The sequence below is a fragment of the Prevotella communis genome (genome assembly GCF_022024115.1).
GTDB classification, from domain to species: Bacteria; Bacteroidota; Bacteroidia; order Bacteroidales; family Bacteroidaceae; genus Prevotella; species Prevotella communis.
Map to the genome: position 1 here is coordinate 3,342,358 of NZ_CP091792.1, position 57,671 is coordinate 3,400,028.

General features: G+C 48.1%; 39 protein-coding genes and 1 tRNA gene (2 of these 40 only partly in view). 26 read left to right on the forward strand and 14 right to left on the reverse strand.

The features are described 5' to 3' along the window. The 3 genes from L6468_RS13775 to L6468_RS13785 all read right to left on the reverse strand — a co-directional run. A protein-coding gene (locus tag L6468_RS13775; RefSeq protein ID WP_237793635.1) for a hypothetical protein crosses the window boundary here: on the reverse strand, positions 1 to 2,237 show its 5' portion. The gene continues 154 nt to the left of window position 1, outside the view; the window shows 2,237 of its 2,391 coding nt (coding positions 1-2,237); its start codon is at positions 2,235 to 2,237; its stop codon lies beyond the left edge, outside the window. Between the two features lie 150 nt (positions 2,238 to 2,387). After that, positions 2,388 to 3,713 carry a DUF3575 domain-containing protein gene (locus tag L6468_RS13780; protein WP_237793636.1) on the reverse strand — a complete coding sequence of 442 codons (1,326 nt, stop codon included), beginning with the start codon at positions 3,711 to 3,713 and terminating at the stop codon, positions 2,388 to 2,390. Between the two features lie 160 nt (positions 3,714 to 3,873). After that, the gene (locus L6468_RS13785; protein WP_237793637.1) at positions 3,874 to 4,566 is read right to left on the reverse strand and encodes an SIR2 family NAD-dependent protein deacylase; all 693 of its coding nucleotides are present in this window, start codon (positions 4,564 to 4,566) and stop codon (positions 3,874 to 3,876) included. A gap of 127 nt (positions 4,567 to 4,693) precedes the next feature. On the opposite strand from L6468_RS13785, the gene L6468_RS13790 reads away from it, so the two are divergent. From L6468_RS13790 to L6468_RS13800, 3 genes are read left to right on the forward strand one after another with little or no spacing between them, the layout of a single operon-like run. Further along, the gene (locus L6468_RS13790; protein ID WP_237793638.1) at positions 4,694 to 5,539 is read left to right on the forward strand and encodes a DUF3737 family protein; all 846 of its coding nucleotides are present in this window, start codon (positions 4,694 to 4,696) and stop codon (positions 5,537 to 5,539) included. Beyond that, the gene (locus L6468_RS13795) at positions 5,536 to 6,699 is read left to right on the forward strand and encodes a MalY/PatB family protein (RefSeq protein ID WP_237793639.1); all 1,164 of its coding nucleotides are present in this window, start codon (positions 5,536 to 5,538) and stop codon (positions 6,697 to 6,699) included. Before L6468_RS13790 ends, L6468_RS13795 begins: the two co-directional genes overlap by 4 nt. Beyond that, entirely contained in the window at positions 6,690 to 7,163 is a 474-nt protein-coding gene (locus L6468_RS13800) for a C-GCAxxG-C-C family protein (RefSeq protein WP_237793640.1), read from the forward strand. Before L6468_RS13795 ends, L6468_RS13800 begins: the two co-directional genes overlap by 10 nt. 55 nt (positions 7,164 to 7,218) lie before the next feature. Here L6468_RS13800 and L6468_RS13805 read toward each other — a convergent pair whose 3' ends face one another. Next, positions 7,219 to 8,958: a Na/Pi cotransporter family protein gene (locus tag L6468_RS13805; RefSeq protein WP_237793641.1), complete on the reverse strand. Its 1,740-nt coding sequence runs from the start codon at positions 8,956 to 8,958 to the stop codon at positions 7,219 to 7,221. A 151-nt stretch (positions 8,959 to 9,109) separates the two neighbouring features. On the opposite strand from L6468_RS13805, the gene L6468_RS13810 reads away from it, so the two are divergent. The 19 genes from L6468_RS13810 (at position 9,110) to L6468_RS13900 (ending at position 31,706) form a co-directional block, all read left to right on the forward strand. Continuing rightward, positions 9,110 to 10,771, forward strand: a complete 1,662-nt coding sequence (locus tag L6468_RS13810; RefSeq protein WP_237793642.1) for a nucleoside kinase — start codon at positions 9,110 to 9,112, stop codon at positions 10,769 to 10,771. Positions 10,772 to 10,924: 153 nt separating this feature from the next. After that, complete coding sequence (locus tag L6468_RS13815; RefSeq protein WP_091813515.1) at positions 10,925 to 12,772, forward strand: 2-oxoacid:acceptor oxidoreductase subunit alpha; 1,848 nt, start codon at positions 10,925 to 10,927, stop codon at positions 12,770 to 12,772. 6 nt (positions 12,773 to 12,778) lie between these two features. Next, positions 12,779 to 13,783: a 2-oxoacid:ferredoxin oxidoreductase subunit beta gene (locus L6468_RS13820; RefSeq protein ID WP_091813512.1), complete on the forward strand. Its 1,005-nt coding sequence runs from the start codon at positions 12,779 to 12,781 to the stop codon at positions 13,781 to 13,783. Positions 13,784 to 14,228: 445 nt separating this feature from the next. Next, positions 14,229 to 15,473, forward strand: a complete 1,245-nt coding sequence (locus L6468_RS13825) for a DUF6055 domain-containing protein (RefSeq protein ID WP_237793643.1) — start codon at positions 14,229 to 14,231, stop codon at positions 15,471 to 15,473. Positions 15,474 to 15,755: 282 nt separating this feature from the next. After that, positions 15,756 to 17,381, forward strand: coding sequence for a hypothetical protein (locus tag L6468_RS13830; protein WP_237793644.1), 1,626 nt, complete (start codon positions 15,756 to 15,758; stop codon positions 17,379 to 17,381). A 178-nt stretch (positions 17,382 to 17,559) separates the two neighbouring features. Further along, positions 17,560 to 18,324 carry a hypothetical protein gene (locus L6468_RS13835; protein ID WP_237793645.1) on the forward strand — a complete coding sequence of 255 codons (765 nt, stop codon included), beginning with the start codon at positions 17,560 to 17,562 and terminating at the stop codon, positions 18,322 to 18,324. A 305-nt stretch (positions 18,325 to 18,629) separates the two neighbouring features. Beyond that, the gene (locus L6468_RS13840; RefSeq protein WP_237793646.1) at positions 18,630 to 19,049 is read left to right on the forward strand and encodes a hypothetical protein; all 420 of its coding nucleotides are present in this window, start codon (positions 18,630 to 18,632) and stop codon (positions 19,047 to 19,049) included. Next, on the forward strand, positions 19,037 to 19,420 hold the full coding sequence (gene tnpB, locus L6468_RS13845; RefSeq protein WP_237793647.1) for an IS66 family insertion sequence element accessory protein TnpB: 384 nt from the start codon (positions 19,037 to 19,039) through the stop codon (positions 19,418 to 19,420). The genes L6468_RS13840 and tnpB overlap by 13 nt, the downstream gene beginning before the upstream one ends. A 66-nt stretch (positions 19,421 to 19,486) precedes the next feature. Further along, the gene (gene tnpC, locus L6468_RS13850; protein ID WP_237793648.1) at positions 19,487 to 21,046 is read left to right on the forward strand and encodes an IS66 family transposase; all 1,560 of its coding nucleotides are present in this window, start codon (positions 19,487 to 19,489) and stop codon (positions 21,044 to 21,046) included. A 667-nt stretch (positions 21,047 to 21,713) separates the two neighbouring features. After that, positions 21,714 to 23,219 carry an SLC13 family permease gene (locus tag L6468_RS13855; protein ID WP_237793649.1) on the forward strand — a complete coding sequence of 502 codons (1,506 nt, stop codon included), beginning with the start codon at positions 21,714 to 21,716 and terminating at the stop codon, positions 23,217 to 23,219. 35 nt (positions 23,220 to 23,254) lie between these two features. Further along, the gene (locus L6468_RS13860) at positions 23,255 to 26,074 is read left to right on the forward strand and encodes a M16 family metallopeptidase (protein ID WP_237793650.1); all 2,820 of its coding nucleotides are present in this window, start codon (positions 23,255 to 23,257) and stop codon (positions 26,072 to 26,074) included. Positions 26,075 to 26,085: 11 nt separating this feature from the next. Further along, a complete protein-coding gene (locus L6468_RS13865; RefSeq protein ID WP_237793651.1) occupies positions 26,086 to 26,694 on the forward strand; it encodes a phosphatase PAP2 family protein in 609 nt (202 codons plus the stop codon). Positions 26,695 to 26,774: 80 nt separating this feature from the next. After that, the gene (gene metK, locus L6468_RS13870) at positions 26,775 to 28,031 is read left to right on the forward strand and encodes a methionine adenosyltransferase (RefSeq protein WP_091813476.1); all 1,257 of its coding nucleotides are present in this window, start codon (positions 26,775 to 26,777) and stop codon (positions 28,029 to 28,031) included. Continuing rightward, positions 28,003 to 28,782: a DUF4271 domain-containing protein gene (locus L6468_RS13875; RefSeq protein ID WP_237793652.1), complete on the forward strand. Its 780-nt coding sequence runs from the start codon at positions 28,003 to 28,005 to the stop codon at positions 28,780 to 28,782. Before metK ends, L6468_RS13875 begins: the two co-directional genes overlap by 29 nt. Positions 28,783 to 28,793: 11 nt before the next feature. Continuing rightward, the gene (locus L6468_RS13880; RefSeq protein WP_091813469.1) at positions 28,794 to 29,543 is read left to right on the forward strand and encodes a uroporphyrinogen-III synthase; all 750 of its coding nucleotides are present in this window, start codon (positions 28,794 to 28,796) and stop codon (positions 29,541 to 29,543) included. Between the two features lie 28 nt (positions 29,544 to 29,571). Continuing rightward, positions 29,572 to 29,967, forward strand: a complete 396-nt coding sequence (locus L6468_RS13885) for a ribonuclease P protein component (RefSeq protein WP_091813466.1) — start codon at positions 29,572 to 29,574, stop codon at positions 29,965 to 29,967. Positions 29,968 to 29,972: 5 nt separating this feature from the next. Next, on the forward strand, positions 29,973 to 30,215 hold the full coding sequence (gene yidD, locus L6468_RS13890; protein ID WP_091813463.1) for a membrane protein insertion efficiency factor YidD: 243 nt from the start codon (positions 29,973 to 29,975) through the stop codon (positions 30,213 to 30,215). 51 nt (positions 30,216 to 30,266) lie between these two features. Next, positions 30,267 to 31,565 (forward strand): tyrosine--tRNA ligase, encoded by a 1,299-nt coding sequence (gene tyrS / locus L6468_RS13895; protein ID WP_237793653.1) that lies wholly within the window; start codon positions 30,267 to 30,269, stop codon positions 31,563 to 31,565. Between the two features lie 67 nt (positions 31,566 to 31,632). Next, positions 31,633 to 31,706: transfer RNA gene (locus tag L6468_RS13900), tRNA-Gln, on the forward strand. A 47-nt stretch (positions 31,707 to 31,753) separates the two neighbouring features. On the opposite strand, the gene L6468_RS13905 is transcribed toward L6468_RS13900, so the two are convergent. From L6468_RS13905 to L6468_RS13915, 3 genes are read right to left on the reverse strand one after another with little or no spacing between them, the layout of a single operon-like run. After that, positions 31,754 to 34,165 (reverse strand): glycoside hydrolase family 127 protein, encoded by a 2,412-nt coding sequence (locus L6468_RS13905; RefSeq protein WP_237793654.1) that lies wholly within the window; start codon positions 34,163 to 34,165, stop codon positions 31,754 to 31,756. A 26-nt stretch (positions 34,166 to 34,191) separates the two neighbouring features. Beyond that, a complete protein-coding gene (locus L6468_RS13910) occupies positions 34,192 to 36,276 on the reverse strand; it encodes a DPP IV N-terminal domain-containing protein (RefSeq protein ID WP_237793655.1) in 2,085 nt (694 codons plus the stop codon). Between the two features lie 2 nt (positions 36,277 to 36,278). Then, positions 36,279 to 39,029: a beta-L-arabinofuranosidase domain-containing protein gene (locus tag L6468_RS13915; RefSeq protein ID WP_237793656.1), complete on the reverse strand. Its 2,751-nt coding sequence runs from the start codon at positions 39,027 to 39,029 to the stop codon at positions 36,279 to 36,281. Positions 39,030 to 39,209: 180 nt separating this feature from the next. On the opposite strand from L6468_RS13915, the gene L6468_RS13920 reads away from it, so the two are divergent. Further along, positions 39,210 to 41,084 (forward strand): CotH kinase family protein, encoded by a 1,875-nt coding sequence (locus tag L6468_RS13920; RefSeq protein WP_237793657.1) that lies wholly within the window; start codon positions 39,210 to 39,212, stop codon positions 41,082 to 41,084. Positions 41,085 to 41,088: 4 nt separating this feature from the next. Here L6468_RS13920 and L6468_RS13925 read toward each other — a convergent pair whose 3' ends face one another. The 3 genes from L6468_RS13925 to L6468_RS13935 all read right to left on the reverse strand — a co-directional run bounded on the left by L6468_RS13925 (position 41,089) and on the right by L6468_RS13935 (position 48,467). After that, on the reverse strand, positions 41,089 to 43,785 hold the full coding sequence (locus L6468_RS13925; protein WP_237793658.1) for a family 43 glycosylhydrolase: 2,697 nt from the start codon (positions 43,783 to 43,785) through the stop codon (positions 41,089 to 41,091). After that, positions 43,782 to 45,953 (reverse strand): DUF6055 domain-containing protein, encoded by a 2,172-nt coding sequence (locus tag L6468_RS13930; protein WP_237793659.1) that lies wholly within the window; start codon positions 45,951 to 45,953, stop codon positions 43,782 to 43,784. Before L6468_RS13930 ends, L6468_RS13925 begins: the two co-directional genes overlap by 4 nt. Before the next feature lie 69 nt (positions 45,954 to 46,022). Then, entirely contained in the window at positions 46,023 to 48,467 is a 2,445-nt protein-coding gene (locus L6468_RS13935; protein ID WP_237793660.1) for a DUF4859 domain-containing protein, read from the reverse strand. 303 nt (positions 48,468 to 48,770) lie between these two features. On the opposite strand from L6468_RS13935, the gene L6468_RS13940 reads away from it, so the two are divergent. Both L6468_RS13940 and L6468_RS13945 read left to right on the forward strand, forming a co-directional pair. Next, complete coding sequence (locus L6468_RS13940) at positions 48,771 to 52,613, forward strand: hybrid sensor histidine kinase/response regulator transcription factor (RefSeq protein WP_237793661.1); 3,843 nt, start codon at positions 48,771 to 48,773, stop codon at positions 52,611 to 52,613. A 35-nt stretch (positions 52,614 to 52,648) separates the two neighbouring features. Continuing rightward, positions 52,649 to 53,632 (forward strand): M28 family peptidase, encoded by a 984-nt coding sequence (locus L6468_RS13945; RefSeq protein WP_237793662.1) that lies wholly within the window; start codon positions 52,649 to 52,651, stop codon positions 53,630 to 53,632. A gap of 46 nt (positions 53,633 to 53,678) precedes the next feature. Here L6468_RS13945 and L6468_RS13950 read toward each other — a convergent pair whose 3' ends face one another. Then, positions 53,679 to 54,278: a DUF4294 domain-containing protein gene (locus L6468_RS13950; protein ID WP_237793663.1), complete on the reverse strand. Its 600-nt coding sequence runs from the start codon at positions 54,276 to 54,278 to the stop codon at positions 53,679 to 53,681. Between the two features lie 70 nt (positions 54,279 to 54,348). Here L6468_RS13950 and L6468_RS13955 point away from each other — a divergent pair, with 70 nt between their 5' ends. After that, positions 54,349 to 56,349, forward strand: coding sequence for a helix-hairpin-helix domain-containing protein (locus L6468_RS13955; protein WP_237793664.1), 2,001 nt, complete (start codon positions 54,349 to 54,351; stop codon positions 56,347 to 56,349). A gap of 107 nt (positions 56,350 to 56,456) precedes the next feature. Here L6468_RS13955 and L6468_RS13960 read toward each other — a convergent pair whose 3' ends face one another. The 3 genes from L6468_RS13960 to L6468_RS13970 all read right to left on the reverse strand — a co-directional run. Beyond that, positions 56,457 to 56,801 (reverse strand): HigA family addiction module antitoxin, encoded by a 345-nt coding sequence (locus L6468_RS13960; protein WP_237793665.1) that lies wholly within the window; start codon positions 56,799 to 56,801, stop codon positions 56,457 to 56,459. Positions 56,802 to 56,813: 12 nt separating this feature from the next. Next, positions 56,814 to 57,137, reverse strand: coding sequence for a type II toxin-antitoxin system RelE/ParE family toxin (locus tag L6468_RS13965; RefSeq protein ID WP_237793666.1), 324 nt, complete (start codon positions 57,135 to 57,137; stop codon positions 56,814 to 56,816). 258 nt (positions 57,138 to 57,395) lie between these two features. Next, on the reverse strand, positions 57,396 to 57,671 hold the 3' portion of the coding sequence (locus L6468_RS13970; RefSeq protein ID WP_237793667.1) for a hypothetical protein. It continues 222 nt past the right edge of the window; 276 of the gene's 498 nt are visible here — the last part of the coding sequence; its start codon lies beyond the right edge, outside the window; its stop codon occupies positions 57,396 to 57,398.

Here is a 57,671-nt window from a genome sequence, read left to right on the forward strand (position 1 = left end):
TCTGTCATGTAGTCCTGCATGAATACGCGGCGTTCCTTAATGGTCTTGGAATCAAGGGTTGGATCATGAGCGGCATTTGCCTGATCTGTTGTGTAGTAAGGAGGCATTTCGTAGGTATCTGGCCAAGTAATACCGAGTGACTTGTCGTCAATAACCTGTTGTGCAGTCTTACCCTCAACTGAGACTGCATCCGGGTCAAGCTTGGCTGTGATGTAGAATGTACCTTCTTTGCGGATGAGGTTGTTCATTCCCCAGAAGTCCTTACCTGACATATTCTTAAACTCAAGGGCTACATATACCACACGCTGAGCCGAACCTTTGAGGTCGTCATCCCAGTTATCCCACAAGAGGGTGTAGTTGTAGGCAGAGGCACCGCCACCAGCAGTACCTGTTGCCATTGGAATAGTTCCATCTGGGATAGCGCTGTCATATACCATACAACCGAACTTAGGTTTCTGTTCACCACTAGTACCATCAACGGTTGCGTCATATCGTGGCAGGAAGTTCCAGCCTACTGAGCGATTTACACCACCGATAGCAATACCTGTGAGCTGAAACATACCTGCATTTGCCACGTTAATTACGTTATCAGGCTCGTTGGCGCCGTTGTTGCGCTCATACTGAATCTGGTGGTTATTATCCTTGAGGACATTAGTTCCGTACTTCACGTTCATTCTCAGCAGGGCGTTGGCATAATTGATGCAGTTGCGCATGGCAACTGAGCGTGTGGTAGACTTCACATGCGAGTTGTCTGCCCAATCGGACCATTGAGAATTGTCATTATCTACCCAGTTTGTTGTTCCGTCAGGATAATCAGCAGTACTCTTGGTTGCGTCAGTCACGCGGATTGGACTGTTGCCAAAGTACATAAGTTCCGGTGCATAAACCCAGTTTGAGGGGTCAAAGGCTGAGGTTGAGCCCGAAGAGCCACCCATTGCGTAAGTAGGAACGGCACCCATATAGGAGTACTCAGGAGCATTAATATCCAATGTCGGGTTATAAGAAATCTGGAGTATGGTTGCACCATAAGGTAAATTGAACTCAGTCTTTGGAAAATCTGTAAATTTCTCATCGTCGCCTATCTTGTCAACCTGAGCGGCAGTCAATTCTGTAAAGGTCTTAAGGTTAGAGTTCGCTTTCCACTCACATCCAGCAGACGTGTCGAAACAAGTTGCGATATTGTTACAAACAACCCCTGCCAAACGTTTAGCCATTGTCTCCTCCACGTTAGTTGCAGATGCATCCCTTACGGCAGCAATAGTAGTATAGAGGTCGTTCATCATACGCTTGATGGCTGGTCCTGAACCGGCACGGAGTTCGCTTTCTGAGTTTCTGACATAGATTGTATTAAAGGTCACATAAGTATTTGCAAGGATTTCTCCCAAAGCTTTCATGGCAGGTGCCGACTCACCGCTCGGGTAGACTGGTTCTGTGGTCTTTGCCACGATACTGGTGATTTTGGTTCCATCGGTTCCATCTCTTGTGATAGTCACATAGTCCTGCCACCTGACGGTCCTACCTGAAGGGATTGTTCTTCCGTCCATGGTCAGGTCTGCCGGGAGAGTGTAACTTGAGCGGATAATCTTGTTCAGCACAGCAGATATCAAGGTTTCAGACTGAAGGAACTCTGTCTGCTTGTCTGAGCCGTCAGCAATAATTTTCTTGAGGCGGAAGAAATTGGCATTCATGTTACCATTTGCGCTAATTTCCATATCCACTGCACCCTGTGTCACGTCTGTTCCATCTTTGATGGCCTTTCCGTAGAACAGGAGAGTGTTGGTCTCAACTGGGAGGTTCAGTTCCACCACACGGCGCGACTTAGTCTTGTCTGTGCTGGCAGGCGCGATTGAGCCCCTACCCATAACAGCTCCGAGGTCAAACATCTTCACAACCGGTGTTGGTGTTGGGGCGTATGCAATATGCCAGCCATCCTTTACACCACTATTGTCAGTATTTCTGATTTTGTAAGTGAACAGTTTCGCATTGTCAATACCACGAAACAGTTCGGTTGATGAAGTGGTGATAGCAGCCTGAACGTTTTCAGAACTCATTCGGGTAGTAGATCCCGTACCTGTAGACACGTTAAACACGAAGTCGGCATTCACTTCATTGGTCTCTGGGTTGTAACCTGGGCTGGGGGTAACCTCCTGTGTAAGGTTATCATCAGAGCAGGCTGTGATTCCTGTGCTTAGCAGTGCTATCGCTCCTGCGTAGGCTAGTAATTGAAGCTTTTTCATTATTTGCAAAGATTTAGTTAATATTTAATTCTTTTACTTTCTTCCGAAAATCACTTATTCTGGTTAGGGAATTCGTATTATTTGGTTAGAGATTTATACTCTTCTTCTGGTAAGGTTTTCTTTCTTGCTAGTTAAGGAGTATTTTCTTAATTAAGGATTTTTTCGTTCAAGGTAAATACGCATATATCCAGAGTTACGCTGATCGGCCAGAACGTGCTCCTTGATATAGTTCCAGGTACGTCCGCCGTTGAGAACACGCAGGCGCTGTTCACGATGGTCGGCAGCGGGTTCATTATCTATGATACTGATGGCACGCTTCAGTTCAGCAACCGTAGTTCCCGACTTATCATCGTGCTTCTCTATCAGTTCGGCAATCTGGTCACGGAACTCAGCCCATGCCTCACCGCCATTGTTCAGTTCAAACATGGAGTCAGGCACTTCCACAGCATTCTGGATGTAGCGCTTCAGAGCAATAGCACGCTGTTCACCCAGCATCTCGTTGTGCCTGATTCGACCCTCGATAGAGGCGAAACCGATAATCTGAATCAGACGAACCTCTGCAGTAGAGTCGGCCACAATCTGACGCGTCAGACTGATAACACGATCCAGTGTTGCGGCATTCTGGCGGAAGTCACGCTTCAGGTCGTATTTATCCAATTCGAAGTGTACCAGCAAAGCGGCAGAGTCACGACGCATAGGTTTCGTGGGGTCGTAGGGTCGGTAATCCGAGATATCGCAAAGCACAGGATTCTCCGCCATCAACTGCTTGATGATATCAGGCTTCACTACAGGGATAGGTTCTGGTTTCATGGTATCCACTGGTATCACGACAACGGGTTCTGGCTCTGGTACAGGTTTCTTTCTTGGGTCAAATACCAGGTTCAGCGCCAACTTCGGCATCAGGAATGCCTTGTCATTACGTCCCTCATACGTACCGCAATGTCCGCAGGCATACTGCTTACTCCATGCATAGCCACCACTCATGCCAGCCTCAGCCTCCATACGGAACAGTCGGCTCAGGCGCCAAGTATATCCAAACGACACGCCCAATGCACCCAAGTCGCCCTGCAGACGTTTGTCGCGCACATCGCTATACATGCCAAATGGGAATTTCACATCGGCCACGTTGTAATGGCTATAAATCAAGTTAAGTGCCCAGTAGGTAGAATGAGCCTCGAAAACACCTTTCGTCCAGTAGCGCAACTGAGGAGCAATCAGCAAATGACGCCATTTCTTGCTAACATCATCGCTTGTTGGCCAAGGATTGAAACCGGCACTCAGGCCTCCCGACCATTGGTCGCCTAATTTCACGTCAATACCGAGGTTTGGTGTCAGCGTTAAGTCATAAAGCAGATTATTACGCACAGCCACTTTCTGGGCACTGATAGTTTCTGAAAACGCGACAGAAATTATCAGCACTACTAATAGGGCAACGCGTTGCTTTATTCTACTGTTTATGGCTCTACGCGTATACATAATTTACGCACTTTTACATTTTTAAAATACAAATATAGTCTTTTTTGACTACAAAAGTACCAAAACAGAAGATTATCCCGTTAAATTTTATTTATTTTAACGGGATTAACAAAAATTAATCAAACAAAACGAGTTTTCTCTCTATTTCCACCAAATTACTTTACATCAGTAATTGCGTCAATTCGCGCATCCCCTCACTGGCTCCTTTTTGAATCTGCTTCACCTCACTTCCAGCACTCACAGGATTGGGGTCTATAAGATAAATAGGTACACCCGGGCGCACGTAATGCAGCAGTCCGGCAGCAGGGTAAACATTCAAGCTGGTGCCTATCACGATGAAGATATCAGCAGTCTGAGCTTCTTCGGCGGCCACAGATATCAAGGGTACCGCCTCACCAAAGAACACAATAAAAGGACGCAGAAGAGAGCCGTCGCCAGCTTTTGTACCAGGCACAATCTCGCAGTTGTCAGGCGTCAGCGTCTGCTGGAAGCGCGGATTGTCCACATCACGACTGGAGCACACCTTCATCAGTTCACCATGCAGATGTATCACCTTGGTCGAACCGGCCTGTTCATGCAGGTTATCCACATTTTGCGTCACCACCGTGACCTCATATTTTTCTTCCAGGGCAGCCACCAGCTTGTGTCCCTCATTAGGTTTTACGCCCCAGCATTTCTTACGCAGCATGTTATAGAAATTTGTCACCAACGTCGGATTGGCCTCCCATCCCTCATGAGTAGCCACCTGCTGCACGGGATATTCCTCCCACAAGCCGTCAGCATCACGAAATGTACGCAACCCGCTTTCCACAGACATGCCAGCACCTGTCAACACAACAATTTTCTTCTTCATAACACACACAGTCTTAATTGTTTATTTGAGTGCAAAGATAATTAATAAATCGTAAACTGAAACATATTATTGCAGTTTTATGCAGAAAAGATTGTAACTTTGCACACGAAAAACCAACATACTAATAATGGAATTAATAAAAAATCAGCATTTTGAGGGCGAACGCCCACTATTTGAGTCGCACCATCTGCGACTCGAGAATGTCACTATTGGCGATGGCGAGAGCGCCATCAAGGAATGTTCGGACATTGAAGCCGAGAACTGCCGTTTCTGGGGAAAATACCCCTTCTGGCATGTAGATAAATTCATCATACAAGACTGTCAGTTTGATGCCGGTGCCCGCTCAGCCCTTTGGTATAGCAGCTACCTGCTGATGCGCGACACACGTATCGATGCCCCAAAGATGTTCCGCGAGATGCACCATCTCCACCTGGACAACGTTGTTATCAATGATGCCGACGAGACATTCTGGCGATGCCAGTTCATTGAGGCAAAGAATCTTGAGCTGCATGAAGGCACCTATCCGTTCATGTTCTGTGACTTCGTACGAATCGATGGTCTGAAATGCGACTCAAAATACGTGTTTCAGTATTGCAGGAACGTGGAACTGAGAAATGCGAACATCGTTACAAAAGACTCTTTCTGGGAATGCGAGAACGTCAACATCTACGACTCCGTGCTCGACGGTGAATACCTGGCCTGGCACTCTAAGAATGTACGCCTGGTGAATTGTCACCTCGTTGGCGAACAGCTCCTGTGCTATGCCGACAATCTGGTGCTCGAGAACTGTACCTTCGACAAATCGTGCGACCGCGTGTTTGAATACAGTCATGTCAATGCCGACATCCGCGGACATATTGAGAATATCAAGAACCCCTCAAGCGGACATATCGTGGCAGACAGCATCGGCAGCATCACCATCGACAAGAACGTGAAACAGCCCAACGACTGTGTGATAGAAACCAGACAATGAAATACAATTTCGATGAAATAGTAGACCGTCGCGGCACAGGCTGTGTGAAGTGGGATGAGATGCCAAATGGGTCCGTCATACCCCTCTGGGTGGCCGATATGGATTTCAAGGCAGCACCAGCCATTCAGGCTGCCTTGCGTAAACGGATGGAGCATGGCATCTTTGGCTATACTATTGTAGAAGAGCCGTACTACGGTTCTATTATCTCCTGGTTCCAGCGTCGCCACCAGTGGACCATCCGCCGTGAAGAGATTCTCTACACCACCGGTGTGGTGCCTGCCATGTCGGTTGCCATCAAGGCGCTGACAATGCCAGGAGAGAAAGTACTTATCCTATCGCCCGACTACAACTGTTTCTTTTCCAGCATCCGTAATAACGGCTGTGAGGTATCAGAGAGCATACTGCAATTCAGCAGCAGCGACAACCGCTTCGAGGTTGACTGGCAGGATTTCGAGTCGAAATGTGCCGACGAGAAAACCACCGTGTTCCTGCTTTGTAATCCTCACAACCCCACGGGTCGTGTATGGACAAAGGAAGAACTGGAGCGCATGAACACTATCTGCATGAAATATGGTGTCAAGGTGGTGAGCGATGAGATTCACTGTGAACTCATCATGCCAGGTCATCGTTTCCAGCCCTTTGCGGCTGTGAGCGAGGCCTGCCGACAGAACAGCGTCATACTGAACTCGCCCTCGAAATCATTCAACATAGCCGGTCTGCAGATTGCCAATATCATCTGCAGTCAACCCGAATGGCGCCGCCGACTGGACCGTGCCATCAATATTAATGAGGTGTGCGACGTGAATCCCTTTGGTCCCGTAGCCCTGATGGCAGCCTATAACGAGAGCGAGGACTGGCTAGACGAACTCAACGCTTATCTCTGGGATAACTACACTGTTCTTTGCGATTTCGTCGCAAAGAACCTCCCCCAATGGAAAATGACGCCTCTTGAAGGCACCTACCTGCCATGGGTAGATATCACCGCCACCGGTCTCTCCTCTCAGGAATATGCCGACCACCTGCTGCAGAATGCCAAGGTGTGGGTGAACCCAGGCACCATGTATGGTCCCCAAAGCGGCGAAGGCTATATCCGCCTGAACATAGCGTGTACCAAGGCATTATTACTGGAAGCATTAAACAGAATAGCATCATGCAAATAGACAGGGAACAACGTATCCGCAAGGCAGAGGAACTCTTTATGCAGGGTTTCAACTGCTCACAGTCAGTGGTGGCTGCTTTTGCCGATCTCTATGGTTATACCGAAGAACAAGCCCTGCGTATGAGCGCCGGCTTTGGCGGTGGCATCGGACGCCTACGCCTGTCGTGTGGTGCCTTCAACGCATTAGCTTTACTAGCAGGACTGGATTGCGGTTCGGTGACCCCTGGCGATCGCGAGGGGAAGTCCTATAATTATAAAGTGGTACAGGAACTGGCAGCACACTTCAAGGAAGAGCACGGCAGTCTGATTTGTGCCGAACTCTTGAAACTCAAGAAGGGGGCACCCCTAACCTACGAAGCCTCAGAGCGCACCGCAGAATACTACAAGCAGCGCCCTTGCGTCAACCAGATTATCTCCGCGGCACGCATCTACTGCGACTACCTAGAGAAAAAGGAATCCATGTAAACCACGGATTCCTTTTTTCTGCGATAGAAACAAATCGCTGATTTCGTGTGCAGAGTTACGCATCCTTTTGCCTGGTACCCATACGGGCCTCAACGACGTTGACCACATAGTCGCCCAACTTCTCACACTCGTTCACAAGGTCGATATAGATCGTACCTTCTGCATAGGTGTAAACCTGGTTGTTCACATCGATAATATTCTGAGCCTTCAACTGGTTGCGGTAGTTGTTGATCTCGTTCTCAATATTAAACGTGCGGTTCACGTCGTATGCCTCCTTGCGACCCAGCATCAGCTTGTTCATCTGCGTAAGAGCCTGGTCGGTGAGCCCCATCATCTGATGCAGGTGATTATACTGCTTCTCAATGAAGTGATCGGACTTAGCCGCATATTTTCTATTAATCGTACGCGCCATATTGAAACAAGCATCACCGATAGACTCCAGCTCGCTGACCTCACGCAGCATGGCGCGAATCTTTCCCTTCGTATCGTCAGAGAGGTGAGCATCACTCACATTCTCCAGATACTTGGCAATCTCAAGTTCCATATTGTCGCTGATGCCCTCATATTTCTCAATACGGGTGTAGAGCTTGTTGAAGTCCTGCTCGTTGTTCTTCTCCTTGCGACGCTCACTTGACGAGAGGTCAAGCAGTTCCTGCACCATGCCAAACATACGCTGCATACGGTTGGAGAAAGCCTGAATCTCCTTCTGAGCCTCCAGCACAGAGAGTTCCGGCGTCTTCATGATACCAGCTGTAATGAAGTGCAGGCGGAAATCCTCTTCCTCGTCCACTTTCTTCGACTTGATAACCCAGCAAACAAATTTCTCAATCTGCGGAATGAACCAAATCAGGATGCCCGCATTGATGATATTAAAGCCTGAGTGGAAGGCTGCCAGCACGAAAGTGAGGTATTTCTCCTTCGGCAGACTGGTCATATCCTGGTTAAACAGTTCGCCACCAACATACTGCACAGCCAATTCAACACCCTCTACGAACCAGTAGAACACACACAGAATCCAGATAACACCAAAGATATTGAAGAACATGTGTGCCAAGGCTGCACGACGAGCCTGTGTATTGGCTGAAAGGGCAGCCAGGTTAGATGTAATCGTTGTACCAATATTCTCACCCAGCACCAGGGCGATACCCATGGAGATAGGCATGGCACCACTACCGCAGAGCAGCATGGTGATAGCCATCACGGCAGCACTCGACTGCACGCAGAACGTCAGTACGCCACCCATCACCAGGAAGACGAAGATAGTCCAGTAAGAGTGCATGTCGAACGAGTTGAAGAAACTCAGCACAGCCTCATTATGTCCCAGATCCATCTTCTGACCCGTCAGTCGCAAAGTGGTCAGTCCCAGGAGCAGCAGGCCCAGTCCGAAGAGGAAATCACCGATATAGCGGTGCTTCTTCATATAGATGAGGATGATACCCAGGAAGAATCCGATGTAGGACACGATACTGATATCGAACGACGCACCCAGGGCGATGATCCATGCCGTGAACGTGGTACCGATATTGGCACCCATAATCACGGAGATAGCCTGCGTCAGGGTGAGCAGTCCGGCATTAACAAACGAAACAGTCATCACGGTTGTAGCCGTTGATGACTGCACAGAGGCGGTAACTACCGAACCAGTTAAAAGACCTGTAAAACGATTGGATGTCATGGCTCCAAGGGCATGACGTAGCTGCGGACCAGCCATCTTCTGTAAGGCTTCACTCATGGACTTCATACCAAACATGAGAAGTGCCAATGAGCCGAGCATGGTAAATAGTGTGAGCATCATAACTTTATGAATGTTCTTTTTAGTTTGCTTTTGCGTGCAAAGATACGAATTTTTTTCATACAATTGCATGTTTGAATAAAAAACTTTTCGTATATTTGCACTCGCATGCCCTAAAACGAATAAAAAAAATGCAGATAAAACAATATAAGATATGGAAAAAACAGTAAAAGTAACCTGTCTGAACAATGGGCAGGACTATGATATCCCCATGGGAAGTAACCTCAGTGAGGCTTTGCAGTTGATGAATCTCACCATGGAGCACGAGCCTATCCTCGCACATGTAAATAACAAGGTGGAAGGAATGCACTATCGCATCTACAAACCCAAACGCGTGGAATTCCTCGATATCACCTCGGCATCGGGCCAGCGTGCCTACACGCGCACCCTGTTTTTCATCCTTTGTAAGGCCGTACGCGACCTGTACACGCCTTGCAAGGTGGCTATCGATATCCCTGTGAGCAATGGTTACTATGTGGACCTGAACATCGGACATCCCGTGACGCTGGAGGATGCCGGCCGTATCCGCAAGCGCATGCAGGAGATTATTGACGCAGCGATGCCCATCCATCGTCATGAGACAACCACCAAGGAGGCCATCGAGATGTTCAACGCCTTGCACACCTTCTCAAAGGTAAAACTCCTGAAGAGCACCGGTTCGCTCTACACCACCTTCTACGACATCGACGAGTATTACGACTATTTCTATGGTTCCATCCTCACCAATACGAAACAGATCTATCTCTTCGGACTGGAGAAATACTATGACGGACTGCTGTTGCGCATCCCTTCGCGCGAGCACCCCGACGAGTTGGGTGAGCTTATCATGCAGGACAAGATGTTTGGCATCTTCAAGGAGCACCACCGCTGGCAGGACATCCTGGGCATGCGCACCATTGGCGACCTGAACGAATGTATCGACAAGGGCTTCAGCTCGCACCTCATTCAGATTAGTGAGGCTCTGCAGGAGAAGAAGATTGCGCGTATTGCCGACGAGATAGCCAACCGCAAAGGCATCAAACTGGTACTCATCGCCGGTCCGTCGTCAAGTGGCAAGACCACAACCTGCAAGCGTCTGTCAGTGCAACTGGCAGTGAACAGCATCAAGCCAATCGGTATCTCTCTGGATGATTACTTCCTGGATCGTGAACTGACACCACGCGATGAGAGCGGCGACTACGACTTCGAGAACTTGCATGCACTCAACCTGCCCCTGCTCAACGAGCAGATGAATGCCCTGTTCCGTGGCGAGGAGGTAGAACTTCCCCGTTACGACTTCCCCACAGGCAAGAGCGTGAAGAGCGGCCGCAAACTGAAGTTGGAGGATGACCAGATTCTGGTGGTTGAGGGTATCCACGCTCTGAACCCCGAACTCATGGCCACCGTGCCTCAGGAACAGATATACCGTGTGTATGCCTCGGCACTGACCACGCTGCTGCTCGATAATCACAACTATATCCCCACTACCGACAACCGACTGCTGCGACGCATCATTCGCGACTACAAATATCGCGGGGTATCCGCACAGGAGACCATCCGTCGCTGGCCATCGGTACGTAAGGGCGAGAACAAATGGATATTCCCCTTCCAGGAGAACTGCGACCAGATGTTCAATTCTGCCATGCTCTTCGAACTGGCAGTAATCAAGAGTCAGGCAGAACCTCTGTTGGAACAGGTTCCCGAGGACTGTCCAGAATATGCCGAGGCTTACCGTCTGCGCAAGTTCCTGAAGTATATCCGTCCTATTCCCGAGGACCAGATTCCGCCTACTTCTCTGTTGCGTGAATTCCTGGGTGGTTCCTCATTTGAATACTAAAATGCATATTTATCGCAATAAAAATGCATATTTGCGGCTTTTTTGCTACAAATATGCATTTTTTACGTATTTTCTTTGGTATTCCCGTTAAAAATGAATAATTTTGCGGTCGATTTTTTAGTAGTACAATACGTTATTAAACCAATATATATTATGGCTGAACAATTGGAAGTGAAAGAGCTCGACCAAGTGGTCGTTCGTTTTTCAGGTGACTCCGGCGATGGCATGCAGCTTGCCGGCAACATTTTCTCTACGGTCTCAGCTACCGTAGGTAACGGTATCTCAACATTCCCAGACTACCCCGCAGACATCCGCGCCCCGCAAGGTTCACTGACAGGTGTGTCTGGATTCCAGGTACACATCGGTGCAGGTAAGGTTTACACCCCTGGCGACAAGTGCGACGTGCTGGTAGCAATGAACGCTGCTGCCCTGAAGACACAGTATCGCTATGCCAAACCAGGTGCCACCATCATCATCGACACCGACTCCTTCGGTCCTAAGGACCTGGAGAAAGCTCAGTTCCAGACTGAGGACTATCTGGGCGAGATGGGTATCGACCCCGATCGCGTCATCCAGTGCCCGCTGACCACGATGGTGAAAGACTGTCTGGCAGACTCTGGCATGGACAACAAGGCCATGCTGAAATGCCGTAACATGTTTGCGCTGGGTCTCGTATGCTGGCTGTTCGACCGCGACCTGAACCTTGTAGGCAACTTCCTGAAGGAGAAATTCGCCAAAAAACCCGCTATCGCCGAGGCTAACATCAAGGTGATTCAGGCTGGTTGGGACTATGGGCACAACACCCACTCAAACGCTATCAACGTCTATCGTGTAGAAACTAAGGAGAAGACTCCCGGACGCTATATGGATATCACAGGAAACAAGGCTACAGCCTATGGTTTCATCGCAGCTGCCGAGAAGGCTGGTCTGCGCCTCTACCTGGGTTCTTATCCTATCACCCCTGCTACCGACGTGCTCCACGAGCTCTCTAAGCACAAGTCTTGCGGTGTTATCACCGTACAGTGCGAGGACGAGATTTCTGGTTGTGCTTCGGCTCTCGGCGCTTCATTCGCCGGTGCTCTGGGTGTCACCTCTACATCTGGTCCTGGTATCTGCCTAAAGAGCGAGGCCATGAACCTGGCTGTCATCATGGAGTTGCCTCTGGTGGTACTCGACGTACAGCGTGGCGGTCCTGCTACTGGTCTGCCTACGAAGTCTGAGCAGACCGACCTGCTGCAGGCATTGTTTGGCCGTAATGGTGAGAGCCCCATGCCTGTGATGGCTGCTACCAGTCCTGCCGACTGCTTCGATGCTGCCTACCAGGCTGCCAAAATTGCGCTGGAGCACATGACGCCTGTGGTACTGCTCACCGATGCTTATATTGCCAACGGTTCTGGCGCTTTCAAACTGCCCCAGATGGCTCAGCTCGACGCTATCAATCCTCCTTATGTTCCTGAGGAACTGAAGGGTAAGTGGACACCATACATGCGTGCTGAGAACGGTACCCGCTACTGGGCTGTTCCTGGTCGTGAGGGCTTCGCACACATCCTCGGTGGACTGGAGAAGGACTCAGAGACAGGTGCTATCTCAACTAACCCAGAGAACCACGACTTGATGACTCGTCTGCGTCAGCAGAAGATTGACAATATCCAGGTGCCCGACCTCGAAGTAGATGGCGATGTGAATGATGCCGACCTGCTGATTGTAGGCTTCGGTTCTACCTACGGCCACCTGCACTCTGCCATGGACGAGCTGAAGGCTAAGGGATACAAGGTAGCTCAGGCACAGTTCAAGTACCTGAACCCGCTGCCCAAGAACACCGCCGAGGTACTGAAGAAGTACAAGAAGGTGGTAGTAGCCGAGCAGAATATGGGTCAGTTGGCAGGTTATCTGCGCATGAAGGTCGACAACTTCGTACCTGCTCAGTTCAATCAGGTCAAGGGTCAGCCCTTCGTTGTAGAAGAGTTAGTTAACGCATTCGAGGACATTTTAAAGAAGTAAACCGTTATGAGTTATACAGCACAAGATTTTAAGAAAGGCCAGCCCCGTTGGTGCCCTGGTTGTGGCGACCACTTCTTCCTGGCTTCACTCCATAAGGCTATGGCCGAGATTGGCGTAGCTCCCGAGAACGTAGCAGTTATCTCTGGTATCGGCTGTTCAAGCCGTCTGCCTCACTACATGGCTACCTATGGCATGAACACCATCCATGGTCGTGCCGCTGCCATCGCTACAGGTGCCAAGGTGGCTAACCCCAACCTGACCGTATGGCAGGTATCAGGTGATGGTGACGGACTGGCTATCGGTGGTAACCACTTCATCCACGCCAATCGTCGAAACATCGACCTCAACATGATCCTCTTGAACAACCGTATCTACGGTCTGACCAAGGGTCAGTACTCACCTACCTCACCCCGTGGCTTCGTGTCTAAGTCAAGCCCTTACGGCACCGTTGAGGATCCCTTCCGCCCAGCAGAGCTCTGTTTCGGCGCCCGCGGACACTTCTTCGCCCGTTGTGTGGCTACTGATGCCAAGGGTACTGTGGAGGTGCTGAAGGCTGCCTACGAGCACAAGGGTGCCAGCGTTACTGAGGTACTGCAGAACTGTGTCATCTTCAACGACCACTGCCACGATGTGGTTTACAACAACGAGGGTCGTAAGAAGAACGCCATCTACGTACGTCATGGCGAGAAACTCGTGTTCGGTGAGAACAATGAGTTCGGACTCGTACAGCAGGGCTTCGGATTGAAGGTGGTAGAGATTGGCAAGGACGGCTACACCATCGACGACGTACTCGTTCACGATGCTCACTGCGAGGACAACACCCTGCAGCTGAAGCTCGCCATGATGACGCCTGAGGATGGATTCCCCATCGCCCTGGGTGTGATTCGCGACGTCGATGCTCCTACCTACAACGATGCCGTTCACGCACAGCTCGCTGAGGTCAGCGCTCAGAAGAAGTATCACAACTTCGAGGAGCTGCTCGAGACCAATGATATCTGGGAGGTAAAATAAGTATTAACTCCATAAATAAAAAAGCGGATGCGCAGATTTGCGTATCCGCTTTTTTTTCTGTAACTTTGCATGCGATGAAACACCTAAGAACCTATTTCATACTAACCATTATAGCATTTGTTATCGCATCGTGTACCGATGGCAAGCAGGGTAGAAAAACAGCACAAAAAGCAGGTAATCTTACTATATATAGCTCAAATCGTGAATTGAGCCGGGTGATTTCATGAATTCACCTAGCTCAATCGATGATTTCACTCGAGTGAGGTTTTTGGGGGTATTATAGTACTTAACCTATTTAATTTGGCCTTCACTATTTCTGCAAATAATTAAAAAATTAGGTAGATGTGGTGAGTCAATTAGACGATTTTGCTATCATTTTGGTCTAATGTGTTAGAGCTCATCAGGCGAAACATATACCTTTGCAACTCAGAAAAAAACTGTAACTATGAATACTACAATCAAATGCTTGTGTCTTATCACCATATCATTGGTGAGCAATCTGGTATATGCACAGAAGAAGCTCTACATACCAAAGGACTTGCAGGGTATGAATCTTAAAGCCGACACGTCGAAGTGGTCACTGAATCGGAGCATCGAGACCGATGACCTTATTTTTATGTGGGAACGGGGCTTCGGCAACGATGTAAGCAACCCACCGCAGTTGAAAGGCCACGATATGTCGTTTAATTTACTGAATCTGCGTGACCGCATTCAGACATTCTATCACTTTTTCCGTGACACACTGGGATTTGTCACCCCTCACTACCAAAGCAAGGCCGACCAACACAAGATGATGGTCATGGTGAACTACTCACTCGACGGCACAGCCTATGGTGGCACCTACGACAACTTCATCGGAGCTCTTTGGGTGGCACCCAACCGCATACAGGACACAAAGATGAACTGCATGGCCCACGAGTTGGGGCACTCTTTCCAGGCACAGATAATGGCCGACAGCATTGGCCAGTGCTGGGGCGGTACAGGATTTTTCGAAATGGCATCACAATGGATGCTCTGGCAGGTTAACCCTGACTGGATCACTGATGAGAACTACCATTTCGAGGCATTCAAGACACTCACCCATAAAGCCTTTCTGCATATGGACAATATCTATCACTCACCTTATGTACTTCAGTGGTGGAGCGACCTTCACGGCCGTCAGTTCATTGCCGAACTATTTCGTCAGGGCGTCATAGGCGAGGATCCCGTCATGACCTACAAGCGTATGAACGGTTTATCGCAGTCAGCCTTCTGCGACGAGATATTCCGCGGATACCAGCACCTTGTGAACTTCGACTTCAACCATGCCTACAAAGAGACACGTCAGTATGCAGCTACTTTCAACACTGAGTTAGAGACCTGTTCCAATGGTTGGCTTCGTCCCAAGTCATTGCCAGAGGGCTATGGATTCAATGCCATAAAACTCGACGATCGCGTAAACCTCAATTCGCCAATCTTCCATCTGCATCTGCGTGGCAACCAACTTCGCTATGGTTTTGTTGGCATTACTACCAATGGCGAAAGCATCTATAGCGATGTCAATGCAACATCATTCACTTCCAATGGCCAACCCCTCAAGCATCTATACCTTATTATAATGGGAGCCCCTGAACACCATGCAGATGTAATGACTCATGGAAATACGCCAGAGTATAAGCAATATCCCTATGAGTTTCAGGTTACTGAATGACATATTTCTCTCTTACTCTAACTGGGCGAAGAGATCGGCGGGTCTTTGATTCCGTTATTTCCAGACTGCATTATATTTTTTACAATCCTTTCCTGAACGAAGAATGCTATTTTTTTCTGACTGATTCAAATTGCCTGTACGAGCACGAACCAGTGCTTCACGAAGTTCTTTCGCGAATTGACCTGTGATAGGCTTTCTGGGTGACTCTATTCCTAACATATTGTGTTGAAAAAAAGAGATTCCTTTTGTATTTCTCTCTTTTTTTTCGTAACTTTGCATGCGATGAAACACCTAAGAACCTATTTTATACTAACCATTATAGCATTTGTTATCGCATCGTGTACCGATGGCAAGCAGATGCGCCAAAGGCTGGCCGAAGTCCAGGCCTGCAATCAGACCGACACTGTTTTCTCTTCACGCTGGCTCCCCACAGTCGATTCCCTCGTAGATTATTTCGACAGTCACGGCACGCCCAACGAACGCTTGATGGCTCACTACCTGCAAGGCCGCGTCTATCATGATATGGGCGAGGCGCCACAGGCTATTGACTGCTATCAGCAGGCTGTAGAGCAGGTTGATACTGCGGCAGAGGATTGCGATTTTCGAACGCTAATGTCTGTTTACGGACAGATGAGTCTTCTATTTCATGCACAGTTTCTGCCTGATGACGAAATATCAGCTATTAAATCGGTAGCAGAAATAGCGCATAAGAGAAATGATGCATTTATGGAGGCAATAGCTGTTGGTCGTCTTTCAGGTCCCTATTTCCTGAAAAATGATACTGATAGTGTACTTATTGTAGAGAATCAGGCACGAGAACTTTTTCTTCAACAGGGTCACAAGGAAAATGCCGCTTTGGCCATTTCAGCCTCTATCCATATTGCCCTTAATCGTCACTGCATTCCTAAAGCAGAAGAGTTACTAGCCATCTATAGAAACGAATCAGGCTTGTTTGATAACAATGGAGAATCTGTTATGGGTGGAGTGTACTATGTAGAAAAAGGCATCTATATGAATCTGGTTGAAGAGCTTGATTCTGCACAGCATTATTTTCATAAGGCTATTAATTACGGACAGTACGAGGGAGGCTACAAAGGATTATTGTCTGTATACGAAAAGTTGCAAATCCCAGATTCTATTGCAAAGTATGCACGTCTCTTTGCAAATGCCAACGACTCATCATTCTTGCATGTCAATCAAGAAAGCGTGCATCGCATAAGTTCTTTATATAATTTTACTCGTCAACAGAGAATTGCAGAGGCAAAATCACTTGAGGCATCTCGTAATCGTCAATATCTTGCAATCTCACTTTTTCTTGGCGTATTTATTTCAATACTTGCTTGCTTTTATATCTTCTGGCAGAGACATCGTAAGAAGACTGAAATGCGACATGTTGAGTTAGAGTTTCAACACCAGATAAATATGCTAGAGCAGGCAAAATATGACTTGGAAAAGCTGAAGCAGAAAGAGTATGATGCCCTCCTGACGCAGAAACAGGAAGAGATAAATGAATGGCAACAGGAGGTAGAGAAAATGCGCCAACAGACGAAACCTCAGTATATATTAGATTCCAAAATTGTTGAAACGGATATCTATCAGAGACTTCAGTTCGTTGTTGCTCACCCTGCAGAGAAGATGAAGAAAACAGACTGGACAAGACTCAATGAAATGATTAATGAGCTTCTGCCTCATTTTGTTCATAGAATAAACGCCCTCTACCATGTCTCTGAAGAAGACTATCGCATTTGTATGCTTATCCGCCTGAATTTCTCGCTCTCTGAGATATGTATTTTAACAGGCCTAACCCCTAAGTTGTTATACAAACGTCGTAAGTTTATGTCTAAAAAGTTTTTCAGTTCTGATGAAAAACCCGAGCTATTCGATAAAAGAATAAAAAATATTTCTTAGCGTAATACATTACCTAACAGCGTGTTATATAGAATAGTGGCGAAAAAAAGGAGAATATTTCTTGCTGATTTGTGTACAATTTTTCCAGATTTTGTTTAATTTTGCCACAGATTACATAGAGTCCCACTAATAAACCTATCAAAATATGCATATTCAATAACTAAAAACTCTTAGAGCTATGAAGAGAAATATAATTCTATTGTTTTCGATTTATTGCAGCATCATGGCGTATGCACAGAAAGAGTACGATTCATTCCTGAAGGAAGGAAAAGTATGGAGGATGGAATATAAACAAGTTGTCTATGAAGGAGAATCCTATCAAGACAAGATAATTATGTTGAGCGGAGATACGCTGATTGATGATATACCCTTCAGACGCATGCTTGAAAAGAGATGGATGCGCGGAATACAAGACGAACCGAAGGATTGGAAGGCAACCTACGGGTATATAGGTGAGAAGGATGGTAAGGTTTACTATTGGCATAATTCATATCCTACAACCCCGCAGATCGTGATGGATTTTTCATTGAATGTGGGTGATAATGTTGTAGGCTCCACAGGAGTCGTTTACGTTGTCAAAGCCGTTTCAGATACGATTCTTTCCAGGTCTGATGACAAACGGACTCGTCGTTGTATTTCTGTATCCATCAAGGACGGAGAAGACCTCGATCGTTATTCTGACACATGGATTGAAGGTATTGGATCTATCAAAGGCGGAATTACAGGAATTGAAGGCACTTTTGTGGCAGGTGCTTTCCCAAAGTTACTACTCTGTGAAGACAACGACATATGTATTTATAATACTGAAGATGATTTGCGGAGCGCAATCCATCATGGTTTGAATAATAAAAACGGTGATACCTATTTCCAATTAAATGGATTGCCTGTAATCCGATCCACTCATGGCATATACGTAAAGGATGGAAAGAAAGTGGTAAGATAAGGACAAAAGAAACTGAAACTACATAAGCAAACGACCGAGGCTGTCATCACTGATGATCTCGGTCGTTTTTTTGACGTTTTTTGAAACAACCCTCACACCCCACCCAATCGCAGAAAAAGCCTTTATACAAAAGGAAATCGGAGGGGTTAGTGTTATGCTAACAGTAACCCCAACACTCCCCCCAACACTAACCCCAACACTACACCCTCGTTATTCGGGACATCGTAAGCGTATCCGCTTTGACGTCTTGACTCGTATCCCAAAAGTCGGTACCTTTGCATATTCATTTTAACAGATATGCAAATATGGAATTACAGACAGCCGATGCCCGTCATGAGAAGACCTGGCATCAATTTCTTTCAGAATTAGAGAAGCAGCCTCGCTTGCGCCTTGCAGCATATCTTCGTTCTGTCCACGTAAAGCAACGATGTTTCGAGAAGTGGCTTTACGGTCGTGGCTACAGTGTGCACGATGCGAAGAGCCGCGTTCTCAAGTTTCGTAATGAGTCAGACACGTTGGATCCATCTATGTCGTCAGCACCATCGATTCTTCCAGTCCGTCTGGCATCTGAACCAGATGTTCCCATCCGTCCTTGTGACCTTCTTACGGGTATCAGCCTGACACTTCCTGACGGGACGATGATCAATATTCGTCGCGGAAGTGCCGATGCAGTCGTTTCATTCCTTAAACTTTATTCCGGGGAGGGCGTGCCATGTTCGGATTAGAGGAAAGCAGACAGTATTATGTGTGCCAGCGCTATGTGCGGATGAACATGGGCATCAACGGATTGTCAAAAATTGTAAGTAATGAACTGAGACGCCCGCTCTTGAACGGCGATGTTTTTATCTTCTTTGGCAAGAACCGCCAGATGGTGAAGCTGCTTTGCTGGGATGGTGACGGTTTCCTGCTTTATCAGAAGCGATTAGAGAAAGGGACTTTTGAGCTACCCCGTTTCAGGCCTGACCAGAAGGCCGTAGAGATGTCCTACAGGACACTTTCTGCCATTATGCGGGGCGTGAGCCTCCGAAGCGTCAGATATCGCAGGAGACTGAGAATTGACAACTTTGCGGTTTCGCAAATAGCTGACTATCAGTAAAATAAACAAAAAAAAATAGTATGTTTTTTCTTTGGTAATCTCGTTCCTTTTTTGTACCTTTGTAATATGAAAAAGGACGAGATTATCAGTATGCTCCAGCAGCAGAATGCCTTCCTGCAGCAACAGCTTAGGGAGGCAAATGACCGTCTTGAAGAAGCCAACCGTAAGGTGGATGAGCTTTTCAAGAAGGTGTCATCGCTGGAGGAACTGCTCATCCGGAAGAATCAGGAGGAGAAGAAACAGCGTAATGTCATCAAGGGACTGACGAAGATACAGCAGAACAAATCGGAGAGACAGACTCCGTCCGTGTCGGCATCAAGTACCACTTCTCCAGACTCAAACAGTCAGCAGTCTGATTCCGCCCCGAAGCCGAGGGCAAGGACCAACTATGGAGCTAGACGCAAGGATCACTATGAGGTGGAGGTCGAGGAGGAGGACGTCTATCCTACAGATTCATGCTTCGATGAGATGAAAGCACGTCTGATAGATACTCACGACGTGGTACGCTACATCCTTGTACCCATGCGCTTCATCAAGAAGGTATATCACGTACGTATCTATACCCAGGACGGAGCCGTCATGGAGGGAAAGGCTCCTGTAGCTCCCCTGCTGGGCTCGAACTACGACGGTTCCTTCATCGCAGGCATCGCCCAGCTGCGCTACATCTACTCCATGCCTGTGGAGCGTATCGTCAAGTACTTTACGGAGAACGGTTTCGATATGGACAAGGGTACTGCTCACGGACTGTTGCGCAAGACGGAAGGCGTCTTCGAGAACCTGTACAAGGCGATGGGGCTGGCAGTCAAGGAAGACGACTATCTGGCAGGCGACGAGACTTATCATCGCGTACTTGTCAAGGTGCCTGGCGGAAAGGGCTCGAAGAAAGGATACATCTGGGTAGTGACAGCCATGCACACAGGACTGGTCTATTATTTTTATCACGACGGATCAAGAGGACAGGATGTCATCCTTAACTATATAGGCGACTATGGAGGAACCTTCCAGTCAGACGGATTCTATCCCTACAGGAAGATGGCTGCAAAACTTACGAGACTCTCCTGCCTACAGCATGTGAAGAGGAAATTTCTCGACTGCGATGATGACGGTGAGGCACAGACTATAGTCAGGCTTATAAACGAGCTTTACCAAATGGAGCATCATCATAGGATTGAGACAGACGGCTGGACGGTAGAGAAAAACCTCCGCTGGAGACAGAAGTATGCCCCCAAGATACTGAAAGAGATACGCAAGAGGCTTGACCGGATGGCGGCAGACCCTGAGATGCTGCCCAAGTCGGACAAGTATATTGCCGTGCACTATATGCTCAACGAATGGGAAGCCATCGGAAATATCTTCACCAGGGGAGACTATCATTTGGACAACAACCTCGTTGAGAGACTCAACAGGTACATATCGCTCTCAAGGAGAAACTCGCTCTTCTTCGGATCACACAAAGGAGCCCAGCGTGCTGCCATGTTTTATTCGCTGGCATGCTCTTGTAGACTCAACAAGATTAATTTCTTCGAGTACATCTCAGATGTCATCAACAGGGCAGCGCTGATGCAGCCAAACACCGATATCAGGGAATACAGAGCCCTGCTGCCAGACAAATGGAAAGACTTATAGTCTGCAAGGCGTCAGAGCGGATACGCTTACGGGACATCTTGGGGAGCAATCCATCTGGGTGGGGTGTTAGGGGGAGTGTTGGGTGGGGTGTTAGGGGGAGTGATGAAGCAACACCCCACCTAGCGCAAACACAGTATTTATCGCGGTTGCCGAAGTTTTCATGCTAAAAGGTGGAGTCTCGATGAGCAACTCGTTGTTTTGCTGATAGAGAAACGACGAGTTGCTCATCAAGATGCTCTAAAACGGAGAATGTAATTTCTTTTTACTACTTAAATTGCGTCGGGATTTCTTGCTAAATCAATAATAATTTTGAGCTGATTCATTTGATGATTTGAATTAGCTCAAATCATGAAATGAGTTAACTCAAATCATGAAATGAGTTAACTCAAATTTTTAGGGCCATTTTTGTGCAATATAGTCCTATCAGCAAGAAAATGGAGCCAAAGTGATTTGTCAAGAAAACTTATTCAGTACACGTCAAGTTGCTACCCCAAACTCATTGAGATAGAAACCAGCGTATCCGACTACCTTTTTCCGAAAAAGATAGCATAAAAAAGGATTTTTTTTACATTTACTTGCTCATTTCATAATAAATATGTACCTTTGCGCACAATTTTGGAAAAAGGGAACAATCATAACTGCCAAATAACACTAAAAATAAAATAACATGTTAACTAACTACAGAGGGCTTCACCTGGTACAGGCTGCCCGAAACTTGCGTCATAATCACAAGTATCACCCAAGTAATGCCACCTTGAGACTCATCAAGATCTTCCTGGTGTTGCTAGTCACATTAACCCTTTGGTTCATGCCTACCGACTGGTTTGGCATTAATAACCTGACGATTATCCAGCAGCGCGTCATTGCCATCTTTGCTTTCGCCACACTGATGTGGATTTTTGAGATTGTCAGTTCGTGGGCTACATCGGTAGCGGTCATCGTGATCATGCTACTATTCTGTACGGATAGTGGTATTCTGCCACTGGTCAACGAGGAAGAGGTTGGTCCACTGCTCTCATACAAAGGTGTGATGGCTACATTCGCCGACCCTGTGATCATGCTGTTCATCGGTGGTTTCGTACTGGCTATCGCAGCCACAAAGACTGGTCTTGATGCACAGCTGGCAAGAATATTGCTCAGACCTTTCGGTACACGCAGTGAGATGGTATTGCTGGGCTTCCTGCTCGTAACAGGTCTGTTCTCCATGTTTGTGTCGAACACAGCTACAGCTGCCATGATGCTGACATTCCTAACCCCCGTGTTCCGTCAGTTGCCCCCCGAAGGAAAAGGCCGCGTCGCCTTGGCACTGAGTATTCCCATTGCAGCCAACCTGGGTGGTATGGGTACGCCTATCGGTACGCCTCCAAATAATATCGCCCTGAAATACCTGAACGACCCCGAGGGTCTGAACATGAACCTGGGCTTCGGTCAGTGGATGATGTTTATGTTCCCACTGGTTATCATCCTGCTGTTTATCAGTTGGATGATCCTGAAGAAGATGTTCCCCTTCACACAGAAGACCATCGAACTGAATATCGACGGCGAGATGAAGAAAGGTTTCCACGCTAACGTTGTGATTGTCACCTTCTTCGTGACCATCGCTTTGTGGTTGACCGACCGTTTCACAGGTATCAATGCCAACACCGTGGCTATGATTCCCTTCTGTATCTTCGCCCTGACAGGCGTTATCAACAAGCGCGACCTGGAGCAGATCAACTGGAGTGTAATCTGGATGGTGGCTGGTGGTTTTGCACTGGGCTACGGGTTGAACAAATCAGGTCTGGCCGAGAATGCCATTGAAAGTATTCCCTTCGACACCTTCTCGCCCCTGCTGATTCTGATTCTCGGTGGTGCTATCTGCTACCTGCTGAGTAACTTCATCTCTAACTCAGCAACAGCAGCCCTGCTGATGCCTATCCTGGCCATCGTTTGCGGTGCAATGGGCGACAAACTCGCTCCTATCGGCGGTACGGCCACCGTTCTTATCGGCGTGGCAATCGCTGCATCAAGCGCTATGATTCTGCCTATCTCTACCCCACCAAACGCACTGGCCTTCTCTACCAACCTGGTACAGCAGAAGGATATGGCGAAGATTGGATTCATCATGGGTATGATCTCAATGGTGCTGGGTTTCGGACTGGTTTACCTGATGGGTATCATAAAGGTGTTGTAAGAAATTGGAGAAGTTAAGGAGTTAAGACAATAGATATGAGAAACTACAAAAAACTATTGGTTGCTGCACTGCTCTTTGTAGCAGGCGCATCAACAGCGATGGCTCAGCAGATGCCAGCCATCCCCACCGACCCCGACGTAAAAATCGGTAAGTTGGACAACGGACTGACTTATTACATCCGTCATAATGCATGGCCCGAACAGCGTGCCGAGTTCTACATTGCCCAACGCGTGGGTTCTATTCAGGAGAACGACGACCAGCGCGGACTGGCCCACTTCCTGGAGCACATGTGCTTCAACGGCACGAAGAACTTCAAGGGTAACGACATCGTGAAATGGTGTGAGACCATCGGTGTGAAGTTCGGACGCGACCTGAATGCCTACACCTCTATCGACCAGACGGTGTACAACATCTCTAACGTGCCCACCACCCGTGAGGGTATCGTAGACTCTTGTCTGCTGATCCTGCACGACTGGGCCGACGGTCTGTTGCTGGAAGCCGAGGAGATAGACAAGGAGCGTGGCGTGATTCATGAGGAATGGCGTATGCGTACTAGCGCTCAGATGCGTATGCTGGAGCGTGACCTGCCCCGCCTGTATCCTAATTCAAAGTATGGTCACCGCATGCCTATCGGTCTGATGGAAATCATCGATAACTTCAAACCCGAGGTATTGCGTGCATACTATGAGAAATGGTACCGTCCCGACAACCAGGCCATCATCGTGGTCGGTGATGTGGACGTTGACAAGGTAGAACAGAAAATCAAGAACCTGTTCGGTCCTATCAAGATGCCTGCCAACCCCGCTGCTGTTGTAGCCGAGAACGTGCCCGACAACAAGGAGGCTATCATCGTCGTCGACAAGGATAAGGAGATGCAGTACAGCATCGTGGAACTGATGTTCAAGAGTGATCCTATCCCCGATGAGATCAAGGAGAACATGCAGTATCTGGTCATCAACTACATGAAGAATGCCTGCCTGGGAATGCTCAACGACCGTTTGGCTGAGCTGGCCCAGAAGGCCGACTGTCCATATCTGCAGGGTAGCGTAGACTATGGTCAGTACCTGCTGTCAAAGACCAAGGATGCTTTCGAGGTGAGCGTACTGCCCAAAGAGGGTCAGACGGAAGCTGCTCTGAAGGCAGCCTTCATCGAGGCTCGCCGTGCTGCACAGTTTGGCTTCACTGCCACAGAATACCAGCGCTACAAGTCAAACTTCATCAGTCAGTTGGAAAAGCAGTACTCTAACAAGGAGAAGCGCTATAACAGTCAGTTTGTGAACAAGTATGTGCAGAACTACCTGGCAAAGGAACCTATCCCCAGTCTGGATGACTACTATCAGGTGATGAAGCAGTTGGCTCCCGCCCTGCCACTGGAAGCTGTCAACGAACTGATGAAGGGATTCTTCGAGGATAAGGACTCTAACATGGTGGTACTCAACTTCAACCAGGAGAAAGAGGGTGCCGTTTATCCCACTGAGGCTTCACTGAAGAAGGCCATCGACGAGGCACGCGCCACTCAAATTGAAGCCTACGTAGATAATGTCAAGAACGAGCCCCTGATTACTACCATGCCCAAGGCTGGTAAGATCCAGAAGGAAGTGGCTGGCAAGAAGTTCGACTACAAGGAACTGACCCTGAGCAACGGCGTGAAGGTGATCCTGAAGCAGACAGACCTGAAGAAAGACCAGGTGATCCTGAGTGGTGAGGGCTTTGGCGGTAGCTCACTGTATGGCGAGGCCGACTTTGCCAATATCAAGATGTTTGATGATGCTGTAGAGGCCAGCGGTCTGGGCAACTTCTCACACACTGAGCTGGAGAAAGCCCTGGCTGGTAAGATTGCCAGCGCCAGTCTGTCACTGAGCAGCGACCGTGCTCATATCAGCGGTTCATCAACACCTGCCGACGTAGAGACCATGTTGCAGTTGGTTTACCTCTACTTCACCAATATTAATAAGGATCAGGAGTCATACGACAATATGATGAAGACCACGGAGCTGATGCTGAAGAACAAGCTGTTGCAGCCCGAGTCTGTGTTCAGCGATTCTCTGTCGCTCACACTCACCTGCCACGACAAGCGTCAGGCACCTCTTGCTACTGAGGACCTGAAGAACGTGAACTACGACCGCATCCTCCAGATGGCTAAGGAGCAGACCAGCAATGCCGCTGCCTTCACATTCACCATCATTGGTAACTATGACGAGGCAACAATCCGCCCGCTCATTGAGAAGTACCTTGGCGCACTGCCCTCTCAGAAGAAGATTGTGAAGGGCAAGGATGTTGAGAAGCTCTTCAAGGGCGAGGTCATCAACGACTTCACACGTAAGATGGAGACGCCAAAGGCTATCGCCGTGATGACATGGATGAACGACAAGATGGACTATTCTCTCCAGAATATCATTCGCACTTCTATGGTGGGACAGATCCTGACCATGATTTACACGGAGAAGATTCGTGAGGAGGCTTCTGCAGCCTATAGCGTTGCCGCTCAGTCTGGCATATCACGCGATGATTTCCGCACACTGACACAGTTGCTCGTTTACTGCCCCATGAAGCCTGAGAAGGGTGACATCGCCACCAAGATCATGAAGGAAGAGGTAGAGAACCTAGCCAAGAGCGTTGACGCCGAGAAGCTGAACAAGGTGAAGGAGTACATGCTGAAGGATATTGACGACCAGGCAAAGACCAACAACTACTGGCTGCGTCAGATCAACCGTCTGCGTCTCTTCGGTGTTGATACCCACACAGACTACAAGGCTACCGTTCAGGCACAGACACCTGAGAGCATCGCTGCCTTCATGCAGGAATTCCTGAAGCCAGGCAACCGTGCAGAGGTGATTATGTTGCCAGAGGAGTAATCTGATTTCATATGAAGAGAGACATCTCATTGATATTAACTTGTGCTGTCCTGCTGTGTTTCAGCAGGACAGCCTTGTCTCAGACCCAAGGGCAGGCTCATGAGCATACGCACCTTGATGATTATGTGCAGTATGCTCCTATGGCCGCAAATATCAGTATGGGATGGTTAGGCGTCAAAGCCAAGCATACGGGCAGGGAACGTGTCCTCACCACGGGAACGGCCTTCTGTGTGATGACGGCTTTGGCTGGCGGCCTGAAATATACGATTCATGAAGAACGGCCTGACGGCACAGACAACAAATCCTTTCCATCAGGACATGCTGCACGAGCTTTCATGGGAGCCGAACTGGTAAGGATGGAATATGGCACCGGACTGGGCATCGCTGCCTATGGTACCGCCATCGGCGTAGGCTGTCTTCGTGTTTACAACGACCGGCATTGGTGGCACGACGTGGCAGCAGGCGCGGCCATTGGCATCTTATCGACACATATCGCCTACTGGCTGTTGCCTATGGAGAAACGTATCCTTGGCTGGGACAAGGAAGATGATATGCTGATTGTGCCTACTTACCAGCCTGAGACAAATAGCGTGGGGTTGGCGCTGTCGTATCGATTTTAACCGAAAAACAGGCTAAAATTTGGCTATCTCACAAAAACTCAGTAACTTTGCACCCTCAAAATTTAACTACAAAGTAAGAAATGTCATATTTATTTTCATCAGAATCAGTATCCGAGGGACATCCCGATAAAGTGGCCGACCAGATTAGCGACGCCATATTAGACCAGTTTCTGGCCTACGACGACCACGCACGCGTAGCCTGCGAAAGTTTTGTAACGACAGGCCAGGTGGTTATCATGGGCGAGGTGCGCAGCGAGGTTTATATCGACCTGCAGACTATTGCCCGCAACACCATCAAGAGAATTGGCTATACAAAGGCTGAGTACCAGTTCGATGGCAACTCCTGTGGTATCCTGACGGCTATCCACGAGCAGAGTGCCGACATCAATCGCGGTGTAGACCGTGAGGATGACGAGAACCAGGGAGCCGGCGACCAGGGTATGATGTTTGGCTATGCTACCAACGAGACGGAAAACTACATGCCTGTTTCATTGGATTTGGCTCACCTCATCATGCGTACACTGGCCGACATCCGTAAGGAAGGTAAGCAGATGCCTTACCTGCGTCCCGACTCAAAGAGCCAGGTAACCATCCAGTACAGCGATGCAGGCATCCCCGAGCGTATCGATACCATTGTGGTATCTACACAGCATGACGAGTTTGACGAGGACGAGAAGATGTTGGCAAAGATCAAGGAAGACGTTATCAACATCCTGATTCCCCGTGTAAAAGCACAGATTCACAGTGAGAAGGTACTCGCACTCTTCAACGACGACATCAAATACTACGTGAACCCCACAGGTAAGTTTGTGATTGGTGGTCCTCACGGCGATACCGGTCTGACAGGCCGTAAGATTATCGTTGACACCTACGGTGGTAAAGGCGCGCACGGTGGTGGTGCCTTCAGCGGAAAGGACTCTTCTAAGGTAGACCGTTCTGCTGCCTATGCCGCTCGCCATATCGCCAAGAACATGGTGGCTGCAGGTGTAGCCGACGAGATGCTCGTACAGGTAAGCTATGCCATCGGTGTGGCAAAACCCATGAATATCTACGTCAACACCTACGGACGTTCACGCGTGAACATGAGCGACAGCGAGATTGCCAAGAAGATTGAGGAACTGTTTGACCTGCGTCCAAAAGCTATCGAGCGCACATTGAAACTGCGTCAGCCTATGTATCTGGAGACAGCCGCCTACGGACACATGGGACGTCAGTCTGAGATTGTGAAGAAAACCTTCACCAGCCACTACCATGAGACAAAGACAATCGAAGTGGAACTGTTCACATGGGAAAAACTGGATCGGGTAGATGACATCAAGCACGCATTTGGGCTTTGAGCCATTGATAAACGACTCGCTGCTGTGTGCCGCTCAGGCACACAGCAGTCGTTTTGGTGTGTTAGGGCACCCTATACCCAGTCAGCTGGGTAATGACGACCTGACCACCATCACATTGTTGTTGTGCTTTGTCACCATCGCAGCATCTATCGCTTTCACACGCAATTTTATCAGCAGGCAACTGAGGAATTTCTTCTATGAGGTTCACTCTGAAGAACTTAACAACGTTACCTCCAATGAATTACGTTTTGAGATCTTACTCGTAGTGATTGACTGTATGCTGTTAGGCATCGCCTCATATATAGCAGCATCAGAAAAGATACCTGGCATCTTTGTCCGGGACACAGTTTTCACCAACATCATCATATTATCAGCACTCTATGGCGGCTACTTCCTCTGCAAGTGGTTGATGCATTTCGTCGTAGATCCAGTCTTCTTTGGAGGTAAAAAAACAATACAGCTATTTAAGGTGCAGCTATTCATTACCGCCTGTTCTACCACCCTTACGCTGCCATTAGTCATGTTGCTGGTATTCTTTGATTTAAGTGTAGAAAAATGCATCTTTTACTTCTGTTCAGTTCTGATTTTGAACAAAATACTGACATTTTACAAGTGTTGGTTCATCTTTTTTAGGCAAAAAGGCTTTTTTCTGCAAACTTTTTTGTACTTTTGTGCCCTCGAAATAACGCCATTGCTTGCATTCAGCGGAGTATGGCTCATGACGGTCAATAATTTGAAAATAAATTTTTAGGACATTAGAGAATGATTAAAAAGATCCTGATTTCGCAACCAAAACCCTCAAGCGAAAAGTCACCTTACTATGACATTGCTAACCGCTTTGATGTAGAACTGGTATTCCGCCCGTTTATCAAAGTGGAAGGAATGAGTGCACGCGAATTCCGTACACAGAAAGTCAGCATACTTGACCACACAGCTGTTGTGTTTACATCACGTCATGCCATTGATCATTTCTTCACGCTGGCAAAGGAACTGCGTGTCACCATACCAGAAGACATGAAATACTTCTGCGTAACAGAGACCATCGCTCTCTATATCCAGAAATATGTACAGTATCGCAAGCGTAAGGTATTCTTCGGCACCACCGGTAAGATGGACGATTTGCTGCCCACCATGGTGAAGCATAAGACTGAGAAGTATCTTGTGCCCATGAGCGATGTACATAACGATGCTGTCAGCAAACTGCTTGACTCTAAGAAACTGCAGCACACGGAATGCGTGATGTATAAGACTGTCAGCAACGACTTCACTGAAGAAGAGATCAAGACGTTCGACTACGACATGCTGGTGTTCTTCAGCCCCGCAGGTATCGAGTCGCTCACCAAGAACTTCCCCGATTTCAATCAGGGTGATATCGCTATCGCAACTTTTGGTCCCGCCACGGCAAAGGCTGTTCATGACGCAGGCCTGAGACTGGATCTGGAAGCTCCCACAGAGAAGTATCCATCCATGACAGGTGCGCTGCAGCACTATCTGCTGATGCAGGAAGACTAATTCACCTTATTATATAAGAATATATTATATGACGGCTCCAGCTCGTTTTCAGAAACAGGAGCGAATCGTCAGCCAGAAACTGATAGAGGAACTCTTCGGTGGAGGTCAAAGCCACACGCTGGCAGCCTTTCCACTAAGAGCCGTGTATATGCAACAAGAGCGCCAAGACAGGTCTGAACCCGTCAAGGTGCTCATTAGCGTTCCTAAGAAGAGGCTTCATCACGCCGTTGACCGCAACCGTGCGAAACGACAAGTACGAGAAGCCTACCGCCTACAGAAACAGGTGCTCATTGAGAAGATTCCCGAGGGAAAAGCGATTGATATCGCTTTCATCTGGCTCTCCGACCGCCCCTGTCCTACTGCTGAGATAAGCCATAAAGTGTGCAGTCTGCTTGAAAGAATCGCAAAAAAGATTGTTTACTGAGGCTTATGAAGCGCTTATGGCATTATATCGCACTCGTGCTGAAGTGGATACTGCTGATACCCATCATTTTCTACCAGCGGATTATCAGTCCCTTCACGCCACCTGCCTGCCGTTTCACTCCCACGTGCTCACAATATGCTAAAGAGGCGATTATCAAACATGGTCCAATAAAGGGACTCGGACTGGCAATCTGGCGCATCTTAAGATGTAATCCCTGGGGAGGAAGCGGGTACGACCCCGTGCCGTAACATTCGTGATAACGAGATAACACAACATCGACATAAATAAAAAATTAGAATATGAGAAAGAATTTTGTAGAAGAACTGCGCTGGCGTGGAATGCTGGCACAGATTATGCCTGGCACAGAGGAACTCCTGCAGAAGGAGATGGTGACCGCTTATCTGGGTACCGACCCAACAGCCGACTCACTGCACATTGGTCACCTGTGCGGTATCATGATGCTGCGCCACTTGCAGCGTTGTGGTCATAAGCCCATCATCCTTGTTGGTGGTGCTACAGGCATGATTGGCGACCCCTCAGGCAAATCACAGGAGCGTAACCTTCTGAATGATGAGACCCTGCGTCATAACCAGGAGTGCATCAAGGCTCAGGTGGCAAAGTTCCTGGACTTCGACTCAAAGGACGAGAACGCTGCTGAGATGGTGAACAACTATGACTGGATGAAGAACTTCACCTTCCTGGACTTCGCCCGTGAGGTAGGTAAGCATATCACCGTGAACTACATGATGGCCAAGGAGAGCGTTCAGCAGCGTCTGAATGGTACTGCACGTGATGGTCTTTCATTCACAGAGTTCACATACCAGTTGCTCCAGGGCTACGACTTTCTCTATCTCTATCAGCACAAGGGTGTAAAACTGCAGTTGGGCGGTAACGACCAGTGGGGTAACATGACCACCGGTACAGAACTTATCCGTCGTACCTTAGGTAATGATGTAGAGACCTTTGCCCTGACCTGTCCGCTGATTACAAAGAGCGACGGTAAGAAGTTTGGTAAGACTGAGTCTGGAAATATCTGGCTCGACCCCAAGCGCACCACACCTTATCGTTTCTATCAGTTCTGGCTGAACGTGAGCGACGAGGATGCTGAGCGCTATATCAAGATTTTCACATCACTCGACAAAGAGACCATTGACGCTCTGACAGAAGAGCACAAGCAGGATCCTGGTCGTCGTGTACTGCAGAAGCGCCTGGCAGAAGAGGTAACCGTGATGGTACACTCTCGCGAGGCCCTCGACATGGCCATTGAGGCCTCAAGCATCCTCTTTGGCAAGTCAACCAAGGAAGCACTGGAGAAGCTTGACGAGCAGACCTTCCTCGACGTATTCGATGGTGTAGAGAAGTTTGAGATTAGCAAGGACCAGTTGGGTCAGCCCGCAGTAGAGCTCTTTACCACTGTAGCCCCCGTATTCCCCTCAAAGGGCGAGATGCGTAAGATGGTTCAGGGCGGTGGTGTTTCACTGAACAAGGAGAAGCTTACCGATCAGAACCGTGCTATCACTGCAGAAGACCTGATTGACGGTAAGTACCTGCTTGCTCAGAAGGGTAAGAAGAACTATTACCTGATTACGGTAAAATAACAAAAGAATAGGAAAAATTTGGTAATATGCCAAATTTTTCCTACCTTTGCAGCTGCTAAAAAGCGATTGGACGATGGTGTAATGGTAACACTACAGGTTTTGGTTCTGTCATTCCCGGTTCGAATCCGAGTCGTCCAACCACAAAAAGAATCCCGAAGTCAACATGACCTCGGGATTCTTTTTTATATCTACTTCACTATCCACTCAAACAGACCTGACGAGAAATCATCGGGCTGGGTAACCTCCAGGCGCAGGGACTTCGTCTTCACAGGATTGAAGTTCACCGTGCAGGCAGTGCCACGGGCGGTAGGATAGCCATCAGCACCTTCTACAGGCTTCCACTGTCCCTGTTCGTCCTGATAGAGGATACGCCATGACTTCGGCACACGACAGCCACCCCAGGGAGCATCATCGAACCAGTAGACGGTACAACTCTGAACAGTAGCAGCTGCAGGGAATTCGTAAGCAAGCCATTCCGTAGAGGCTTTCTTGGGCCACCAGTGAGTATAGGGCACAGAACGGTCGTTCTCGTCACGGGGCACCAGTCGGTCGTTGATAGACGACAAGGCTGGAACACGTGAACCACTGGTAACCTTACTCTCGCTGGCCAACGTAGCAGGCTGTGCCGGTGTAGTGGCCTTTAAGTCCTGAGGCAACCATACGCGCATCTTACCACTTCCACGATGACACCAGGCATAATAAGGGATAAGGGTCAGCGTCTCGTCCTTTGTGGTAAGTTTACCCTGCTTATTGAAGTCCAGGGTCTGTGCATCTGTCTTTAAAGTCACAACGGGAGTTCCTGCAATCTCAGCCTTGCCCAACGTGAACTTCGGCTCCTGATTGATGAGTGCCGAGAAGATGTCGAACTGATTATCTGGATGCTCTGCACAGTAAACCAATGGTCCTCGCTCAATAGCCACCATGCCTCTATCGGCCTCCACCTTGTTATTGGCACGCACGATACGAGGTTCCATATCAAAATGAATCTGCACCTTGTCGCCTTTCTTCCATTTGCGGTCTATCGTGATATAATCACGGTTCTCAGGATAGTAAGCCTTACCGTTGACACTTACCGTATAGCCAAGACGCTTACCATCGGTATAGGAATAAAGGTCAGAGGGGACCACCTTACCCTTCACCCAACCAGGAATACGAATCTTCATAGCAAACTGACCTGCATTGGTTTTATCCACATGAATAGTAATATCGCCATCCCAAGGATAGTTGGTTTGCTGAGAGAGGGCCACCTTCTTCTTGCCAACTGTGAGTTCACTCTTATTTGAGAGGAACAGGTTCACATAGACATCCTTATCCTTTACAGCATAGACATATCCAGGCAGCGAGGGGATAAAACGGCATATATTTGAAGGACAGCAGGCACAGCCGAACCAAGCCTGACGCTGGTGCTGCCCCATCGACTCCAAGGGGTTGGGGTAGAAGAAGCCATCACCCTGCAGTGAGACACCACTAATGAGACCATTGTAGAGTGTACGCTCCAATACATCATAGTATTTTGAGTCACCATGCAGCAAGAACAGACGATAGTTAACATACACATTACCGATAGCAGCACAAGTCTCACAGTAGGCGCTCATATTAGGCAGTTCATAGTTCTTACCAAAGGCCTCTCCATTGCTGGTGGCACCAATGCCTCCCGTGATATAAAGTTTCTTAGAGACGATATTATCCCAAATGCGGTCGATAGCATCAATATAGCCTTTATCACCTGTGAGGGCAGCCACATCTGCCATACCTGCATACATATAGGCCGCACGGACAGCATGACCAACAGCCTCATTCTGACGGATGACAGGCAGATGACTCTGAGAATACTCGGTCTTGATGGTTGTCTTGCCACGATAATCAAGCAGGAACTTGGCAAAGTCAAGGTAGCGCTGCTGACCAGTAGCCAGGTAAAGGCGCGCCATTGCCATCTCTGCTATCTGATGACCGGGCACCACGCACATCTGTCCAGGATTAGGCCCTACCTCCTTACAGGCCACGTCGGCATAGCGACAGGCAATATCAAGGAATTTACGTTTTCCTGTAGCCTGCCAATAAGCCACAGCACCCTCAATCATATGACCCAGGTTATAGAGCTCGTGAGAGAGATCCTCCTCCTTGACCCAACGACGATCACCGGCCCAATGGTGCGGGTCGGCAGGGTTCTGCGTACGGGCAGTGTACAGGTAACCATCGGGCTCCTGGGCTGTCGCAATGATATCGATAACGGAGTCGCAGTAAGCCTCCAGTTTCTTGTCCGGATAGGTCTGCAGGATATAGGCAGCACCCTCTAGAGTCTTGTATGGATCGGTATCGTCGAAAGAGTAACCGACACCATTCACCTTGAACGTCTTTGAAGGATCCTTCAGATGGGCAGCGGCATTCTCGAAGTTCTTGTAGCGACCTTCGCTCTCGCATTTTGAAAAAGCGAGGGGTATGGTCGTGTTACGACTGGCCTCCAGACGTTGTCCCCAGAACGTACCAGGGGTTACCTTTACCGACGTAAAAGGCACAGGCGTGATAGGATAACCCGTCTGCGCCATGCCAGTAAGTAGCGACAGATTTAAAGTAACAAGTGAAAATAAGAATCTCTTCATGTTAATATCGTTTTTTTGTTATTGAATCATTTAAGTTCGCTCCATTTCGGTGGGTCAACGCCCAACAGATGACGCACGAAGAAATCGTAGCGCTTATGGTCGCCATAGCTTTCGCCCATCGTATGATGGGCACCAGGGATAACCACGAGTTCAAAGTCCTTACCAGCTTTTTCCAATGCGTTGACCACCTGCATAGTAGAGGCTGGATCCACATTATCATCCAGTTCACCTACGACTAGCATCAGCGGACGCTCCAATCGGTAGGCATTCTCCACATTTGAACATTCTACGTAAGAGCTGTCGATAGGGTACGACATCCACTGTTCGTTCCACCAGATCTTATCCATTCGGTTATCGTGACAACCACAGGCAGCATAGGCAGCCTTATAGAAATCACCGTGCCACAGCACAGCAGCCAGCGCATTCTGTCCGCCTGCACTACAGCCATAGATACCCACACGGTCGATATCCATATAAGGGTACTTCTCTGCAGCCGCCTTAATCCAGGCAATACGGTCTGGCAGTCCGCCATCCTTCAGGTTCTTATAGCATACCTCCTCGAACTCACGGGTACGATATGAGGTAGTCATCGCATCAACCTGCACTACGATAAAGCCCAGTTCGGCCATATTCTGAAGATAATAGAGCCATGGTGTGAATGACTTTGGAACATACTGATCGCCAGGACCTGAATAGATGTATTCTATAATAGGATACTTTTTATTAGGATCAAAGTTCGACGGACGCTGAATCAGTCCCCACATATCCGTCTTGCCATCACGTCCCTTGGCCACAAAGACCTCAGGGGCCTTCCAACCCACTGCTTCCAAAGCTGTGATATCAGCAGTTTCCAAGGTACGAAGGATTTTTCCATCCTTGCCCGAACGCAATACTGTGACAGGGGGCGTCGTAACGGTGGAATAAGTATCAATCAGATAAACCATATCTTCGGTATAGGTCACGCTATGGTTACCCTCCTCGGGTGTAAGACATACCAGCCCCTTGCCATTCAGACCTATCTTATAATAATGTATCAGATAGGGATCCTCGGATTTGTTCATGCCACAGGCCGAGAAATAGATGATACCAGCCTTCTCATCCACATGCTGAATGCCACGCACATAATACTCACCTTTCGTCACCTGACGTATCAACTGTCCTTTTTGTCTGTCATACAAATAGATATGGTTACGTCCGTCACGCTCACTGGTCCAAACGATCCGTTTACCATCCTGCAGATCGATGCGGCGCTGACGGTTATAGTTGATATACTTGTCGTTTTTCTCCTCAATAAGCGTTCGTACCAAACCAGTTTTCGCAGAGAGTTCCAGTACACGATAGGTCTTATGACCACGTTCGTTGAATTCAAACGTCACATGTTCGTTGTCTGCATCCCAACGGGGAGCAGTCACCTGATACTGACTCTTAAACAAATCCGTTGAAGGTTCTATCACGCGACCTGTCGCCATCTCTACAATGACAGGCACACGATAATTCAGCGAGTCACCAGGCTTGGCATATTCCTGTTTGTGTAATACGGGTTCCAAACGGTCTTTGGGTGATGATTCCACATAATAGACATAATGCTTGGGGGCTGGTTTGATACGCACTGTGGCATAATAGCGACCGTCGGCAGAGAACGAGCCCCAGGCCGAATAGTAATAAGTGGAATCACCATTGGTAGTCAGAGCACGTTCCTCCCCATTTAGTTTCACCCAAAGGTTATTGTCCTTAAGATACACTTGAGACTTACCATCTGGCGACATCCTGAAACCATCCTTCTCATCGGGCACCTCCATCCAGTGACGCTGCGGGCCACGCCATTCAGGGCGCTGACGAGGTTTTTCCGGATTCTCTGTCAACACCTCTACCGTGTTCTTGTCGGCATCAACCAATTTATACACCTGTCCCCTGCCATCATACAGGGAATACCAGAACTGATGTGTGCCACGTTTCAAGTGCACGTTCACATCGCCATTCTTCATCTTCCAGGAATACCTGCTGCCTATGCCAAAGGCACGCTGATAGGCATCCTTGATATTGGTATTGTCTTGTGCTGAAACTCCTTGCGTCAATGCCAGGGCCAGCACCATCGTCATTCCTATTCTCATCGTTACTTCAATATGTCTTTTAGTTGGTTGGTTGCTTTATCAATCATATCCTTGGTGCCACTGCCATCGGTGACGTAACGCACCACACGCTCTGCACGCCACAAGGCATCACGCCGAACTTCAGAACGTGGCAGGTCACGAACTTGCTGCATCAGCTGTTTCAGTTCATCCATATCCTCCATCTCAGCCAGATTACCTGGACGCATGGCAGTGAGCGCAGCATTCAGTTTGGACAGCAACTTCTCCGCATCAACAGGATTAATCTTGGAGGTCAGAATGGTTGCACATTGCTGATACTGTTCCGTCATACGGGCATAACCATGAGGCGCCCATGGCGCATGTTCGGGCACTTTTATCGTTAGCGCATTCCAAGCCTGCTGAGCGTCAATTCGGCCCTTTGCCATTGCCAATGTCTGACTCAGCACCAATGTATCGACCTCAGTAGCAGGAGGCACTGGAGCATCCAGTCGGAAGTAATGGGTGACATGACGGTCGGCATCATAATCGGGCACGAAATGGAAACGGTCCCAGTCGGCCTCATCATGAATGGTGGCCTCGTCCCATGTCTTCACACCCGTAGCAGCCATCACCAATGGTCCCTGCATCAGCGCAGCCGTCCACATAGGGCTGTAGGTTTGCCTGCCTGCCACTTCCAGTTTATCAGGGGTATAGTCAAAGTGACGTGTAAAGGGCATGATAACCTCTACCACATCCTTCTTTGTCCATTTGCGAAGCGGTATCTCGACATAGGTGCCGGGTGTAGGGTGATGGATGATGGATTTACCATTCAGTCTGACGTCGAAACCCTCAGTAGCCCAGTAGGGCACACGGAGTTTCATCGCAAAACGTCCCCCACCCTTCTGTATACGGATGATACTTTTCTCTGCGGGCCATTGGCACGCCTGACGAATCACGGTTTTCTGGGCATCCCACGTAGCGATTGTAGGCAGGTAAAGTCCCACCCAAAGCGTGTTGTCATTCACGAAATATGCCGCCTCCTGATATTTCACATGGTTCTCAGCGCCCGTACCACCACAACAGGTACTCTGCGGAGTCTCGTTACCCCAAGGTTTCGAGGCATTAAGACCCACGGCATACTGATAGAGCACTTGGTACTGATGGGGATTGATAGAACCCACGAGTTGGTTGTAGAGCAAGCGCTCGTAGTAGTCCATATAGCTGGCATCATCAGGATTGAAACAGTTCAGATCCTTTGTCAGTTTAGCCAGGTTGTAGGCACAACAGGTCTCATTAATCGTAGGCTCAGGATTGTTGGCCATTGACAGCATCTGCGTATAGGGCAACCGGAACATCTCGCCATTGCCCACGCCTCCCATAGCATAACGGTAACGCCCTTGAATGGTGTGCCAGAAATTCTGTGCGATATTATAATAATAGGTGTCGGCCCCCGCCTCATAGCATTTCAGGGCTCCCGTTATCATAGGGATATGCTGGTTGGCATGACGCGTACGGATAGCATCGACATTACGAGCCAAGGGGTCGAAGAAAGCTGGTGAGTCGAAACAAGTGGCAGCCTCCAACAGGTGTGCACGCTGTTCTTTATCGGTGACCATCATCGACAGTCGGGCCAGTGACTCAGCCATACCTCCCACCTCACCGGCAATGTACATGTTCCACATCTCGTAACGATTACCAGGATGCTCACGACGCTCAGCCTGCGTACCATCTTTTTTGACGTAGGTTCGATAGTGCAGGCGGTTCCACACCCAGAGTCCCATATCACGGGCAATGAGCAGCGCTTTCTCGCTGATGGCTTTATCATCAATGATACTGGCTATATCAATCAATCCGGCCAACTGCTTATGCACGGTATAATAAGGTGCCCATACCCAGTCTTCGTTGTTATAGGGACGATACATCTCTATGAGCACGCAGTGTTGTGGTGGAATGGCATTGATGTAGCCATAGCCGTAGTGACGACAGTCCTGCTTATAGTTATCGAAATCTTTCCACGAGCCTTTCAGTTCACGCAGCTCTGCCTCAGGTGCCACGTCACGGGCCTCGAAATAGCGGCCTAAGGAATCGCTCCAGACAAAAGTCCGTTCCTGACAACGTCGCATCTCATTCAACATCAATTCGATGCGACTCAGTAGCAATGCTTTTTTCTGTTTGTCCTGACAACTGGCATAAGCCATGGCCATAGCAGAGAGGTAATGTCCTGTACCATGCCCCTTCAGTTTTGTAGTAGGTGAGTCCCAACCATCGCTGACAGGACAGTCAGTAGTTGGCAAGCCATATGTATCATAATAGTTATAGAGTTGCTGTTTTGGATCAAGCGACAATAGGTTGTCGATATCCAGATCACGGTTATGCGTCAGACGATCATCCCCCGTCAGCTGCACCTTGTCCAATGGCAGTGGCTGGGCAACGGGATGCGAGGCAGGCCTCTCTGTCTGTTGTACCACACTGACACGCGCCTTGATAGGATAGCCATTGGAAGTGGTGTTATCACCCACAATGAAACCACGTACCTCATAGGTGGAACCCACAGGATGATGTGTGGCATCTGCCTGTTCCTGCTCCACGTCGAGCGATGAATTAAGCCAGCGCACCTGTCGATATTCACCTTTCCCGTCGGTATAAGTCACCCACAGTTGATAAGGCAGTTGGGGTGCATTACCAGCAGCCACTTTTACATTGACGTCTTTCACGCTCACAATGCAACGAGGAGCTGCCATCACACCAACAAACACGAGTGCAGACATGATGCCCGCCACCATGATTCTCTTCATGTTATGTCCATTTTTCTTGACCATGTTGCAAAGGTATGCAATAAATTTTCTCTAACGTAAAAAAATAGTCCAAATAATCTAAAGATTAGACGCTATTTGTATCTTTTTGGACGAAAGTTTTAATCCCATTATAGAATAAATGTGTAACTTTGCATCGTTAATAACGCAATAACTTTTTTAATGAAACAACTACTTATTATACTGCTAACAATATTCTGCACATTGACTGCAGGAGCACAACAGCGGGCCCATGTCTATATGAACCAGATGGGAGGCAAATGGAACTTCCCCATCGTTGTGGATAGTCTCAACGAGATGACGTTTGACAAAGCAAGACGTCAAATGATGACGGACGTCACAGGTGAATTAAGAATACCTTTCGACGTGAACCACATTGATAGTATAACGTTTGAAGACGAGCCTCTTACCGAAACGAAAGACCCATATAAAGTATTCCAACTCTACATCACCACGAAGGACGGTCAGGATATCACCTCGAAAGAGACATATACCGATGCTCACCTCTCACTGAATGCCCAGGAATCATTCACCAGCTACTCTGCCAATATCCAAATGCGCGGACGCGGAAACAGTTCTTTTTTGTGGTACGACAAGAAGCCCTATCGTATCAAGCTTAATGATAAACACAAAGTGCTGGGACTTGACAAAGCCAAGAGTTGGGTACTGCTCGCCAACTATCGTGATGTGACGGACATCATGAACACCTTTGTATTCGAGATGGGACGTGACTTAGGCTTGCCCTATACGAACCACACTCGCTACGTAGAACTCTTTCTGAATGGCGACTACAAAGGGATTTATCAGTTGACTGAACAGGTTCAGCAGAATAAAAACCGCGTGGCTGTGAGCGACGAACATGGCATCCTTATTGCACTCGATGTGGATGATGGTCCTGGCGAGAATCCTTATGCCAATGATAATTTCTGGTCGACGGTCTACAGAATGCCTGTATGCGTAAAGTATCCCGATGACGAACGCTGGACAGTGAATACCGTTGATTCCGTGCGCAATGTCTTTGCCGAACTTGAGACTGCAATCAAGAACAAGGATTATACACAGGTTCAGCAGTTGCTTGATGTTCCCTCATTCATCAAATACCTGCTCATTCAGGAATTTGTGTATAACGTAGAATTGTCAGCCCCTCGCTCTATCTATATGCATAAGGATGGTGACGGTCCTTGGGTGATGGGGCCACTATGGGACTTTGACGCCGGCTATGACTTCGATTGGGGGCAGATGACCACCGGGCATACCTTCTTTACGGATTTCACGGAGACCGTGATGGGCTCTAATCCCCTGAAACGAAACGGACAGTATAACTACGTGCCACAATTCTTTACCGACCTGTTTGCATGTCCGGAATTCGTAGAAGCCTATAAAGCACAATGGGCAGCAGTAAAGGATACAATTGTCACTCATGCATGGAATGAGTGCATGAAATATGTAGAACAGATGCGTGCATCAGGTGCTATTGACCGCGAATTCCAGCGCTGGCCTATCAGTGGAAAACGCTTTGATACCGAACTCAGTAAGATGAAGCAATGGCTTCAGAACAGGAATACCCATTTCTCTTACCTCGTAGCTGGCATTCCTACCCCCAGTGAACCAGTCAACAAAGAGAGATTCTGCGGAAGCATCACTGTAAATACAGCCATGAACTGGTATCAGGGGTATAGCCAGGACAACAAAGTCCGCATCAGCAAACAGCAGGTATGCAACCTGATGGGCCTCAGCACCAGCGAGATGAATGAAGCAGAACTGAGCATTGTGCCCCTATATACTGATGGTACTGAAGGAGAGAACCATACTAACGGCGTCTTTGGCGGATGGTTTAATAGCGATGGCGACCCAGGATACTATGCCCAAGGTCATGTGTATATCGAGGTGTTCAACGACCTGTGGAACTGGAGTTGCGGCCTATACAAGGAAAACTGCTGGCATGATGCCCACGCAGTAACCATGCAATACCAGTATCCTTATAACGGCACCTTACTAAAAGTGAATATAGAGGCGAACTTCACCATCGCCCAATAGAAATCTATTGGTAGATGATGAAGTCACTAAGTGTAGCCCAAGAATAGTTTTCGGAATAGGTGGTCTGGTAAACGCCAACAGACAATTTCTTCGTTTTTACTTCAATCGGCGAACCTGGCATGTTATTCCATGTCACACCGTCCTTACTGGTACGTGCGAAGAGCAAATCTCCACGACGTTCAAACTGCATGACAGGGTCAAAGTCGTAACCCTTGGAGTTGGGGAACTGCGGACGACCATGAGGACTCAGTACCGTAAGCATATTACCACAGTTATAGAGCGGAAAAGCACCCAACTGGTAGTAAGTATTACCATTGGCAACGAGTAATCCCACTTCGTTGTAACCTTTTACGCTATGCTGACTCAGACCTTCCATATCATTGACGCGTGTCATCACGACGAAGTCGCCCTCTAACTCTTTATAGACAGTACCACCATGACTAAGTGGAGCCTGATTGAAGTCTGCACTTTGGGTGCTGAGTTTGAAGGTCTCCTTCTTCTCAAATACAGGTTTCATCAGCGGTGAGAGCGTGAACTTGCTGTCAGGATCGGCCTCCTCAAAATCATCATCGCCCAAGGAGGGAATAGCCGACAGTTTCGTTTTGTCATAGAGTTCCATCACCTCTTCGGCTGTCGTAGCCTTAGGAGAAATGGTCAGCATACTGATATACCCCATAAAATTATTAGCCCCTGAGCCATCGGCACCAATCGTGATATGTCCCTCCGGACGGATCATCAGAAAGTTATTCTGCTCACGAGCCAATTCACCATTCAGATAAACACGTTCTTTCCAGCCGTCGAAAGTAATAGTCCAGAACTGCCACTTTCCTTCGCCCTCCTTAATCTGCTGAGGCAGACCGCAACTTTCGAACGAGCCATTATGATTGATAAGGCCCGTCTGAGGATCTGACCCCAAGCGAAATTCGGTAGTGGCAAGGTCGGCACGCGAAGTAGTAAGCGATGCGACGGTAGAGACGGGGCCTACCTTGGTACTTAACGTCCAGGCAGATATCGTATAAGGAGCATTATAACGATAAGTTGTCGGTAAAAACGCATCACTTGTCAGACGTTGTGTGCCATTGAAGAAAAGTGCCCAACGACCGTCTTTCACCCTGACACGAATAGGCTTGTTAGCCTTGAAGGACTGTACTTCCGTTACATCAAAGGGGGCTTTATGTCCTTCTGACAGCAGGGAAGCATCGAGCGTGAAAGAAGCAAACTGACGTTCAGATGTCTCTACGTCTTTCTGATGCATTCCTGGGTAATCATCATTACCTGCAACATTGATGTCAGGTAAAGCTGGAGCCTTCTTCCATATCTTTACGTTCCAGATAGCTGGCATGTGCCCGTTTTTCTGTGTGTCGGTGATAGTAATGCACACATAACGAGCCTTGCACTTGCCCGTATCAATCATGGGTGAACCCTGCATGGTATTGTTGGTGCGGTCAGCATAGAGCAACCATGACTTGCCATCAACAGAAGTCTCTATCTTATATTGATAGAAGAAAGTGGCATATTCAAACTGCGTCCATATCTCAGAGAATTTCTGCACCTTACCCAAGTCTATCTGCAACCACTCGTCCTGATGCAGTCCCCTACCCCAGTTGGTGTTGGCAGCTTTCCAAAGCGTGGCATTATTGTCGTCTACAGCATGTTCTGGCTTAAACCACTCATCGTAATAAGAGGACGCTGTGACTGCAATAGGTTTGAGGTCTGACGTTTGAGGTTTGAGATGTAAGGGTGACAGATGCGTAGGCACCACGGGCAAAATGTTTCCCTTATCATCAAACTTCATCTCATCGATACATATCTGTCGATTGAAGCCATGAACGCTGCGAGGCAGGTTATGACGATGATAGACAATAAAGTATTTGCCATCCTTCTCCAGGATACTATGGTGACCAGGACCATGAACCGTCTGGTCAGCATTAGTCTTGAGGATACAACCTTTATATTCATACGGTCCCATCGGACCTACTGTAGAAGTAGCATACTGCACACGATAGGTATCATCATGACATGAGCCACTGCTATAGGTAAAATAGTACACGCCGTCTTTCTTAAAGACATAAGGTGCCTCAAAGAAATCGGTAATCTCCGTATTGGGAATCAACTTCTTCTCTGCAAAAGATTTGAGATCTCCGTTCAGTCGGGCCACACCACAACCAAAACCTTTATATATGCCCCATGTACCGAAATAGAGATAAGTAGAACCGTCATCATCCACAAAGGTCTGACCATCCAACGTAATCGCATTATGAACAAAACGGTCGGGCACGAGTACGGCATCTGTCTTTCCTAACACGTTTTTCCAAGGCCCAATAGGAGAATCGCCTACACCCTCGTGAAGCACACATGGTTCACAGTAGAAGTAACGATAGGTGCCATCTGGAGCCTGCATCACATCTGGGGCCCAAACCACTTCCGTTGTAGGCCAGTTCATGATGATGTTCTTCCAATTCACGAAATCCATACTCACCCATACCTGAGCCGGTCCATAACCATTACCCGTACCGTCGGTGGTAGCATAGAGATAATAGGTATCGCCAAACTTACGAATAGTTGGGTCAGCGAAATAACCTGGAATAAACGGATTGCCCGCACCTGGTGCGTTCCAGAGCGGGCTTTCCTTTTGTTGTGCCTGCAGAGGCTGCGAGAGCGTAACTGCATACAGCACAACGGTGATGAATCTTCTTATCATTTATTATTTACAACAACTTTACGTCCATTGATAATATTCAATCCCTTCTGAGGCTTAGAGAGCCTACGACCCTGCAGATCGTAATATTGGTCAACTTTCAACTTTCCATTTTCAACTTGTGTGATGCCCAATGTACGTGGGTCAGTATACTCAACACTGGCCAACTCAGCCCCATAGTCACTGCTTGTCACATGGACGCGGAAGATGAAGCGGGCCATTGCCTCCTTGTCGGCACTCTGTTTATAACGCAGAATCTGACCGATGGTGTAATCATTTCCGATAGTCAGTCGATTAGGATATTGTCCTACGTTAAATGAAAGAGCTGTAGGCGAGAACTCACTATAAAGATAAGCGCTGCTACCATAATCAGTGGCACCACCTGACGCATTAAACCAGTGACCATAGCCATTGGCTGTACTACCACGGTTCACACGTGCCTGCGACTTTGGATTCATGGGATAAAACATCACCTTACCTTCCGAAGGACCACTGGAAGTCCACGCCTGCATCTTGTCTGCGATGTCAGAGGCATTCATCTGGAAAGCAGTACCCAGCATAGCCTGTGCCTTACCAGAAACGTTGACAGTCACAGCGTCATAAGAGTTCAAACGGGGCAGATTTACATCATAAGTAAAAGTGATATCGGCCACATCACGATCATCGATTGTAGAAGCCACATAGACCTGAGCCTTCGAACCCAGTTCAGCACCCTCCAGACGGAAACGGTAAGGCCACATATCATCATTGTCTGCCTTTTCATCCCATTTATGTTGGATATAGCTCTTGGGGGCTGGTACCACGACGAGCCACATCTGCTTCACATTCTCGGGAACAGTCATACTCACCTCACAGGTCTTCTGTGTTTGTCCCTCGCAATACACGGAGTCTGCATTGAAATACTGACGCGTGCCGTCATTCATCAATGCCACATAGCCCAAGCGGAAACCACGATCTTTATAGTTTGAAGCACTCACATACGAGGTGCGCGAGGTCTTACCCCACTGCGTTTCACCTGTCATCATCTCAGCAGGATCGCCTGCAGCCAGTTTGGAATACCTTGCCAAGGCCGTGAAATGCGTTGTCACCTTTGTACCTGCGGCAGGAACAGTCAATGGGATAATATTAAAGCCTGAAGCCTGAGGCACAGAGGCCAGAGCCACCTGATATGCAGTATCACCCACCAGGACGCAACGGTAATCGAAATCACCAATATAGTTCTTTCCGTAGGAACGACATGCGTCAATATCCCATGTAGCACAACGAGCGGCATAATCATAATAAAGGCGGAACAGTCCAGTAGCATCCAGCCCTTTCAGTTTCATCAGCGCCTGATTGAAATCAGTTCCATTACCCCTGCTCTGACCTGTCATAGGCTGATTCCATACCTGAGCAACAGTCGTAATATCATTGTAATACTGGCACAGATAATAATGGAACCAATATGACTGATAGCGATGCCACTCGTGCGAGAAGGCATAGTTATGAGAACGACGGAACACGCCGATACTCTGGTCAAACATCAATTCCGGATATGACTGGGCAGCCTGCCATTGAGCTGTCTGTTCCCAGATAGCCTGACCATTGCCGCACGCCAAGTGGAAACCCGTATTATCAGTATTGGAATCCTGATGCCCGCTATGTTCGGCATAGCACATATAATGGAAAGAGTGTCCCACCTCATGAGCCACAGAATGACCTACGGGCTTACAGGTAGCAGAGTTCAGCCATAAGGCAGAGATGACGAAATCGTAGCCACCACCGTAGCAGGCCCAGTCGCCAGGTTTTGAATAGTTCATGAGCACCATCATCTTATACTTGCTGTGGTTGCTCTTCACTGGGTCAACAAAGCCCAGTTTGTTGATTTCCAAATCGTAGAAAGCCTCACATTTATTCAAAAGGTCAGGTATATCTACGTAATTCCAATCGCTAGTAGCCAGTTCGTTGGGCTTCTTATTGCCGTAGTTCTTATCCCAGAAGATAATCACGTTATCACTCTCCACAGAGCGACTTTTCGACCAAGTGTACTTATTATCCGGATCGCTCTCCTTGTAGAGCAGCGAGTCAGATGGCCACGGATTACGCCATTCATTAGGGATATAGACGGTCTTCTGTGCGAAAGCAACAGAAGCCAATGTCATCAGGAAAACTAATGTAGTAAATTTTTTCATTTTGCATTTTAATTGAATCCACCTCGCTATAAAACGAGGTGGATTCCTTAATTATTGTCTATCGATGGCTTACTTAACCATATATTTACGTCCGTTCTGGATGTACAGACCACGCTGTGTCTTCACCACCTTACGACCCTGCAGATCATAAACGGCTGACAGAGATGTATGAGGTACTGTACGATTCTCTGTAATGCCAGTAAAGACTGTCTCTGAAACAAACTTCACGTTGAGGACATAGCGTTTGCCTTCTATAAGGAAGCAGACAGTACCTATTGCACTATAGTCGTCAGCAACGTCTGCTGTAGCATAGGTTGTCACTTTAACAGACTTGCCATCTTCATTCAATTCTGCCTCAAAGAACATAAACGGATCTTCTATTACACAAGCACCACTATTCGTGAATGCCAGACCATCATATAAAGACACGCCAGAACCATAAGTTCCATCAGCAGTAATGCCGTGCAAATATTGTCCATTAGCTAATGCATCCAAGGTAATATCAAAAGCTTGGAGAACATCTGACAGATCGATTGTTGCAGAAGCACCTTCGTCATCAGCTGACACTGGCAATACAATATCCTCTGAGCCTACCTCCTCGATTTCTACGACAGACTCCACAATGCTATAGGTGAAGTTGAAGGTCACCATCTTACCATTTTCCTCGTTGACCAGGAAGAGCGGGAAGCGGAACACATCGCCAAGGTTAATGCTGTTTTCATACTGCATCAGTGCGAAATGTCCTGAAGGCTGAGAGATAGACACACCTACACGTGCATTAGCACTCCATCCGATATTATGGCCCTCGCCATCCATCCAGAAGCCTGGACTCTCAGTAATAGAATAGCTCTTAGAATATTTAGCATTACCCTCTTTCTCTGTTCCGTCTTCATTTAGTGGAGCCAGTGCATAGAGCACCCAATCGCTGGTTCCAAGCTGCTGCTCAACCCATGCCTCAGGAATCTCTACGCCCGATGTCCATTTGTATGCTACAGGCACCTGTTGGATTTCTATCAGACGCTGGGCTACACTCTCAAAGACGACATCACCCTGTTTTGGTGCAACAATCACCAAATCAACATTCAGCTGATAATACTTACTGCCAGCAACGAAATAAAGAGTGGCACGAGCAGAGTCGCCAATATTCATATGTCCAGGATACTGACCAACACCGAACTTTGAGTAGTCATCAGCCTTTGGCGTGACATAGAACATGGCATCATTACCCCAATTAACCACCTTTCCTTCCATGCTGACCCAGTAGCCTACACCTTCCTGATTCTTACCAGTAGCAAAGTCGATTTCACTGTCAAGCATATAGAAGTCATCAATCTCTCCAACTTGACAACCTAAGGCATTGACCATAGTCTCAATATCAATAGAGAAATTCTTGGTGTCATAACTCTCCGCAGGTTCCATTTCCACTCTTATCGTATTCTCACCTGCCTTCTCATAATCTTCCAGGGTTCCTACCTTTACTTCAGGCAGAATCAGGTTATAACGAATCTTGATGGCCTTGTCACCATATACAATATAGATATCAGCAAAATAGGTATTACCACCCTTCAGTTTATTAGGCATCTGGCCGATATTACAAGAAAGGATACCAGTCTCAGTATCGAAGGCGAAAGCTTCTGCATAGAAGCAATCATCACCATCATAAGCAAAACGTCCACATTCGAAAGTAGGATTACCCTCGGCATCGCTGAAATTGCGCAACCAGAAGCCAGGGGCACCTGCTGATGATTCGTTAGTCAAAGAGTCACTCATCTGAGCACCCATCACAGCATCCTCTGTTACATAGGCAATCTTTGCAAAGAGCAACTGGCTTAACTCATCTTTCAGTAAATCTCCGCTGACACCAAGCTTTGTGAGAGCCTCCGTAAGATCTACTTCCACCTTATCTGCATCATAGCCAGAACGAGGTTTCTGTGTTACATCCTTCGTGATTTCTTCCACGATGGTGAGCTTACCCCATGCCAATTCCGGCTCAGGTATATCAACAGCTGGCTTCTCAATGATATTAATGGTAATTTCCAAGGTAGCTTCCTTGTCGCCCAACTTCAACACGAACTTAGGCTTGAATGTATCGCCTACAGCGCATTGACCAGGGAACTGACCAATCATAACAGAAAACTTTCCATCTTCATTCTCAGCGGATGTCCAACTGATGGTATTAAACCAGCGCAGGCCACTATTATCATCACTCCAAGCCTGAGGGAGACCTTCTGCATTTACCCAGAAGCCACCTTTGCCGCCTTGTGTATAATTGTCACTCAGACCTTCCGCTGTAGTCAGGAAGAACATATTAGCATCGGTACTACCCTCTGCCGTCCAGGAATTAAGTGCAGCAACAAGTGTGGTTGTATCAGTCTCCAATGCCTGTGCCACATCCGTCAACTTAAAATCTACAGCTTTCTCTTTACCCCATTCGGTAGCTGCATACGGTTCATAGGTTGCCGTCAACTGCGCCTGCGCTGTCATTCCAGCCAAAAGGCAAACAACGACTGCCATCAGTTTTTTAAAATGAGTAGTAATCATACCATCTAAGAAATTAGTTAGTTCGTTAATAATATAGTTTATGAAATCTTTGTTCTCGAATTCAAATTCACGGGCAAAGATACATTTATTTTTCATTCAACAATGCAAAAAAAGTATTAAATTAAGGGATTTGGACAATATTTACATCATTTGGATGATATTGTCAGACCTCATAATTAAAAAAAGCGAATACTATAATATTTGACACACTTTTATTTGCACAGACACTGGAAAAGTATTACTTTTGCACGGCTAATGCTAAAAACGATGAAACCAATGTTACGAAAATTACCCTTTGTCCTTGTCTTTATTCTTTGTTCCCTTACCAATAGTTGGGGCGGGAATGATTTCCAGTATCGGCATATCGGCATGGAGGATGGACTGACTTCCAATACCGTACGTCATATTACTCAGGACAAATATGGATACATATGGTTTGGCACTGACAACGGCCTCTGCCGTTACGATGGTATCAAAGTGCAGCCCTACCGTATAGCTGAAAACAAGAGTAATCAGTATATCACCGCCTTGCTCCCTATTGACGAGGGTCTCCTTGTTGGCACCGAGGGTGGCGTCTTCCTACTCAGATACGACACTGATGGCTTTGAACGTCTGCCTATCAATATTCATTCTGCAGTCACCTCCCTGTCATTAGACAAAGAAGGCAATCTCTGGATGTCAACCAACCAGCAAGGCATCTGGTGCTACGCTATTAACAGCGACAAGAAGGAAGTTCGTCATTACGATTTCCTTCAGACGAATGGGTATGTGTCACAGGTTTTTGCTGACAATGCCAATCAGATATGGGCTGTCACCAACTGGGGAAGCTATGGTGTGAGCCGCCTGAACCGGTTGCATGCGAAATTCGAGCGAATATCCTTCAATTCACCCGTCCCTTACAATTCCCTATGCATGTTGCAGACCCATGACGGACGCCTATGGCTTGGCACCTGGCAAAATGGTCTTATGCTCATGCATAACGACGGCCATCTGGAACAAATGCTTCCCGAAGGTAGTGCCACCCATATCCATACGCTTTTCGAACGCCCCGACAATACCATCTGTATTGGTTGTGACGACGGACTGATCTGCTTCAATCCCAACACCCGTCAATGGAACCGCCTGTGGCAACAGCAGTCACAGCGAGACCGCTTTGTATATGCCATCACCAACGACAACGAAGGAGGCCTCTGGATAGGCACATTCTATGGAGGCGTCAATTATGTGTCACCCATAGGCAAGCGGTTTGACAGTTTTACTACGGACAACGGACTGAGAGGTAACGTTATCTCCCGTTTCTGCGAAGATCACGAAGGAAACGTGTGGGTGGCCAGTGACGATGGTGGTATTATGTGCTATTCACCCAAGCAACAGGCATTCATCGACTATCCCCACCAGGACGAACTGAGCACGGTCAATGCCCATGCCCTTGCCCTAAAGGGCTCAGACTTATGGATTGGCACTTATACCAGAGGTGTCTATGTCTTAAACACCACCACAGGTCAGCTGCGCCACTATGACTATAACCAACTGAGAGATGCCAGTTCCTATGCCATCTGCCATGACAGCAAGGGGCGCACATGGGTTGCCACAATGGAAGGATTCAACCTCTATCTCCCTGAGGCCGACAATTTCCAGCATATTGGTTCCACCAATGCCCTTGCCATTGACATCGACGAGGACGACAAGCACCGTATATGGCTGTCTACCCAGGGAGCGGGCATGTGGTGCTATTCACCCGATAGCAAGGAGTTTAAGCAGTATCTCCACGATGAGGACGACAAGTACTCACTACCCAGTAACCAGGTAAACTGCACGATGATAGATGCCAGTGGACGTCTTTGGATAGGAACGCTGGAAGGTCTTTGCTATTACGATATAGCCAAGAAACAGTTCAACAGGGTAGAGCTATCGGTAGAGACTGGTAATGTGATGAGTATCATTGAAGACCAAGGCGCATTATGGCTGTCTACTGAGCGCGGCATCGTGAAATACGAGCCTCAGAACCTAAACCCCAAATCTGCGGTTTCGGACCTCAACTGCCAGCGTTTCACACGCCACGACGGACTGGTCTGCGAACAGTTTCAACCTAATGCCGGCATCAAGACCAGTGACGGACGCATCTTCTTTGGTGCGGTGAACGGCTTCAACGCCTTCTTCCCTTATCAAATCAAGGCCAACCGTACGATACCTCCTGTCTATATCACGGCTCAGGAGGCACACAACCAGATGATCTTCTCATTCGTGGCACTCAGCTACTGTTCACCTGAAAAGAACCAGTATGCCTATATGCTCGAAGGATATGACAAAGAGTGGAACTACGTAGGCAACCAGACACGCGCCACCTATGCCAACCTGCCTGCAGGTACCTATACCTTCCGTGTGAAAGCCACCAATAATGATGGTATATGGAGCGATAAAGAGGCAACCATCACGATTGTTGTACCACCTCCCTTCTGGTGGACATGGTATGCCAAACTCTTCTATCTCCTGTTGATTGGATTCATTATCTGGTATTACGTTCACGTCCGGCTGAAGCGAGCCGAGAAGCGTCATAAGTACGAGATGCAGCGCCTACAGGAGCAGAAAGAGAAAGAAGCACGCGAGGCCCGCCTGAACTTCTTCACGATGGTGGCCCACGAGATACGCACGCCAGTATCACTCATCATCGGACCATTGGAGAAGATGAAGACCGACAATGAGGAACTGCGTATCATTGACCGTAATGCACACCGTCTGCTGGAACTTGTCAACCAGCTACTTGACTTCCGCAAGGCTGAGCAGCACATGATAGTAAGTGATTTCAAGCCACGGAATATCAACGCGTTGCTCCATGCCGTCTGCGAACGTTTCGAGCCCACCTTCCTGCAAAACGGCCGACAGTTCAAGGTGAATTACCCTGATGAGCACTTCACGGCCATCGTCGATGGAGAGGCCATCACCAAGGTGGTCAGCAACCTGCTCACCAATGCCAATAAATACAGTAAGAAGAATGTCACGGTAAGCTGTGTCGTTGAGCCCGACGAGGAACATTTCCGTCTCATCGTCAGCGACGACGGCGTGGGCATACGTGAGGAAGACCGCCAGCGTATCTTCGAACCTTTCTTCCAGGCCCAGGACAACAAGCCAGGCACTGGTATCGGCCTCAACATTGTGAAGCATATCGTAGATCTGCATCATGGTACTATCAGCGTTGACTCAGAAGTAGGACAAGGCTCCACCTTTACCATCTGCCTGCCTGTCAGTCAGGAGGTAACAGAGAACGGAGAGTTGAAAACGGAGAACGGAGAACGGAGAACGGAGAGGTATGATTACACTCAGGACGGACATTCTAATCAGACCTCTCAGTCCTCAACTCCCAGCTCTCAACTTCCCCGTCTCCTCATCGTCGACGATTCCGAGGATATGCTGGAATTCCTCAGCAGCAGTTTCAGTCAGCAGTATCAGGTCACGACAGCCCACGATGGTATTGAAGCACTCGACCTGCTGTCCAAACATGAATACGACCTCATTATCAGCGACTGGATGATGCCCCGTATGGATGGTGCAACCTTCTGCAAACAGGTACGTAGCAATCCCCTTACCAGTCATATCCCCCTCATTATGCTCACGGCCAAGACCGACGAACAGTCGAAGGTGGAAGGAATGGACGTCGGTGCTGATGCCTACATCGAGAAACCCTTCTCGCTGCAGTATCTTGAGGCCTGCATCCGCAATATCATTGCCATGCGCAGAAAACTCATTGAGAAGTTCTCCAGTGAACCCACAGCCCCTATCACCGAGATTGCCAGCAACCCCACCGATGATAAATTCCTGAAGCAGATGACCCAGATTATCGAGGAGAATATTGCCAATAGCGACTTGTCGGTGAACCTCCTGGCCGAACAGCTTGGCATCAGTCGCAGCGGTCTCTTCGCCAAGATAAAGACCCTGGCAGATGTTACGCCCAACGAGATGATACAGATCATACGTCTGAAGCGGGCAGCCCAACTGCTCCAGGAAGGTAAATACCTGGTCAGCGAGGTGGGTTATATGGTAGGTTTCTCAAATCCCTCCTACTTCACCAAGTGCTTCCAGAAGCAATTTGGCATCAAACCAGGCGACTATATCAAAAAATAGTTGTACCTTTGCAGAAACTTTTTTGAACAGGAAAAATGAAACAAGTATATATACTTATGGCCGTAGCCATGCTGCTGACTGCCTGTGGAGGCGGAAAGAAAACGATGTCAGAAACAGAAAAGCCCGTAGGACCGCAGTTCTCTGCCGACTCCGCTTATACCTTCTGTCAGCAGCAATGCGACTTCGGTCCTCGCACAATGAACAGTGAGGCTCACGAACAGTGTGGGCAATGGATTGTTGAGAAGTTCCAGGGCTACGGCATGGATGTGACTGAACAGCGAGCCACACTTAAAGGTTTCGACGGCACTCCCCTTCAGAGCAATAATATCATTGCACGCTATCAGCCAGAAAAAGAGCAGCGTATCATGCTCTGTGCCCACTGGGACAGTCGTCCCTGGGCTGACAACGACCCAGACGAGGCCAACCATACAAAACCTGTGATGGCTGCTAATGATGGCGCCAGCGGTGTTGGCGTGATGTTAGAGATAGCCCGTCTGCTTCAGGCAGACACCTGTCAGTTGCCCATAGGCATCGATTTTGTATGCTTTGACGCTGAGGACTGGGGCAGTCACGACGACAACGACTCTTGGGCGCTGGGCGCACAATACTGGTCAAAACAATTTAAATCTCAAACCTCAAATCTCAAACCTCAAACCTACCGCTATGGCATCCTCCTTGACATGGTAGGCGGGCAAGGTGCCCGTTTCTATCAGGAAGGCTATTCGAAGTATTATGCCAACCACGTGGTGAAGCGTGTATGGAAGGCAGCAGCTATCGCAGGCTTCAGCAGTTATTTCCCACAGGAAGACGGTGGCGGCATTACCGATGACCACGTACCCGTGAATGAAGTGGCAAAGATTCCCTGCATTGATATCATCAACTACTACCCCGACTGCGAAGAGAGTAGCTTTGGCCCCACATGGCATACCGTTATCGACGATATGGACCACCTGGACCGCAACACGCTCAAAGCCGTCGGTCAAACCCTGATACAAGTACTTTACACGGAAAAAGACTAACGTCTTAACTCCTTTAACTCCTTGACTCCTTTAACTCCTCAAGATCTTATAGTTGACCGGCCTCAACCATCAGTACCACGCGCTCTGTCAGGCGGTCGGTACCCTCTGCGTCATACCCTTTTTTCAATGAGGCACCAAACATCCAGGCAAATGCCTGCCACATGCCTGAGCGCACAGGACCGATAAAAGCCTGCATCGCCTCATAAGCCGTAGAGTGGCACTCACGGTCCACAAGCTTAATCAGCAACTTACCCTGTGAGAACGTCAGTTTCTTCATCTGGGGCTTATACTGCTTCACCACCGACTGTTCCACGCGTTTCAGGTGTGCCTTGCGCTCCTCTGGTGGCAATGTCTCTGTAAACTCAGCCGTCTCAATAATAATCTGACGCGCCTGTTTGGCTAAGGGCAGCACCTTCTTTACATTCTTCACCAGTCGTAGATATGCCTGTTGCTGACGCTTGCTCTTAAACGTCAGTTCGGGATACACATAGACATTCGACATTTCCATATATTGTATGGAATCGCCATCCACCAGCGTCTTGCCCACCTTCACCGAAGGCACAAACGTCGGCTCACCTATCTCATCCTGTGCCGAGGCCGTCAGCCCCACCAAGATGCCCGTCAACAGTATCGTGATGCGTTTCATGCCTGCAAAATTACTATATATAAATGAATAACAAGTCAAAAATTAAGAATTATTATGTACCTTTGCACCTATGAAACAATGTTGCCTCGTTATTTTGATGATTTGGAGTATCACAGTCTCTGCCCAACAAGAGCGAACATGGGAGGACGTATGGCAGGAGACGATGACACCAGAAGATATGGAAGACATGGATGAGGCATGGGAGGATTACCACGGATATCTGCAGCAACTGGCCGACCATCCCATAGACCTGAACCATACAAGTCGCGAGGACCTGGAGCAACTGCCGTTTCTATCTTTCCAACAGGTGATGGACATCATTGAGTATCTGGACAGGTACGGACCGATGCGCTCGCTGAACGAGTTGAAGATGATTGGTTCGCTCGACTATCAGCAGATTGCCCTGTTGCCTTTTTTCACCTATGTGGGCGAAGTATCCAGGGAGCAACCCCACTTTCCCTCCTTTCATAACATCATGAAATACGGCAAACACACGGTGATGGCCACAGGCCATGTTCCCTTCTACGAACGAAAGGGCGACCGAAACGGCTATCTGGGATACCGCTATCGTCACTCTTTGCGCTATGAGTTTCACTATAGTTCCTACGTCAAGGCTGGCATCATTGGCGCACAGGATGCCGGTGAGCCCTTCCTTGCCAACCAGAACAGCATGGGCTATGACACCTATTCCTATTACCTTCAACTGAAGAAACTGGGTATCCTAGAGAATGCTGTCGTAGGAAAATACAAGATGGGAGCAGGTATGGGACTGATACTCAGCACGAGTTTTAAGTTGGGTAAGCTGACCACGCTACAGAACATGGGCCGACAGCCCAACACACTCAGGGCACATGGTTCACGTTCGGAAGCCGACTATTTCCAAGGGGCTGCAGCCGTCGTCAGACTTTGCAAGCCACTGACACTCACCACCTTTGTCTCCTCTCGTCCTATCGACGCCACACTAAATGACGACGGCTCAGCAAAAACGCTGATTACCAGTGGCTATCACCGTTCGAAGGATGAGATGAAAAAGAAATACAACACCCATCTGTCGGCCTACGGCGGCAGCATCAGTTATCGACTAAACGGACTGCATTTCGGGGCGAATGCCGTCTATTCAACTATTGACCGCACCCTGCGTCCCAAAACCTCGGAAACCTATCGCCGCTATTATCCCCAGGGCGACAACTTCCTGAATGCCAGTGTGGACTACGGTTACCTGCACTATCGCTTTTCCATCAACGGCGAGACAGCCATCAACAAGGACGGCGCCCTCGCCACCGTCAACGCCCTGACCTTCCGGTCATCAGGCGACCTGAGCCTCATAGCCATCCAGCGTTTCTACAGCTATCGGTACAATGGTCTGTATGCCCACGGTTTTGGCAACACCACACGCACACAAAACGAGAGTGGCCTGTACCTGGGAATCACGTGTGCCCCTCTCACCCATCTGGTCCTGCAGGGATATATAGACTACGCCTATTCCCCCTGGCCCCGCTATCAGGTATCACAGGACTCACATACGTGGGATATGCTGTTGCAAGGCACATGGCAGTGGCTGGACTGGACCGTTCAGGCACGTCATCGCACCCGTCTGCAACAGAAAGACGGCAGCGACAAAAACAGTCTGATACCCTGCAACGAGCACCGCACCCGACTCAGCATCACCTATTCCTCAGAAGCCGGTTGGACGTCTAAGACACAGGCCGACTATGTCTATTCGGTATATAAAGAGATGTCGCAAGGTTGGATGATCAGTCAGCAGACAGGCTATCAGCAGGCCAACTGGCAAGCCAGTCTGTCGCTAGGCTATTTCGATACCGACAGTTACGCGGCGCGTATCTATCTCTACGAACGACAGTTGCAGCACGAGTTCACCTTCCCGTCCTTCTATGGCAACGGTCTGCGACTGGCTCTCTATGCACACGTCAGCCTCAACGACCATCTTCGATTAGCCACCCGACTGGGCTACACCAACTATTTCGACCGTTCATCCATCGGCACCAGCCTGCAGAAAATCGCACAATCACACACCACCGACCTGGACATCCAACTGCGTTGGAAGTTCTGATTATCGCTTATAGTATATCACAAAACAGGTGGCGACTATCCCAAAACAGGATAATCGCCACCTTTTTTTCAAATAACCCTCACATGCCGACTCAAATAAACTCGTGCTCAGAAAACTGCAGCGACACGACGAATATGCTTTAGCTTCTCCATAAACGACTCGTTGCGCTCGGCCATCAGCATGTCATATTCGTTCTGCATAGCCAAAAGTGGAGCTGCGTCAACGTCCAATGCAGCCTCCATCATCATTGCCAATTCGTGGTTGAGTGCACGCTTGCCATTCAGTACCTCATTCAATGCAGAATAAGAGATACCCATCTTCTTAGCCAGTCCACGCTGAGAAATTCCACGAAACTCCAATTCGTCCTTCAACACCTCACCAGGGTGCGTAGGCTTGTAAGGCTTCAAATTGTTGGCTATCATCATTGGGTCTTTACCTTTTACTGTAATCATGTTTCTACCCTCCTATTTCTTTTTATAGTGATTCGACAACTCTGTTATATTACAAATGGTAGCAATCTGCTTGCCATCCTCCATTTCTTCTATGAACTCTATCCGATATTGGTCGTTCACCTTTACAGATGATATACCTTTCTTGTCACCAACCAGCTTCTCGTAGTGAAGAGAACCGTATTTCGTTAGTCCGAGTACATTCTCCTGCTGTTTCATTAAGTTGACCACCTTTATATACTTGTCGACAATCTGAGGCTGAAACCGATGCTTTTTATCATTGGCTTTGCCCTGCGTATAGAGTTCCTCTAGATATGTTTCTTCGAATGTTACTATCATTTGCGTGCAAAGATATATAAAATTCTCGATGTTCGCAAATTTAAGAACACTTTTTTTATATTTGATTGATGGAGATTAGGGGGACAGCCCGTCCCGTTGATCTCAGCATACACCCCACCCAATCTCAGAAAAGGCCTTTATATAAAAGGAGAACGGAGGGGTTAGTGTTGTGCTAACAGTAACCCCAACACTACACCTAACACTAACCCCAACGCAACCCCAGCACTATACTCATTCCTAGCCCCTTCTGAGGGCATCTTAAGCTTCAGGTACTTCATAATCTCCCATCATACGTCGCAATATTTCGGCATATTCTGTCTGGTTTTCGTCCTCCCAGATTTCTTCCTCACGGCGTTTAACCAGTTCAAACTCGTAATCGTTGCGTATCTTGCCTCGTTTGATAATCTTTTGGATGATTTCTGTCTCCTTGTCCTTCTCATCTGCTATGTTATGCCCAAACTTCTCTTTCAGTAATTGGTTTAGGTCATCCATTTGCTTCGGGGACAACATTTCTTCTCCGACCAAGATATTCAT

Excerpts from the sequence above, each read along its gene's own strand:
- L6468_RS13915 (WP_237793656.1), bottom strand. The coding sequence starts at position 39,029 with ATGAAGAGAATCATGGTGGCGGGCATCATGTCTGCACTCGTGTTTGTT.
- L6468_RS13950 (WP_237793663.1), bottom strand. The coding sequence starts at position 54,278 with ATGAAACGCATCACGATACTGTTGACGGGCATCTTGGTGGGGCTGACG.
- L6468_RS13920 (WP_237793657.1), top strand. The coding sequence starts at position 39,210 with ATGAAACAACTACTTATTATACTGCTAACAATATTCTGCACATTGACT.
- L6468_RS13965 (WP_237793666.1), bottom strand. The coding sequence starts at position 57,137 with ATGATAGTAACATTCGAAGAAACATATCTAGAGGAACTCTATACGCAG.
- L6468_RS13905 (WP_237793654.1), bottom strand. The coding sequence starts at position 34,165 with ATGAAGAGATTCTTATTTTCACTTGTTACTTTAAATCTGTCGCTACTT.
- L6468_RS13820 (WP_091813512.1), top strand. The coding sequence starts at position 12,779 with ATGAGTTATACAGCACAAGATTTTAAGAAAGGCCAGCCCCGTTGGTGC.
- L6468_RS13855 (WP_237793649.1), top strand. The coding sequence starts at position 21,714 with ATGTTAACTAACTACAGAGGGCTTCACCTGGTACAGGCTGCCCGAAAC.
- L6468_RS13780 (WP_237793636.1), bottom strand. The coding sequence starts at position 3,713 with ATGTATACGCGTAGAGCCATAAACAGTAGAATAAAGCAACGCGTTGCC.
- L6468_RS13935 (WP_237793660.1), bottom strand. The coding sequence starts at position 48,467 with ATGGCAGTCGTTGTTTGCCTTTTGGCTGGAATGACAGCGCAGGCGCAG.
- yidD (WP_091813463.1), top strand. The coding sequence starts at position 29,973 with ATGAAGCGCTTATGGCATTATATCGCACTCGTGCTGAAGTGGATACTG.
- L6468_RS13910 (WP_237793655.1), bottom strand. The coding sequence starts at position 36,276 with ATGAGAATAGGAATGACGATGGTGCTGGCCCTGGCATTGACGCAAGGA.
- L6468_RS13835 (WP_237793645.1), top strand. The coding sequence starts at position 17,560 with ATGAAGAGAAATATAATTCTATTGTTTTCGATTTATTGCAGCATCATG.
- L6468_RS13880 (WP_091813469.1), top strand. The coding sequence starts at position 28,794 with ATGATTAAAAAGATCCTGATTTCGCAACCAAAACCCTCAAGCGAAAAG.
- L6468_RS13885 (WP_091813466.1), top strand. The coding sequence starts at position 29,572 with ATGACGGCTCCAGCTCGTTTTCAGAAACAGGAGCGAATCGTCAGCCAG.
- L6468_RS13805 (WP_237793641.1), bottom strand. The coding sequence starts at position 8,958 with ATGATGCTCACACTATTTACCATGCTCGGCTCATTGGCACTTCTCATG.
- L6468_RS13955 (WP_237793664.1), top strand. The coding sequence starts at position 54,349 with ATGAAACAATGTTGCCTCGTTATTTTGATGATTTGGAGTATCACAGTC.
- L6468_RS13810 (WP_237793642.1), top strand. The coding sequence starts at position 9,110 with ATGGAAAAAACAGTAAAAGTAACCTGTCTGAACAATGGGCAGGACTAT.
- tyrS (WP_237793653.1), top strand. The coding sequence starts at position 30,267 with ATGAGAAAGAATTTTGTAGAAGAACTGCGCTGGCGTGGAATGCTGGCA.
- L6468_RS13785 (WP_237793637.1), bottom strand. The coding sequence starts at position 4,566 with ATGAAGAAGAAAATTGTTGTGTTGACAGGTGCTGGCATGTCTGTGGAA.
- L6468_RS13840 (WP_237793646.1), top strand. The coding sequence starts at position 18,630 with ATGGAATTACAGACAGCCGATGCCCGTCATGAGAAGACCTGGCATCAA.
- L6468_RS13940 (WP_237793661.1), top strand. The coding sequence starts at position 48,771 with ATGTTACGAAAATTACCCTTTGTCCTTGTCTTTATTCTTTGTTCCCTT.
- L6468_RS13830 (WP_237793644.1), top strand. The coding sequence starts at position 15,756 with ATGAAACACCTAAGAACCTATTTTATACTAACCATTATAGCATTTGTT.
- metK (WP_091813476.1), top strand. The coding sequence starts at position 26,775 with ATGTCATATTTATTTTCATCAGAATCAGTATCCGAGGGACATCCCGAT.
- L6468_RS13925 (WP_237793658.1), bottom strand. The coding sequence starts at position 43,785 with ATGATAAGAAGATTCATCACCGTTGTGCTGTATGCAGTTACGCTCTCG.
- L6468_RS13825 (WP_237793643.1), top strand. The coding sequence starts at position 14,229 with ATGAATACTACAATCAAATGCTTGTGTCTTATCACCATATCATTGGTG.
- L6468_RS13960 (WP_237793665.1), bottom strand. The coding sequence starts at position 56,801 with ATGATTACAGTAAAAGGTAAAGACCCAATGATGATAGCCAACAATTTG.
- L6468_RS13800 (WP_237793640.1), top strand. The coding sequence starts at position 6,690 with ATGCAAATAGACAGGGAACAACGTATCCGCAAGGCAGAGGAACTCTTT.
- L6468_RS13930 (WP_237793659.1), bottom strand. The coding sequence starts at position 45,953 with ATGAAAAAATTTACTACATTAGTTTTCCTGATGACATTGGCTTCTGTT.
- tnpC (WP_237793648.1), top strand. The coding sequence starts at position 19,487 with ATGAAAAAGGACGAGATTATCAGTATGCTCCAGCAGCAGAATGCCTTC.
- L6468_RS13865 (WP_237793651.1), top strand. The coding sequence starts at position 26,086 with ATGAAGAGAGACATCTCATTGATATTAACTTGTGCTGTCCTGCTGTGT.
- L6468_RS13875 (WP_237793652.1), top strand. The coding sequence starts at position 28,003 with ATGACATCAAGCACGCATTTGGGCTTTGAGCCATTGATAAACGACTCG.
- L6468_RS13860 (WP_237793650.1), top strand. The coding sequence starts at position 23,255 with ATGAGAAACTACAAAAAACTATTGGTTGCTGCACTGCTCTTTGTAGCA.
- L6468_RS13790 (WP_237793638.1), top strand. The coding sequence starts at position 4,694 with ATGGAATTAATAAAAAATCAGCATTTTGAGGGCGAACGCCCACTATTT.
- L6468_RS13795 (WP_237793639.1), top strand. The coding sequence starts at position 5,536 with ATGAAATACAATTTCGATGAAATAGTAGACCGTCGCGGCACAGGCTGT.
- L6468_RS13815 (WP_091813515.1), top strand. The coding sequence starts at position 10,925 with ATGGCTGAACAATTGGAAGTGAAAGAGCTCGACCAAGTGGTCGTTCGT.
- L6468_RS13945 (WP_237793662.1), top strand. The coding sequence starts at position 52,649 with ATGAAACAAGTATATATACTTATGGCCGTAGCCATGCTGCTGACTGCC.
- tnpB (WP_237793647.1), top strand. The coding sequence starts at position 19,037 with ATGTTCGGATTAGAGGAAAGCAGACAGTATTATGTGTGCCAGCGCTAT.